The sequence below is a fragment of the Pedobacter hiemivivus genome (genome assembly GCF_004331685.1).
In the GTDB taxonomy this organism is placed as follows: Bacteria; Bacteroidota; Bacteroidia; order Sphingobacteriales; family Sphingobacteriaceae; genus Pedobacter; species Pedobacter hiemivivus.
Genome location: NZ_SJSM01000030.1, coordinates 1 through 57,671, shown reverse-complemented (window position 1 = coordinate 57,671; position 57,671 = coordinate 1). Strand labels below are relative to the sequence as shown.

Below are 57,671 nucleotides of genomic sequence, written 5' to 3'. Positions count from 1 at the left end.
AGAAACAAGATATTAATATGTTCTTAATTCTGTTTAGATAAAAATTCCTATTTGTTTTTTTAGGGAATTGTGAACAGTGTTTTGTGTTAAAAAATGCTAAATCTCAGCCCTAAATATTATAAAACCGTATTATTGTATTTTACGTTACTTTATAAATATTCAGAAATGAAACTTAAGCATATATTATATTTTACAATTTTATTTTTTGCCAGTTCAACTGCTTTTTCACAGAGTAAAGATGTTAAGCTACCTCCGAATTGGTATAATTTAGATTTAGTGAAGGATGGATATTTTGGTATTAGTACTGAAAAGGCTTATGATGAATTGTTAAAGGATAAAAAGCCTAAAGAAAGTATTATTGTTGCTGTAATAGATGGCGGTGTCGAAACTAAGCATGAAGATTTGAAGAATGTTTTGTGGACCAATAAGAAGGAGATTCCTGGAAACGGGATCGATGATGATGGGAACGGATACGTAGACGATATACATGGTTGGAATTTTATAGGGTCGAAAAAGGGCGATCTGGCTTATGACAATTTAGAGTTGATTCGAATTTATAGGGAATTGCAGCCTAAGTATAGATCGACCATTAAATCTACTGTATTGGATAGTACAGAAAAGGAAGAGTTTGCACTTTATACAAAGGTTACTGCAGAATTTGGAAAGAAATATGATGATGCTGATCAGACTTTTGCTGTGATTTCTATTATAAACAAGATGCTTGATTCTGTTGGACAGATTAATCATAAGGCTATTCCTTCCTTAGAGGATATGGAACGTTATAAAGCGGATAGTGAAGAGGAGGAGCAGTGTAAAAAGATCATTAGAAGAGGAGCAAAGGATAGTGGATCCATGGAAAAGTTTCATAAGGAAATGAAGGATGCCTATAAGCAATATGATGTGATGTTGCGTTATAATCTGAATCCTAAGTATGATCAGCGTGCTGAATTGGTTGAAGATGATTATTCAAATGCAAGGGAGCGTTACTATGGTAATAATGATGTGATGGGACCAAATGCAGATCATGGTTCACACGTGTCGGGAATAATTGCTGGAGAGCGAAATAATGGAATAGGTATAAATGGGATCGCTAACCATGTTCGTATCATGGGTATAAGGGTGGTGCCTGAGGGGGATGAGCGTGATAAGGATGTGGCAAATGGCATTAGGTATGCAGTAGATAATGGTGCACGGGTGATTAATATGAGTTTTGGAAAGGGCTTTAAGTGGGCTAAAGATGTTGTAGACGAGGCAGTAAAGTATGCCGAAGAAAAGGGAGTTTTGTTGGTGCATGCTGCAGGTAATGACAATAATAATAATGATGTGGAAGAGAATTATCCAACTAAGTATTATGATAGTCCAGAGGCTGTTGCTTATAAAAAAGCACATAAGAAGGCAGAGGTTAATCCTATGACATTTAGACCTGGACAAAACCAAATGCAAGGGAATGGTATGGGGAGGAATTATCCAGCTCCTGCTGTAAAAGTTGTTTTGGATACCACTAAGTTTAATTTACCACATGCTACCAACTGGATTGAAGTTGGTGCTAGCGCATATAAAAATGATGCAAGTTTAAAGGCTTCTTTTTCTAATTATGGTAAGCATACTGTAGATGTATTTGCTCCTGGATTTATGATAAAGTCAACTGTTCCTGAGTCAAAATATGAAGAGTTTGATGGAACAAGTATGGCGGCACCTGTAGTTTCGGGCTTAGCAGCTTTAATTTTAAGTTATTATCCCGAGCTGAAGGCTCAAGATGTAAGAACTATTATTATGCAATCTGTGGTTAAGCCTGAGCAAAAAGTGAGACGGGAGAATGAGAAGGGGGAGACAGAGCGTGTTACTTTTAAGGAATTATGCGTAAGTGGTGGTATTGTTAATGCTTATCAGGCATTGAAATTGGCCGAAACCTATAAGACTAAGTAGTTTACATATTCAGATTTTTATGAAAAGAATTTCCTGTATTCTTTTAATGTTGACTGGCTTGTTATCATTAAAGCTTTCAGCGCAAACTAGTAGCCTTCAAGAAAAATTAGCGCAAATCATTAAGGGTAAAAAAGCAGATGTGGGTGTATCTGTATTCTTCTTAGGTGACCGTAGATCTATCTCTGTTAACGGAGATCAGCACTACCCAATGCAAAGTGTATATAAGTTTCATCTTGCTCTTGCTGTGCTGGATCAGGTTGATAAAGGCAAAATGGCGCTCCATCAAAAGATTTTTGTAAAAAAGAGTGACTTGTTGCCCAATACCTGGAGCCCATTAAGAGAGAAGTATCCTAATGGGAATGTAGCTTTGCCATTGTCTGAAATTATTAGAATTACGATATCAGAAAGCGATAACAATGGTTGTGATATCTTATTTCGACTTGTTGGAGGTCCTAATAAAGTACACAAGTACATTGCTAAACTAGATATTAAAGATTGTGCAATTGCGGCAACTGAAGAGGAGATGCACAAGGATGATAAAGTTCAGTTTACGAATTGGACAACGCCAAAGGCAGCGAACTTGTTGTTAGAGAAGTTTTGGAATGGGCAGGTACTTAAAAAGAATACCAGTGCTTTTTTAATGAAGGCGATGGAAGAAACAGTGTCAGGTCCTAATAAAATCAAAGGATTGTTGCCTTCTGGGACTATTGTTGCACATAAAACCGGATATTCGGGTGTAAATAGGGATGGGCTTACTGCAGCTACTAATGACATTGGGATTGTAAGGCTCCCGAATGGAAAAAGAATCCTTATTTCGGTTTTTGTATCCATGTCTAAAGAGACTGAGAAAGTAAATGATCTGATTATTGCTGAACTCGCTCGCGCGGCTTGGGATGAAGCGATTAAGTAGAAATTAAAGTATTGGACCATTGTTTAATACCTTCTTTATAACTACTCGGTTTAAAATTAAACGCTTTTTCAAATTTTGAGGAGTCTAAATGATAATCGTGGTCATATTGATAATACATTTCCACCGTCCCTGCAACGACTTTTTTAAATAGGCCAACCATTTGCAGCATCAATTTATTCACCGTAGTAAAGTTGGGCTTTGCAGCAAAAATATCCGCTGCCAGTGCAATCATCTCCTGACCAGTTATTGGTGCAGCAGTTGGCAGGTGCCAGATCTGATTTCCTGAGGCTTCATCCTGACCCAACAAATACATTGCTTTTCCGGTGTCGGGGATATAAGTGAAATTGTGGAGTTTCTTAGGGTCGCCAATCCATTGTGCAGTTTGATGTTTAGCAAATTTATCTAGCACCATGCTATCCAGGAAGCTATTCATAGAATCGGTACCGTAAAAATCAGCAGCTCTGGCAATCGTAGCCTGGATGTTGCCCGACTTCACTTCTTCCATCAACTGGGTAGCAATTTTCGCCCTGACTTCACCCTTTACACTTACAGGATGGTAAGGAGTGCTCTCCAACATTGGGCCATTAACCAATCCATACATGTATACGTTATCAAAAAATAGCAGTCTGGCTTGTGTTTCTTTTGCCACATTGATTAAGTTCTGCATAATGACTGGCCATTGTTGTTTCCAGATCTCCTTATCATAAACCAGTCCAGCACACATATAGATGACCGTTGATCCTTTCACAGCGTCCAATACTTCTGAATAATTCAACAAATCTGCCTTTCTCCAGGTCATCTGGGTACCGGTAATCTTTACCGGCCTCCTGCTAACCAGTCGTATTTCTTCATTATGTTTTAACAATTCACGTGTCAGCGCATTTGCTGATGGCCCGCCGCCTCCTAATATGGTGTGCATAGTTTTTGGTTTTGATCTATATCAAAGGTATGTGCCAATAGTTATTCAAAACGTTAACAAAAGATAAGCATTTTAGTTATTTACAACTCCTCTTAAAGTTCTTTTACGAATTCTTGAAAGAGAAACCGGGGTAATGCCAAGGAAATTGGCTACATAATGTTGAGGAATACGCAATAGTATGCCGGCCTGATTTTCAATCATGCTTAAGTAACGCTCTTCGGGGCTTTGCACAATGAAAGCCGCCATACGATCTTCATAACAACAGATATAATATTCGGCTATTAACCGGCCAAACTGTTCCATTTTAAAGGCGAGCTTAGGATGAGCCAATAGTTGCTGCATATCTTCGTAAGCAATCAAAATCAATTCTGTATCCTCCATGGCTTGGATACCGGTGAGACTTAGCTCTTGTTTGAGGTAACTTTTATAAGAACTTACAAATTCATTCTCAAAACAAAAATATCCTGTGATCTCGGTTCCATCCTTTACGTGGTAAAATCTTAAAGAGCCCTTAATCACAAAACCTATATGCTTGCAAACTTTACCATGAACTACAAAGTGATCTTTCTTTTTAATGCTTGAAGCCCTTAAATAAGGGGTAAGTTCGACCCATTCCGCATCGGAAAAAGTAACGAATTTTGTGAGTCCTTCTCTAAATACCTGCAATGTTGTTTTAGAAATCATTTTATTTTTCATGATTAAGTCGAATTCTAGGTTTATAAAAGTAGAGAAAAATAAACATTGGTATATATTCTTATACCCGCTTCATTTAACATTTTGTTAATACGTCCGTCATTTGGCAGGTCTAATTTTGCTTCATATTTTATGGGCGAAAATAATACTGCCGGCTTTAACGAAGATGATGTACGTACACTCGATGACAAAGCATTCGAGGATCTTTACCGTCGCATGTATCCTACGCTTAAAAAGTACGCGATATACCTGGTGAAGGATATAGAAGACGCACAGCTGATTTTAAACGATGTGTTTATCGCTATATGGAAAAATAAGATCCTGCTCATCAATGAAAAAGCTTATCTGTTTCGCGCTGTAAAAAATGGAGCCAACAACTACTTTAAAACTTCCAGATTAAATTTTCAGCATCTGGAGGAAGAGGAAGTTCAGGAAATTATAGATGTCAGGGCAGATCCTTTTCAAACCTATATGTATAAGGACAGAACACGTATGCTTTATGATTTGATAGATCAAATGCCAGAACGAAGGCGTCTGATTTTCTATATGTATAGAATTGAAGGTTTCAGTTATAAAGAAATTGCTGCCTTATTGGATATTTCTGTTCGCACAGTAGAAGATCACTTGGTAAAAGGATTTCAGTTTTTGCAGGAAAAGGTCTTGAAAAATGAAACCGAGTTCAGATAAATTACACTTAACGATTTCTTAATAGAACCTTAACGTTTTTGGACCCGTAATCGCAGCCTGAATCTTGTCTTGTAGTTATAAAAGCATAACGATGGACAAAGAAACCTGGAAACTAGTACTCGATTATTTATCTGCAAAAGAGCAGGGCAAGATGCAGGAGCTGGCAGATTTGGAGGAGCGTTTGCAGAACTGGCTTCGCAAAGACCCTCAGCACCAACAGGAGTTGGATCAGGCGATATGGCTTTGGGAAAGTACAGCTATGGCGCCGAAAAATGAATCCTGGAAGGTAAGTTTTGCTGACATCCAGACTTCAGTGCAATCAGAAAGACCTACAAAAAATAAAACATTTATAATTTGGTCGGCAGCGGCGGCCGTTGTGGCTGCAATGGCCATGTTTATCTTATTTAATAAAAGCGAGCAAAGGCTTTTACCAAATCATCAAGCCGCTTGGATCACGAAAGTGTCAGCCCCTGGAAAGATTACCAATATCATGCTTCCAGATAGTACTGAGATTTGGCTAAATGCCGGAAGTAGCATCAGCTTCCCTGATAACATCAAACAGGCTTCTTTTAGAACGGTTAAACTAAACGGAGAGGCTTTCTTTAAGGTGAAGCGTGATCCAAAACATCCTTTTATTGTACACAGCTTAAACATCCAGACTCGGGTATTGGGGACAAGCTTTAATATCCGTGCATGGGAAAAATCCAGTCCTGAAGTAACAGTGCTTACTGGTAAGGTTGCTGTATCTCGGGATTCCGCAGGAGTACAGTCGAAAGCCATTCATCTTATACCCAATCAAAAAGGTGTTTGTGATTTAAAATCAGGATCGCTACATCTTGAAAATATAGAAGATGCTCATTTTGCCGTTGGTTGGACTGAAGGGAAGATGGTATTTGATCAAACTCCGATGGAAGAGGTCTTTGAAGTAATAGAACGCAGATATGCAGCTCAGATTAAGACAGACCGCTCTTTCAAGGCTTGTAAACTCACCGCAAAATTTGATAACGTCAGCATAAATGAAGTATTAAAAACCATTCAAATGACTTTAGATATCCAGTACACGATTAACAAACAGACAATTTATATAAAAGGAGGTAAATGTAATTAGACACCTATACAAAAAAAGCCGAAGCATGTTGGCGCACGCTTACGGCTAAAAAATTCAATTTTATTTTAACCCATCAATGATTAAAACATTCAAAGTTATGAAAAAGTCCGCAGTGACTAATCAATTAATTTTTAAAGTAATGCGTTTTTTTACCCTGATCTATTTTTTTCTTTCTGTAATGCTCTTTGCTGGGCAGGCTTCGCCTGTAAAAGCGCAGGATCTAAACAGTAGGATCAGTTTCAGCTTTAAACACGGTACCTTAACCGAATTACTTAAAAACATCGAAAAGAAAACCAGTCTTTCTTTTGTTTACACAAATAATGACGCCGTATTAAGTAGGCGCGTTGAAACCATTAACGCTGATAACGAATTGGTCAGCAGTTTGCTAAACCGCATATTAACGCCCATGCAACTCACTTACCAGGTTCAGAATAACCAGGTTATTATTAAAAAAGCCATTCGTGTTAAAGGAAAGGTAACTGATGAGAAGGGGCTGCCTATACCAGGGGCTAGCATCATCGAAAAAAGTGGGGGCAATACAGCCGTTACGAGCTTAAATGGAGAGTATAGCCTAAATGTAAAGGACGGATCCGCTGTGCTTCTTTTTAGAATGATGGGATATCAAACCCAGGAACTTGTAGTAGGAGGTCGGGCGGTAATTAACGTGAGTCTTGTACCCGATCAAACTGCACTTTCGGAGGTGGTAGTTACCGCATTGGGTATTAAACGTTCTGAAAAGGCCTTGGGGTATTCCATTGCAACGGTTAAAGGAAGTGATGTAAACACGGTTAAAGAAGTCAATGTTATCAATTCCTTGGCTGGAAAAGTAGCCGGTGTGAATGTCGTTAGTGCTGGTTCTGATCCGGGCTCTTCGGCCTTCATCACAATTCGTGGACAATCTTCTATTGCGACAGACAATCAGCCACTATTTGTAGTAGATGGTGTTCCAGTAGCGCATTCCTTACGTGCAACATCAGAGGTAGGACGTTCTTCAGTAGATTATGGTAGTCCGATTGCTGACATTAGTCCGGATGATATTGAGAGTATTACCATATTGAAAGGCGCCAGTGCTGCAGCTTTATACGGTAGTAGGGCAGGAAGCGGTGTTGTGCTGATCACCACAAAGAGTGGTGCGGCAAGTAAAAAAGGCTTAGGGGTGAGTTTCAGCTCCAATGCCATGTATGATAAGGCCTGGATGTTTCCTCATTTCCAAAATCAGTTTGGAGCAGGAGAATATACCGACGATCCGGCAGTTTCTACAACCTCAGCATGGGGGCCGCGCTTGGATGTAGGTACCAAACACCTACAATGGAACAGTCCACTTGATGCCAATGGGAAACCAGTACCTACGGATTGGGTATCGCATCCCAACAATGCCAAGGATTTTTATGAGACTGGCTCAACTTATACCAATAACATTGCCATTACAGGTAAAAATGCAGATGGCAATTACAGGCTTTCTTATACCAATCTGGTAAATAAGGGTATTGTGCCCAATACTGATTTGAGTAGGAATACTTTAAACCTGGCAGCCACCTATGTATTGCATCCTAAAATTAAAATCAGCACCAATCTGGGCTATGTAAACAATAAGAGCGATAACCGCCCATCGGCTTATCGGGAAAGCGTAACACAAATGCTTTATTCGATGCCTTCTAATATGAGCATTAAAGATTTGAGGAATTATTGGAAACCAGGCCGGGAAAATATAGAACAATTCTCTCCCGATGATTCGGATAACCCATATTTTGTGGCCTACGAACATACCAATGGTTATGATCGAAACCGCATAACCGGAAATATACAGGCCGTAATTGACCTGACCAATGACCTGAGTTTCATGGCGCGTACTGGCCTTGATATGTATAATGAACAACATGAAACCAAACGTCCTTTTAGCTCTAAACGATTTAAATTTGGTGGCTATGGTGTAGATGATAGTTTCTTCAAGGAGCAGAATACGGATTTCCTGTTGAGTTATAAGAAAACCTTAAATGAAGACTGGTCATTTAGCTTATCGGTTGGCGGTAACCAGATGAATCAAACTGCCAGAAGTACTGCTCAACGTACCGAAAGTTTGAGTATTCCAGGTATTTATAACATTAACAATGCACAGGCGGGAACCATTATCAATTCTCAATACAACTCGCGCAAACGGATCAATAGTTTGTATGGAATGGGACATGCTTCCTTTAAAGATATGGTATTCCTGGATGTGACTGGTAGAAATGATTGGTCTAGCACACTTCCTGCGGCAAATAATTCTTATTTCTATCCTTCAGTTTCCCTAAGTACGGTATTAACCGATGTGTTTAAAGTTAAGTCCGATATCTTGTCTTTTGCTAAAATCAGGGCCAATTGGGCACAAGTTGGTAGTGATACCGATCCTTACCAATTGTACAATACCATTCCATTTAACCAGGATTGGGGTGATGTGAAAAGGGCAACTATTGAGTTTAACCTCAAAAATAATTTCTTAAAACCAGAGATTGCTACCTCGTATGAGTTTGGTGGAGATCTGCGCTTTCTTGACAGTCGTTTAGGGTTGGATGTAACCTGGTATAAAACAAACAAAAGGAATCAGATCATCAATATTCCAACAACCATTGCTTCGGGTGCTTCAAACCGCTTGATCAATGCTGGTAACATTCAGAATAGTGGATGGGAAATCGGATTCTTTGCTGTTCCTGTAAAAGCAGCCTTGAAATGGGAAATGAATGTGAACTTCACAAAGAATGAAAATAAAGTAATTTCTTTGATGGAAGGTTTGCCTGAGTATTCTATGGGTAGTGCCGATGGAGATAACATTCGGTACCTCATTAAGGAGGGAACCAAAATTGGAGATTTTTATACACCAAGTTATACGAAGGTGCCAACTGGGCCAAATGCAGGTGCTGCTTTATTGGATAAAACGGGGCATTACATTCGTAACAATACCGAATACATCAAAGTAGGTAACTACAATCCTGATTTTACGGTGGGTTTTAACAATACCTTCAGCTATAAAAGCTTTACCCTTAATTTTCTCTTAGACTGGCGTAAGGGGGGTAATTTTTACTCTTATGTAGTTAAAAGTTTGATCAATGCTGGTTTAACCGACAATACTATTGCGGGTAGAGATGCAGCGACTGGCGGTTTACCATGGGTGGATTCGCAAGGTAGAAGTCGGAATGACGGGATGATTATTCCGGGTTACATTGCCAATGGTGATGGTTCTTTCAGCGAAAATAAAGTCATCATTGCTGCTTCAGATTTTTACAACAATACATATAACAAGTATTATGAGCGCCTAACCTATTCCGCATCTTTCCTGAAGTTGAGAGAAGCCTCTTTAACTTATGTGTTTGATAAACAACTATTGCGCAAGCTTCCAATTAGTAACCTTTCTCTTTCACTGATCGGTAGAAATCTGTATACCTGGACGGCCAATGGATTGGGTTATGATCCAGAAACTACGATGAGTGTTACTGAAGGCTTTAAAATGGGAGTTGGACACTGGACGCTACCAGGAACACGCTCTTTTGGCTTTAAATTAAGTTGCAATTTTTAATCAATAGCAGAAATGAAATTCGAATATAAAACCATTCTGGTGCTGTTTATGACCCTATTGGGTGCCTGCACTAAAGATTTTGAAAAAATCAATACCAATCCAAATGCTCCGGAAACGACAAATACGGAGTTTTTAATGTCTGAAGTGGTGCTTTCTACTGCTTATGCCTACCAGGAAAATGCTGTGGGCAGAAGACCTGCATCTGCAGCGCGTTACCTGACTTTGGTTCGTAATACCGGTTACGATCTTTTTGATTGGGGCCCTGTGGATTGGGATGATATCTATGGACGCTTGTCGGTAAACAAGACTTTCATGGAAACTGCACAGAAACGTTCCGAGAATCAGTATGTTGCGATCAGTAAAATTATAAAGGCTTTTAATTTTAGTTATTTAACTGATTTGTACGGAGATGTTCCATATTCTCAGGCACTAAAATCTAAAGAGAGCAATGTGATTTATCCGGAGTACGATCAGCAACAGGTGATCTATCCAGATTTGTTAAGAGAACTTCGCGAAGCTAATGACCTTTTGAAAGGGTCATCCGCGGAAATCAATCCCAAAGCTGATGTGATGTTCAAGGGTAAAGCCTTACAATGGCGTAAGTTTGCCAATACTTTGCGTTTAAGGATGTTGTTGCGTATTTCTAAAAATTACGCCCCTGCATTTACCGAAATGCAGGAAATTATCAGTGATAAAACGGCTTTTCCAATTTTTGAAAGCAGCGCTGATAATGCTGAGATCCCTTATCTTGGGAACATCGCTGCATATAGCTGGCCTGGAGGCCCTTTGGCTATGATCGACTTTGATTACCAGAAAACAAAAGTAAGTAAAGAGTTGGTTGACAGACTTGTGCAAAGAAATGACCCGAGATTAGGTGTTTGGGTAGAGCCGGTTAAAAGTACTACAGGCTCAACGGTTGATCCTAACAGATATGTTGGTGTACCTAATGCGATTGATGCACCTGCTGCTTATAACGGTGGTGAAGATCACGTATCTGTTTTTTCTTCTACTTTTTTCAGAAAGAATGGTGCTACTTCAAACCCATTGTTGAAAGCCAGTTTGGTTACCTATACCGAGCAATGTTTTATTTTGGCCGAAGCCATGCAGAAAGGTAAGTTGAATGTGTCTGGAGAAACTGCAGAATCCATGTACTATAAAGCGATTAAAGAGTCGATGAGCAGTTATGCGGTAACAGCTCCGACAAGTTATTATGATCAGTCTATCGTGAAATATGACGGTTCATTAGAGCAGTTGATCACTCAAAAATGGATGGCTATGTTGTTCAAAGGTGCCGAAGGTTGGTTTGATCAGCGTCGTACGGGTTATCCTGCTTTCGTAACCGGGCCGCTTGCTGCTGGTCGTGGAATCCCGAAACGTTATGTTTTTCCCGATTCTGAAAGCGCCAAAAACAAACTCAACTACCAAAAAGCAGTGTCTGCTTTCGGAGCGGACAAGGAGACTACATTAATGTGGTCGCTGAAATAAACTAAACACACATGAAATTTAATATGAATAGCTTAAAAAGATCGATATCGCTGATGGCCTTGCTTGTTGTGGCTGGCCTCAGCAAAATAAATGCGCAGGATTTTAATCCGAAACCTTTCCCAGATCGTGTGATCTTAACCTGGACCGGGAATCCTGAAGTGAGCCAGACCGTTACCTGGCGTACAGATACAACCATTGTGGCTTCTAAGGCACAAATCAAAGCTGAGGATTCTAGTCCAGCTCTGGAAGAATCGATCACTACCTATGATGCCGGGTCTCGTGTTTTGTCTGGCGGAAATAATTACGCTATTGCAAAATATCACCAGGTTACTTTTGCCAACCTGAAGCCAGGAACTGTATATGCTTACCGCGTAGGAGCGGGAAACTATTGGAGCGAATGGTTTCAATTTACAACGGCATCCGTTACCAATAAACCTTTTTCTTTTATTTATCTGGGCGACGCTCAGAATGATATCCGTTCAAAATGGTCTCGCGTAATCCGTAAAGCATTTGCACATCAGCCTGATGCCCGATTTATCATTCATACCGGTGATTTGATTAACCGTTCAAACAATGATCAGGAATGGGGAGAGTGGCATTATGGAGGTGGTTTTATTAATGGCATGATCCCTAGCCTACCTTCGCCGGGTAACCATGAATATGTAAGGGATGATAACAGAAAGCTGATTCTGGATCCACACTGGGGGGTACAATACACCTTGCCTGGTAACGGTCCGAAAGGCTTAGAAGAGTCGGTTTACTACATCGATTATCAGAATATGAAGGTAATTTCCCTGGATTCTCAAATGATTATCCTGGATGAGGCTTCTGCAAAGATTCAATATGAATGGTTGGAAAAGGTTTTAAAGGAAAACAAGAAATTATGGACAGTCATCACTTTTCACCATCCTATCTTTTCTACGGCCAAGAGTAGGGACAATAAAGAATTCAGAGAGCGGTTTAAACCGCTATTTGATAAGTATCACATAGACCTTGTTTTGCAGGGACATGATCATACTTATAGTCGCGGACAAAACCTGCCGCGCGGGTTGTCGGGCAGAGAAGCTAGCGGACCAGTTTATTTGGTTTCTGTTGCCGGCCCTAAAATGTATAAAGTGGACGGTGCCAAATGGATGAATGTTTCCCTTGAAAATACACAACTGTTCCAGGTTATTCATGTTGAGGGCGGAAAGCTAAAGTTTGAAGCTTACAAAACCTCAGGAGAACTATTTGATGCATTCTCTCTAAAAAAATCAAGTAAAGACAAAGCTGCAGAATTTACCGATATGAACCCAGCTTCAAAGTAATAATGATTTAAATGATGAATTGTAAAACAAGCTTACTTACATTTTTATTTAGCTGTTTTGTTTTTATCACATTTGGGCAGCGGACAATTGTGCCGCTGCCCAAATGTAAAAATGGCTTTATAGTGATTGCCCATCGTGGAAGCCATCTGATAAAACCTGAAAATAGCATAGCCGCAATTGAAGAAGCCATTAACCTTGGTGCAGATTATGTGGAGATAGACCTTCGTACAACTCGTGATGGCCATTTGGTTTTAATTCACAATGAAACTGTAGATCATACGACAAATGGCAAGGGCAGAATAGGGGATTTGAACCTGGATCAAGTTGAGAAATTTGTTTTAAATGCTAAGGATGGGCAGCTATATAGGTTGCCAAGTTTTAAAGAAGCTTTAAAAGCCTGTAAGAACCGGATTAATATTTATCTGGATTTTAAGGACGCTGATGTAGCTCAGGCATACAAAGAGATTAAGTCTGCAGGCATGGAAAAGCAAGTGCTTGTTTATATTAATAAAGCTGAGCAGTATAAGTCATGGAGAACCTTGGCCCCAAACATGCCGTTAATGTCTGGTTTGCCAAAGAGCATAAAGACGAAAGAAGAATTGACTTTCTTTCTCTATAAAATGCCTTTGGAAGCGACTGACAATATTCCCAATGAAGCGCTTTTTGACGCTATGAGGGAAAATGGATTGTCCGTCTTTTTAGATGTGCAAATGGCGGATGAAGATGCTGTGAAATGGAAAGCTGCTATGGATAAAGGAGTTCAGGGTGTTCAAACCGATCATCCAGAAGCACTAATCAAATACTTACAAACAAATAATCTACGTAATGGAACAAAGGTTTGTTTTTGATAATACTAAGTAAACCTTAATTTAATTTTACTAGATTAGTTTTGCCAAATAAACCATGTCCAGCAAAATTAACTGTGTTGTAGAAGACGAGCGTCTCTTTCATTTACTATGCGAAGGAGATAGGGCAGCTTTTGATCAGATTTACAATCTCTATTGGAATCAATTATTTCTTTATGTTGTAAAAGCCATTCGAGATAAAGATGCTGCACAGGATATTGTACAAGAAATATTTGTGTCGCTTTGGTTACGTAGAAAAGAAATAAATACTAAAGGCACACTTTCTGGTTATTTGTTTACAGCGGCACGCTTTAAAGGAATTAACTTTATACAAGATCACCTAAATAAAAGTAAACATGCCGAGAACTTGGCCAGTTACCTGGTAGAAAGGCAAGATGTAGTTAACGAAGAATTTGCTGCAAGAGAACTAAATGCCATTATTGATGTAGAAATTGAAAAGCTGCCTGCAAAAATGAAAGAGGTTTTTGTATTGAGTAGGAAGGAAAATCTTAGCTATAAAGAGATCTCCGAAAAGTTGAATATTTCTGATAAAACGGTTAAAAAGCAAATCAGTAATGCATTGAAGCACTTTAAGCTGGTGTTATATAATGATTCTACTTTCCAAATCACTTTCTTTATTCTTTTTCATCTATTAAATTCATAGTTGTCATTTTTATATGGTAAGTGAGCTGGTGGATTTATTTTATTGTTTTGATTTATAGATAGTTGTAAAAATATTTTGAAATATCTACTACCAAAGCCTATTTTTCTAGATATTATCATGCCATGGAGATAAAAGGTGTCAACGAACTTTTAGAACGTTATCGTAATAACAAGTGTACCGCTGAAGAAAGAAAAATTCTTGAGCAGTGGTTTGATGCCCAATCTGAAGCTGGAAACTGGGAATGGACAAAAGATGAAGAGCAGGCCAGTGGAATGATAATGAAACAGCGAATTGACCGACAACTAGCGGTTAAACAAAAAAGCTGGAGCATTATTTTAAAAGTAGCGGCTATGCTTGCGGTTTTACTTTTCTCTTTTTTTTATTACAGAACAGAAATTTACAATATCGTTGATCCTGTAGTATATTTAGAAAAGCAAGTGCCAGATGGGCAACAACTAAAATTAACCTTGGCCGATGGTTCTAAAGTATGGTTAAACGCTAACAGCAGATTTAAATATCCTAAGGAATTTAATAGAAGCCAGCGTGAGGTGTTCTTAATAGAAGGAGAGGCTTATTTCGATGTAAGCCATGACGAAAAAAAGCCCTTTATTGTGACTTCTAAAAAGCTAAGCACCCAAGTCTTGGGTACAGCCTTTAATGTGAGAGCCTATAGTTACTTAAGTAATATCCAGGTTGCAGTAACTAGAGGTAAGGTAAGCGTAAGTGATAACGATCCTCAAAATAATGGTACAACAAACAGTGTTATACTTTTACCCAATGAACAAGTAAGTTTACAGGCTAGCACTGGCGTTATGCAAAAGCAAGCTATTGATGCCGATAATGTAATTGCCTGGCAAAAAGGTAGCCTAAGTTTCAATAACGATCGTTTTTTAGATGTATGTACTGTATTGGCTCGTAAATTTAAAGTGAAGATACATTTTGAACAAGATAGCCTAAAAGAATACCGCCTTACTGCTAGCTTTGCCCGTACGGATCGATTAGAAGATATATTATTAGTGCTAAGCAGTGCTAATCATCTGACTTATCAATTTAAAGGAAACGCCATCCTTTTCAATCAAAAATAAAGAGATTTCATTTTCTGATACAGAATATTTGACTGATAATTAGGTGGTTATGTTTTGTTTGTTTTTTGTCTACTACCATTCAACTTATTGTAGGATATACTTCTAATTAAACAAATGTATATATCAATACAATTTGATAAGTACTTAACGAACCAAACCCAATATGAAACATTTATTATTGCTATTGATGGCATGTAGTTCCTTTCTACTGGTAGGACATGTAAAGGCTCAAACACCATCAGATGTAAAAATTACACTTAATCTGCAGAACCAAAATTTAAGAACAGCATTGTCAGCTATTCAAAAAAAATCGGGTATACCAGTCGTTTTTAATGAAAAGCTGGTAGAGGGGTATGACAAGTTAAATATTAACGTAACCACAACCTCAGTAGCAGAAGTCTTGGATCAGCTATTGAAAAAAACTTCGCTTAGATATATTTTCCAGGCAAAGAAAATTGTCATTGTAACTAAAGAAGAAAGTAATGTCAATCAAAAAGGAGCTCAATTTATTATTGGAAAAATAATAGATGAGCAGGGAAAACCACTTCCTGGTGCAAATGTTACTGTGGTAGAGTTAAAAAGGAGTGTGGTAACCAATTCGCAAGGTGTTTTTAAAGTACCGGTTTTAGCAGATAGTTATACCCTGGAAGTAAGCTTTATCTCTTATCAAACTAAAAGAATACAAAATGTAAAAGCGGGGAGTTCGTCAATTTCAATTGTATTAGAACAGGAAACAACGGAGCTGAACAATGTCGTAATTACCGCCTTAGGTATTAAACGGGAAGAGAAAAGCTTAGGCTATGCTGTTACTAAAGTGGATGGTGAAGAGATTTCTAAAACTGCACCAAACAATTGGGTAAATGCTTTGTCTGGAAAAGTTCCAGGATTAAATATTTCGAAAGCAGGTGCCGGTCCAGGTGGAACGGTAAGGATAACTTTACGCGGGCAGAACTCTTTAGACTTAGATAAAGGGGAACCTCTTGTGGTGATTGATGGTGTCCCTGTTATTAGTGGCATGGTAGGTAACAATGGACTAAGTTATGGCGCTACGGGAAATACCGAAACACCAGTTGATTATGGTAATGCCTTAAGTGAGATTAATCCAGAAGATATCAAAGACGTGACGATATTAAGAGGGCCATCTGCAGCCGCTTTATATGGTTCCAGAGCAGCTTCGGGTGCAATCTTGATTACTACTAAAAGCAACACCGACCAAAAGGAAAAACTTTCCGTCGCCTTTAACAGTGGCGTAACCCTCGACGATGTGCTACATTATCCCGATTTTCAATATGAATACGGAGCTGGTAATGCCATTAATACTTATTTTTCTTACGGAGCAAGTCCTGATGGACCCAGCACCAACTCTACACGTTCCTTCGGTCCAGCTTTTGCAGGTCAATCTTACTATCAATACGATCCGGTAACCAAAACCACAGGTACCACAAGAACACCCTGGGTTGCTGATAAAAACTATGTAAAGGATGCATTTGTTAGAGGCGTAACCTATAATAACAACCTTTCATTAAGTGGGGGAGATAGCAAAAATTCTATTCGACTTTCATATAATGATACGCGCAATAAATATATTTTGCCAAACACAGGATATTCATTCAATAGGCTTTCTTTTTCGAGTAATAGTAAACTGAACAATCTTCAATTAACAACAAGGGTAAATTATTACCATAAAGAAAGTGACAACCTACCCTTATCTGGTTATAATACCAACTCGTTTATGTACGGATTGATGTATGGTTCGGCCAATATTCCTTTTAGTTGGCATAAGGACTATTGGGATGTCAAAGACATAGATCAAAACAACAAGTTAAACTCAGTAGTCGATAACCCTTATTTCATTTTATATGAAAATCTGAACACTTTAGACCAGGATCGTATTTTTGGTAACCTTACCGCCACCTATACTTTTAGCAAAAAAATGAGTTTAATGTTAAGAGGTGGAATAGATCAAGGTACATCACTTAGAACTAACCGCAGACCGTATAGTAGTATTCGTTATGCTACAGGACGTTACCAGGAACAAGACGTAAATACGCAGGAGCAGAATTATGATTTGTTATATAAGTACGATGAAAAATTGTCTAAAAATATTGGACTTGCGTTCGCTGCAGGTGCAAGTATCACCAAAAATAAATTAAAGAATAATACGGTAACTGCCGAACGTTTGAGTGCTCCGGGGATTTATAGTTTAGGAAATGCCCAGGATAGAACATTACTAGTGCCGAGACCGCTTAATAAAGAGGTGCAAAGTATTTATGGTTTGACACAGTTTAATTATAAAACGTATTTGTTTCTTGATTTAACAGGAAGAAATGACTGGTCAAGTACTTTACCTGCGGGTAATAACTCTTACTTCTATTATTCGGCTTCTGGAAGTGCAATATTAACAGAGATGCTTAACCTTTCAGCAGTTAAACCTTTATCCTATTTCAAGATTAGGGGTTCGATTGCACAAGTAGGAAATGATACTGATCCTTATCGAACGGGTTATTATTTAAATCCTTCCGAATTTGGTGGAAGTTATACTAACCCAACTACTTTGCCTGGTGGTGATAATCTGAAGCCAGAAATCATTACCAATAGAGAAATAGGAGCAGATATCAGATTTTTTGGCAGCAGACTTGGTTTTGACTTAACCTATTACAATTCGAATAGTTCAAAACAGATTTTAATTGTTCCAAATGATCCAGCTACAGGATTTACAGGTAGAACCTTTAATGCGGGTTTAATCAACAATAGCGGTTATGAACTTGCTGTTACCGGAAACCTGCTAGGTAAAAAAAGTAAGTTGCAATGGAAAACAACTTTAACCTATTCTAGTAATAGAAGTCTGGTAAAAGAATTGGCGCCTAATGTTGAAGAAATCATTATGGCTACTGGTCCAAGGGGGTATATCAAAGCAATTGTTGGGGGATCAATAGGGGATATTTACGGTTCTGGATATGTGCGTTCTCCGGATGGTCAGATTGTTCACGATGACAATGGGCTTCCGCTTATTGATACTGAAAATTTCAAGATTTTAGGCTCTGCAGTACCAGATTACAAGGCCGGAATTCAAAATCAGTTTACTTATAATAGATTTAGCTTCTCGTTCTTGTTTGATGGCCAGAAAGGTGGTGATATCTATTCATTTTCAAACTCCGTTTTGGCAGGCGCAGGAAAGCTAAGATCTACACTCGAAGGCCGATATGCTGGGATAGTAGGTGAAGGCGTAGTGCAGAATACAGATGGTACTTATCGTAAAAATGATATTGTAGCCACTGCTGCTGATTACTATAACCAGAAATATTTAAGAGACAATGCGGAAGCGAACATTTTTGATGCTTCGTATATTAAACTGCGTGAGGTGTCCTTAGAATATAGATTTACCGCTACACTGTTAAAAAATATCGGGGCAAAATCAGCTTCACTAAGCGTATACGGGCGTGATCTGTTGCTATTTACCAGCTTCCCCTTGTACGACCCAGAGATTGCAACCTTAAATAGAAATCGTATAGAACCAGGTTTTGAAACCGGACAATTTCCATCGACCAGAAGTTTTGGAGCCACTATTAAAGCATCATTTTAAAAATATTTGATATGAAAAGTTTATTACAACACTGTCAATTGTTCTCTTTTTTCATTGTTATTGGAGTTATCACTTCTTGCACCAAAGACTTTGAAAAGCTCAATACTGATCCGGTTAAAGTAACTTCTGTTGCACCTGGTAGCTTATTGGCGCCAGCCCAATTTGATGGCATGTGGCTCATCACTAAACGTGCACATCGCTTAAGCAACGAGTTAATGCAATATACTGTAGAAACTGGCGCTTTGAATGATTTTGCCCGTTACGAATTCAAGGAAAATGAGTTTGATGCGATTTGGTCTACGCTTTATGTTAAAGCAAATGACATGAATGAAATGTACAAAATTGCCGAGAAACTGAATGATGTAAACAACATGGGGGCTGCCTTGGTGATGAAAGCTTGGTTTGTATCAAATCTTACCGATATGTTTGGTGATATTCCATATACGGATGCCTTTAAAGGTCGGGAGGAGGTGTATTATCCTAAGTATGATACTCAACAATCCATCTACACGAATTTATTGGCCGACTTGAAAAGAGCAAATACCTTATTTACAGAAAATAAACCCTTTGATAGCTCAGATCTAATCTATGGGAGTGACCCTGTGAAATGGAAAAAATTTGCCAATTCTATGCGTCTCCGTTTATTGATGCGTGTGTCTAAAAGAACCGAGATGAATGTACCAACAGAAATAGCCGAGATGGTGGCCGATCCTGTAAAGTTCCCATTATTTACCAGTAACGCAGACGAGGCAATGATGAGATACGATGGCATAAAGCCATTTATCAACCTATTTTTTGAAATGTCTGCATCAGAATTTAGCGGAAGCAGAAGGATGGGTAAGTCGTTGATGGATTTAATGAATACCACTGTTGATGGCAGAAGATTTAGGTATGCAACTAAAAATACTCCAGGAGCATATGTTGGTATTCCAAGCGGTTATACCGAGCAAGAAACGCAGGCTTTTGCCGATAATACAGGACTCAAAACTTCTACTTTAGCAACCACGCTTAAGGCAGATGATTATCCATTTCCAATTTTGACATGGGCTGAAGTTAACTTTTTGTTGGCCGAGGCTGCGTTAAATGGATGGATTTCGGCTAACGCTCAAACGTATTTTAATAAAGGTGTTGAGGCTTCCTGGAGACAATGGAACTGTACCTGGGATCCTAGTGGATCTACTACTCCAGGGGCTACATATTTGGCTAGACCAACTGTTAGATTTACTGGAACTACCGCAACCTTAGAACGCATCATGAGCCAAAAATATATTGCGATGTTCTTTTGTGGTTTCGAATCTTGGTACGATTACAGAAGAACCGGATATCCGGTATTACCTGTCGGACCAGCGGCAAAAAACAATGGTATTTTACCAACCCGGTTCGAATACCCATTAATTACTAAAGCTACCAATAAAGCAAACTATGAAGCTGCCGCTGCTCGCATTGGTGGAGATAATTTAAGAACAAAAGTATGGTGGCAACAATAAGGCTTAAATTTATTGGTTTTGCCTTGCTTTTATGTTGTACTTTGGTTGCCTGTAAAAAGAAAAATCGGGAAACTGCAATTGAACAGGGAACATTTAAAGTGCTATCGTATAATGTATACGAGGGATTTAGTGGCGATGCGGTAAAGAAACAAGGTTTCAAGAAATGGATTGACACCATGAAACCGGATGTAATTGCTTTGCAAGAAATGAAGGGATTTACCAAAGCAGGATTACAAAATTTTGCCGTAGAAATGGGCTATAATTATACCCTAATGTGGCATGAAGCTGGGCTTCCTGTTGCCTTGGTTTCTAAATATCCAATTACGGAAATCAAAACTGTGCCTTCTAATCTTCATTTGATCCAGGCAAAGGTGCTAGATTATAATTTCTTTGTGATCCATTTAAGCCCCTTAACCTATGAGATTAGGAAGGCAGAAATGGAAATTATCTTAGCTCGCACTCAGGGAATTCCAAAAACGGAAAAGATCTTAATGATGGGTGATTTTAATAACATGTCGCCACAAGATGCTTCCTTTTACAATACTACTGCTAAAATGGATTTGGTAAGGGCTTCTGAATTGAGTAATCCGGGGACTAAAATCTTAAATAACGGACAGATTGATTATACCACCATCCAAAATATTACGGATGAAGGGTTTTATGACACCTGGAAAATATTCCGTTCAAATTATGAGAAAAGTGCGCCTACAAAGTTGAGAACGCACAATAACTTCACCCGGATAGATTACATTTTTATGAATAAGGCCATATTGAATTATTATAAAGATTCTTATCTCGTAAAGGACGCGTATACCGATTACATGTCTGATCATTATCCGATGGTACTCATCTTAAAAAAATAAAAACATGAATTTAAAGATTAAATGTATTTTCCATTTTGGGTTCTTGCTTATTCCTTTTGCTATTTTGGCACAAAAAAACGCTACAAATTTAGATAGCTACAAGAAAACAAAAATGCTTTTCTCCGCTCAAAAAGACCCTAATCTTTTTAAAGTACTTTCTTATAATGTATACGAAGGATTTAGAAAAGACAGTATCTACATTAAAGCATTCCAGAAATGGGTAGCGGAGAAAGGCCCAGATGTAGTAGCTTTTCAAGAACTGAATAGCATGTCGAAAGAGAAATTAGTTGATTTGGCAAAAGGAGCGGGATATAAATACACCGTTTTACAAAAAAGAGCTGGTTTTCCTATTGCCTTGATGTCAAAATATCCCATCACTAATGTAGTTAAGGTAACAGAAGGCATGCAGCATGGCTTTTTGTATGGTAAAATAGCGGGTTATCATTTTTTTGTAACTCACCTTCATCCTAAAGATTATCAAAAAAGAATTGTTGAAGTTGATACGTTGTTAAAATATATCAACCGCATTCCAAAAAGCGAAAAAATTCTTTTAATGGGCGATTTAAACAATATGTCTCCATTGGATAAAAGCGATTATGATAATGCAGACAAAATGAACCTGGTGCTAAATTCCGAAAGAAATCATCCTGATATTAAAACAACTAATAACGGTGCAATAGATTATACTGCAATTCAAAAATTATTAGATGCTGACTTAGTTGACTCATGGCGGTTATTTAATACCGTATACGACAAAAGTGCGCCAACCCAATTGAGGCAGCATAAGAACTACACGCGTATCGATTATATTTATCTTAATGAGGCTTTAAAGGCTGATGCTGTTGATGCTACGATAGTGAAAGACGATTTAACGGATACATTATCTGATCATTATCCAATGCTCCTTATTCTAAAAAAAGCGAAATAAAATGAAGCGAATTGTTAAAAGCATATTATTGATTGCATTTTTAAGTGCGACTACATTGATCGTCCGGGCGCAAAAAACTGATCAATTGAATTTTACGAGTGCCAAAATGCTTACGTTGATCGGTAAAAGTGAAGAAACACCCACTATTTACGATCGTATAGATAGTAACAAATACAAAGGTTTACCACCACGAGTAGCGCAATTGTTAACCAACTCGGCAGGGTTAGCTATTTCATTTAAAACTAATAGCACAGTTATAGGGGCCAAATGGTGTGTTTCAAAGAGCAGAGCCTTGGCAAATATGTCGCCAACAGCACATAAAGGAGTTGACCTTTACATAAAAAAAGACGGTAAATGGCAGTTTGCAGGTATAGGTAGAGTAAGTGGTGTTTGTAATGACGAAATTGTTATCAGTAGGATGGATAATACCGAAAAGGAGTGTCTATTGTATTTGCCGTTATATGACAAAGTTGAAGATGTACAGATTGGGATAGAGAAAAAGGCAAAGATTACCGCTGCTGCGGATCCATTTGCCAAAAGGATATTGATTTATGGGTCTAGTATTGTACAGGGTACTGGAGCGAGTAGGCCAGGTATGGCTTATCCGGCCAGGTTATCTAGATTAACGGGGCTTAACTTTATTAATTTGGGGTTAAGTGGTAGCGCCAAGATGGAGCCAGAGGTGGCAGACATGGTAGCTGCTATCGATGCCGATGCTTATATCTTAGATTGTGTACCCAACACCAATCCAACGCTGATTAAAGAGCGTACCGCTTATTTAGTAAATACCATTAGACGCAAACATCCAAAGGCACCAATTATTGTAATGCAAAGTATAATTAGAGAATCTGGTTATTGGGATAAAGTAGTGGGCGAGACCGTGAAGAACCAAAATATCAATATCCAGCAAGAAGTACTGGCGCTACTAGATAAGGGGCTAAAGGACTTGTATTTTATTACTTCCGAAAAAATGATGGGAAATGATCATGAGGGTACGGTAGATGGCGTACACCCAAACGATTTGGGCTATGAAAGGATGATCACTCATATTCAACCTTTAATTGTAGATATTCTTAGTAAGTACGATATAAAAGATACAAGGTAATAATTGTGTCCATTTTCTGAATTTCCTTCTTGCCAGGCAAGGAAGGCCTGTTTTACCAAAAGGTTACTGATCTTATTTTTATCCATTTCCGTTAATGTTTTATGTTCGTGGCGCTTGTTGATCTGCCCACATGCAGACAAGCCGCAAACCGATAGGAGGATATATATTATCCGCATTTTTAGCATATGTGTTTTATTGTGTAGCTCCGCCGTTTACCAATAAGTGTTGTCCATTCACGAAAGAAGACATATCGCTTGCAAAAAACTCTGCAACATTCGCTACATCTTCTACCTCTGCCAATCTTCCCATCGGGCAGCTATCCAGCAATGATTTTCTCAACTCCGGATAACTTCCTTCTTCGGCAAAAATGCCCGAATGGTCTACTGCGAAAGGAATGATCGTATTAACAGTTACCCCGCGATGGCCGATCTCTTTGGAAAGTACATCGACCAGGTAGCGTGGTGTGGTTTTACTACCGCCATAAACTGCCATCCCCGCAACGGGAAAAGCTGTAGTACTAGAAGCAATGTAGATGATGCGTCCATTATCTTCCACATTTTTGGCTGCCTGTTGCATTGTAAAATAGGCTCCTTTGGTATTGATGGAAAACAAACGGTCGAATTGTTCTTCTGTAAATTCACTAACCGGTGTTTCCACCATTTCGATACCTGCATTGGCAACTACAATATCTATTTTTCCAAATGCTTTTTGGGTTTCATCAAACAATCGCTCTATCTCCGAAACCTTGCTTACATCTGCTTGTATGGCAATAACCTTTACGCCCATTGCCGTAATATTAGATACTACCTCATCAGCAGAAGCTTTATCTCTTGAATAGTTGATCACTATATTGGCTCCCAGAGCGGCATATCTTTCTGCGATGGCTTTTCCTAAGCCTCTTGCTGAGCCTGTAATTAAGGCTGTTTTATTTTGTAATGTGTTCATTTTAAATATTGTTTTTTACTGTTTTAAATTTGTGGATACTTCTGATGCCATAATCGTTGAGTATGGCAAATGCAAAACCTGCTATTAGGCCATTCCGCCGTTAACGCCAATGTTCTGTGCATTAATCCATTTTGCCGCATCACTGGCAAGGAATACAATCACCTCCGCAATATCATTAGGTTCACCAATTCTTCCGAACGGATTCATCGACGCTAGTCTGTCTATTATTTCTTGTGGTTTGCCTTTAACGAATAGCTCCGTGTTGGTTGGACCAGGAGATACAGAGTTTACATTAATACCTCTACCGATTTCTTTGGAAAAGACACGGGTCAATTGCTCAACGGCTGCTTTGGTGGCGACATAAGTACCATAAGTAGGTAGCATCAATCTGTTAACGGTGGTAGAAAAATTGATAATGCTTCCATTATCGGCCAGTTTCGATGAAGCCTCGCGTAAGGTATTGAAAACACCTCTTACGTTGATGTCGAACTGGCGGGTGAAATCTTCATCGGTGGTGTCTTTGATGAATTTGGTAATCATGATACCAGCATTGTTTACCAGTACGTCTATTTTGCCGTATTGAGCAATAGCCTGATCGAATAAGGCTTCTACCTGATCCGGTTTACTAACGTCTGCCTGAACAGAAATGGCATCGCCGCCTTTTTCTCTGATGTTTGCAACAACGCTTTCTGCTTCTGTTTTACCACCTGCGTAGTTAACGATTACTTTAGCGCCTTCTTCTGCCAATTTTAATGCAATAGCAGCACCTATTCCTTTGGATGATCCTGTTATTAGGATTACTTTTTCTGATAAATCTTTCATGTTTTCTATCTTTTAAATTTGATACTACAAAGATAAAAGCAGGAAACGGGGTAACTTTTGCGAGCATTACAGTATTAGTTGCAAATTTTACAGAAAGGTTTAAAAGGAATTATTTATGATTGAAGATGTTCTTTTCTATACTGGGCTGGAGAGGTCCCTGTATTTTTCTTAAAGTAATTACTGAAATGCGCAACTTCTGAAAACCCAAGCTTATAAGTGATCTCTTTAATGGAAGTTCCCGCGCTCTGCAACAGTGATTTCGCTTCGGCAATGGTTTTATCCGCTATCCAGGTGGCAATAGGTTTACCTGTTTTATGTTTGATAACATTGCTCAGATAATTAGGGTTGAGGTGCTGGCCGTCGGCATAATCCTGTACCCTGAAAATGGTCTCTACCTTTCCCGCACTTAGATCACGATAATGTTTTTCAAGCATCTGCTTAAATAACTTTACGATCTGCGAACTTCTGTTCCCTTCATAAATAGGGTTATAATCTTTCCAGAAGTACTCCTTTATACGGTAAAGCAAAACTGCCAGCAAATGGCCTGTTATTTTATGCTGATCAGTAGACTGTTTTAAAAACTCATTATGGATGTCCTGAAACAGTTTATCTACCACTTCAAAGAAATCAATGTTTAGCACCTTTGGGCTAATCGTTTCCGTGAGGAGGAACGGAAACTCTTCAAAGACTTCAGTACTGACAAATTTCTTTAAGAAAGTTTCATCGAAAGTGATCAGGTAAATATCCTCAACCTTTGTCCAGCTAAAAGTTCTGTAATTGCTAGGATTGGTAAAATAAATGGAATGAGGCTCAACATTAAAGCCGACACCGTCAATGGTATATCTGCCACTACCATCTTTTACAAATAGGAAAGAGAAATAATCCGGGCGGAATGAGGGCGAGTTGTAGGGCAGTTCAAAACGGGTGTCTTTCAGGTTGTGAATAGTGAAGCCCTCCAAGGTATGGATCAGGTCTACCGGAAACCCTAAATGCTGGTAGAGTTCGGATAGTGATTTGGCTTCATGCTTGTTTTCCTGCACGATAAAATTGACTATGATTTACTACTGTAAAAGTATGAAATTATTCAGTTTAAACTTATAGGTACATTATATTTTTAGCCTCAGGTTCAATTCAAAACTTCCATTGGTATAGTTACTTAATGCCGATGTCTGTGTGGTATAAATTCCGCTGACCAGGTATTTCTTTTTGAAGTTCATACCTAAACCGAAGGTGGCATTTTCAGTACTGTGATACATACCGAGTAAAAACACCTGCTTATTGGCAATATCAAGCTGCGCCCCCGCATCCCAGATATTATCAAAACCTTTTACCCCGCGATAAGCCACCAAAGGCTCCAGATTCATCGCTTCGGCCCCCTCACTGATTTTTATCTTATAACTTGCAGCGGCGTAAAAAGTTGCCACATCTGCCAGTTTAATCGCATCCTTTTTTAATACACTTTTTAGGTTAGGGACTGCTGCCTGAAGGCTCAGTTTTCCTGAAGTATATGCAATTCCTAAATCACCATCAAGGTAAGGCTTACGGTCGTTATACTGCCCGACCATTGGATCACTAGCATTCCCATAGATATCGGCATTCTCCAGGCGCTGGCTCATCAAGCCTATTGACACTCCAAAATGCAACTGATCATTCGACTCGTTTAGTTTCAGGTGATAGGCGTAAGTCCCCACAATTCTGGTTTGCCTTTGCAGACCGGCACTTTCATTATTCAACGTTAAACCGATACCCACTTTGTTAAAGCCATAATCGGTAGTTAGGTTTTGTGTTAATGGTGATCCCGGTACATTGTTCCAAAGCTTGCGGTAAACACCATTTAGTTTTAAGCCTTGCTCTGCGCCAGCAAAAGCAGGATTGGCCAGATATTGATTGGTATAATACTGTGCAGAAAGTGGATTTAGCTGTGCGTAACCTAAATTTACAAACAAAGCACAAACTGCAATAACTCCTAATAGTTGTTTATATAATTTCATCTTATTGTTGTCTGATTAATGTGATGTATCCTTTTTGTTTAGGTTTGGCGGTCCCGAAATCAATGATGTAGTAGTAGGTATTCTCGATTAGCGGTCCTCCATTTACCGTCCCGTCCCAGGTATTATCATAGCCTTTTTTACTGTATAAAAGTCGTCCCGTCTTATCAAATATTTTTACTTCATTATTTGCATACATATCTATGTTGTCGACCATCCATACATCATTGTAGCCATCATTATTTGGCGTAAGAATATTATTAGCCTTCACCATTTCAAAATCATCCCTTACCTCGATGGTTATACTTGTGCTTTGGCCACAACCGTTGGCATTACTTGCCGTTACGCTATAGGTGGCTGTTTGCTCAGGGCGAATAGTCAGTATCGCATTATTCGGACCTGATGTCGCTCCTTTTGTTGACGACCAAATGTAACTGGCACCGCCAGTGGCAATAAGCTGTAGGCTTTCACCTTTGCTGATGCTATTACCTCTGCTACTTGTTATAACCACAACCGGTAATGCATTGATGCTCAATGTACCATTGACATAGTTAAAACTGTAGTTACCTGATGCAGTTTCAGCTGGAACAAGTAAATAATTCCCTACTGGTGAACTACTGATCGCTGTAGTGTTTACTTTAGCTTTAGTATTTAAGCTACTTTCATTATCATTATACTTGAAACCACTGTAGCTAGTTGTAAACACAGGAAGCCCAGTACCCTGGCACATTTGTGCATTGTTTGCTGTTACTGTTAATATGGCTTTGGTTATAGTTAAACTTGCACCGGTATAGTTGATCTGATAATTACCACCTGCAGTTAATGTTCCTTGCGTAATGTTATAACTGCCTACATTCTCACCTGCTGCTCTTACAATGGTTCCACTAAAATTATTACCTGTTATTAAAGCCTCGCTAGAAGTATAAGCTAATACAGGATCTGAATTGCCATAAACTTTACTAACTGCTGTTGCTATAATCGTAACTATTTTTTTAGTTACCGCTATGTTTGTTTTTAGTGTCAGGTCATTATAATTGCTCCCTGTAATACTGGCAGTAACTTCTTGTGTACCAACATTCGTTAAAGTATTGTTGGCATAATTTAAGCTTGTGCCAGCAGGAAGATTGCCATTAATGCTTAGCGATTTGGCTGTGCCATCATAAACATAGCTCTGCGGACTTAAGGTAATACCGGTTATACCGGCTTTGTTGATGGTTAGATTTGCTTTTAGTATCAGATCATTATAATTAGTCCCCGTTATAGAGGCCGTTACTTCCTGTGTGCCTGCATTGGTTAAAGTATTGTTGGCATAATTTAAGCTTGTGCCAGCAGGAAGATTGCCATTAATGCTTAGCGATTTGGCTGTGCCATCATAAACATAGCTTTGCGGACTTAGAGAAACACCAGTTATATTGGCTTTATTAATGGTAAAAGTGCCGTTGGTTATAGTTCCCAAATTATAGTTGGGACTGTTTATTGTAAATGTAGCCGCCGGCGTAATGGCATAGGTCCCTACATTCTCTCCAGCAGCTCTTAACATGCTTCCTGATACGATGCTCGTAGCCGACTCACCACTACGCAGACCGGAAACATTATAGTTGAATTGGGGATCGGCAGAACTGTAAGTCTTGTTTTTATTCTGAGCTGTGATATTAAGCGTTGATGCTGTAATGGTAAAAGTAACAGTGACTGTACCTAAAACTGCATTGTTGCTATTCTGTATGGCCGAAAAAGTAATTGTTGTGGTGCCAAGGCCAGTAAATATAAGTGGATAATGTTTTGCCCGGGTAGCTCCAAGGGCATTGTAATTTTGCCCTCCAAGAGCCACTACCCCAGGATTAGAAGAATTAGTAATTTGAATGGAAAATTCTTCGTCACTCCAACCATAAGCTCGTATCCAAAATGAATTAGCATAACTATATGTTCTGGAACCACCTCCACTAATATCGTCCGATGGAAAGGCTGAAGTTGGGTTATTGAGGATGTAGAATTCCCCGGCTGCACTGTTGTAAACGAACATAAGCACTATGATTAATATACCAACCAATTTTGTATGGTATATTTTTTCAGGTCTTGTTTTTTTCATTGTAAGGGATGACTATGATGAGAACTGTGTTATTATGGCCTAAAAGCAATGGACAGAGCGGACATTGATATTTTATTAAAAATGATTAGTAGAGATGATTAGAGGAATTAATGAGTCATTTGGATATTCTGGGAAATCCATTGGGATAATACCGTATACCCCATTCATCTTATCAAGAAGATGATTAAATAGTAATTGATTTGTCCCTTTAAAAGTAGAGAATGATTCATCTCCTTTTGCCAAAGTTTTAGGAAATACAAATCCTCCTGTAGTACCTATTCCACTTGTAAAATTGATAAATAAAGTATTGGCAGTTTCTTTTAAAAAGGGCCTTACATGATTTAAAAATTTATGGTCAAGTTTATTTAAAATATAATCTTGGTACTCGTCCTGGATCGAGAATAACTGGTTATCAGAATTCACCAGGTTCTCCTTTTGAGTATTCTGAGGCCATATGTCTGAAATATTAATACCAATCTTTGTTTCGTCAGCCTGCTGTGCATATCGTCTTAATAAAACTAATTTCCCTCTGGCGTCCTCTTTGTTTGTACCATTACCTAGTCGGGGAATTGACGAATCAACATACCACTTTTCCTTGTTTGCATCAATTTCTGATTTTACAAGTACACCAATTGGTTTGTTCCCATCACCTTCATTTTGGATACTCATAATTATAGTTTCGCTACTGTTCAGCTTTAAAAATTCATAACAAGTCTGTGTGATTTGAGAGAAAGTCATTGGGATTTTTATTCCTCCATGATATGCTTGCAAGTGATTTTCCTCTTTTTTGAGTCGAATGTCCAAAAATCTTAAGCCCCTATCCAGCTGCTTTCTTAAATTCATTTCTTGACACTGGCTGAATGCTACAACCCGATTAACTGCGAGACTTCCTCCTAAGGAAATGGCACCTTTCAATAACAGAGAGAAGGGATCAACAGTAGGTATAATATTTATTAAATTAAGGAGATAACCATAATTAACAAGAGACATATCATAAGTACATGTATCATGAGAGCCTGGAATAGTTATTTCATTTAATTTTTTATTATCATTTAGATTAATCATCCACTTATTAGCATTCTGTCTGCTTCCCAATGAAGTAAATTGTCCATTACTGCCAGCGATCATGAACACCAGTGAGTTATTATGGCTCCAACCTAAACGAATAGTTTCTCCATTTCCAATTTGATTGGTATGAAAATTCTTGAATAAAATGTTGATCTCAAATCCATTTTTAGCCCTTGCTTGAATTTGAAATGAAGCATTTATTCCCTCCATTACATAGTCAATTTCGCCTGCATCATCTTTTTTGTTTTTTGTGCCTTCTGTCCATTCAATATAAACATGTGCAAATGAGCCAGGTTCGATAATACTGGGAAAACTATTGTCCCAGTATTTCATCTGATAAGAATGCTTATGTGTTAATTTCCATCTATATGGAGTTTTGTTTTTTAACAATAAATGTCCGCCTTGTCCCATAAAATATTAGTTTTAGTTATTTTTCATTTTAAAGGTATAACTACCCGAACCGGGCGCCAATACCCAATATTGGGTACGTCTTTATATTTGTTTTATATTAGATATTTGCAGTGTAACATAAAACTGGACAAGGTGATCATAAAAATATCAAAATGGCTATGCCTAATCCTCCCCCTGCTTTTAGCACTGGGTGCATCAGCACAACTACGATCGGATACCTTGAATATCAAAGACAATGCAACCTTCCAGTTTAACGAACACCTATACTACTATCAAACCCCAGATAAGCTATCGGTAAAAGAGGTCTCAAAACTTATAAACATCAATTCCTTTAAAAAACTATATCCCGATCATGCCATCAACGCGGGGGTTACCAACAGTTATTATTGGTTAAGCTTCACCTTAAAAAACGAACAAAAAGCGGATGACACTTTTTACTTCCAGTTGCATCAGCCCTGGTTACATTTAGCACAACTTTATTTACAAACCGATACAGGTTATGTGCTTGTGGGCCAATCTGGTATGAAGCTTAATTTTAATGCTCGACCATACACGCATTACGACATTGTATTTCCCATCAAATTACGTAGTCAAAGTCATGGCACTTTTCTGGCTTTAATTGACAATAAAGGTTCTAGCTTAAACATCCTTCCTACTTTAATGGATAGTGACAGTTTTAGGGCGGAAGAGAAAAAAGAATATTTATTTTTAGGCGTGCTAACAGGGATCATGATCTTTAGTATCCTGATCAATATTTTCTTATACCTGTCCTTAAAAGAAAAAATACACCTGATATATGCTCAATATGTATTGGCCATGCTCTACTGGATGTATTGCAATGTGGCACTAGATTTCCAATACCTGTACCCCAATCAGCCATTTCTGGCGACCATATCAGAATACATTGCCGCTAGTCTCGGTTTCATTACCATGACCAATCTAATTACCGCGTTTTTAGACGTTACTGTCGAAAATTCTCGTTTCAAAAGAAGCATGGATGTGTTGAAGTATTTTTTTTTTATATTCCCGGTTGCCGGTTTCATGATCCACTACTGGTTTGACAATTCTGCAGCGCTCAAGGTGGCCTATGAGTATGCACTTATAAGTGTAGCATTTATACTGTCTATTTTATTTTACTTAGTTGCCATCGAAAAGATTTTTCAAAAGGTAAAACTGGCCTGGTTTTATTTAATTGGTGGCGGTTTTATCGGTTTTGGCATTTTAAAGTATTGCATTTACCTATTGGGTGGAAGTTTAAATAGTGGAGCTCAATCTTTACCAAATGATATCCAAATTGGCTTAGTAATAGAAGCCATTATCATTTTCATCGGCATCGTTTACCGGTACAACTTGTATAAGAATGATAAAGAGCAGATTCTGCTAAAATTCAACCTGCAACAGAAAGAAACGTTGCAACAAATTGTGACTGCCCAGGAAGATGAACGCAAAAGAATTGCGCAAGACCTACATGATGATTTAGGCTCTACATTGATCACCCTCTTACTCCACATTAGTAATCTACCTGATAGTCAGGATCAAAAAAACAAAGAAAGCCAGGCCCATTATCAAAAAAGCATCGATATTGGTCATAAGGCAATCAGTGATTTAAGATCAATATCACACAATCTATTACCCAAAGACTTTACTGAATTGGGTATTTTTCACATCTTGAGAAACAAAATCGACGAACTTAAAGTGATCAGTAACATCCGCTTCACCTTGATTACCGAAGGAAACGATCAGGATATTGGAAACATCTTTTCTATTACGATTTACCGTATTATAAATGAGCTCATCAACAACACACTTAAGCACTCGCAAGCCAGTTTAGCTACCATACAGCTACTGCTTACTAATGATGAAATTATTGTGATGCTGGAAGATAATGGCATAGGTGGCAGTACAACGGCTTTTACCGAAGGCATTGGTATGAAAAACGTCCGTTCGAGAACTGATTTTTTACATGGAAAGATTAATATCGACGACAGCACAGAGGGAACATCGATCATTATAGAAATCCCGCTTGAGAACACCGCTAAAGCAACAGCACATGAAGACTAAAATCATTATTGCCGACGATCATTTGTTGTTAGCCGACGGCCTGGAGCAAATATTAAATAGTGTGCCTGATTTTGAAGTCATCGCGAAAGTCGCTAATGGCAGACTTTTGATGCAGGCATTAAATACCATTGTGCCAGACTTGATTCTGCTTGATATCAATATGCCTTATATGAACGGACTGGAAGCCGCTAAAAAAATACGGCAGCGTATGCCTGATATTAAAATCGTCTTTTTGAGTATGTACTTTGATGCTAAACTTATTGCCGCAGCTAAAGAAGATGGTGTAAAGGGATTTATATTAAAGGACATTATTGCGCCTCTGCTAAAAGAAAAAATGATCCATATTGCCAATGGTGGTACCTATTTTGATTTACCCTTCCAGAAAACCTCTGCTACACCAGCCTGGCAACAAGATGACTTTGCTAATAAGTTAAAGCTATCTCCAAGGGAAATAGAAATCATTAAATTGATTAAACTTGGCCAGGGCAACAAACAAATCTCTGCGCAATTGAGCTTGAGCATCTATACCATAGAAACCCATCGGAAAAACATCTACCGAAAATTAAACTTGAAAGGCGTTGGTGAACTGATTCAGTTTGCCAGTGAGCATAATATCTAAAACTGATGCGGCAAAATGCCAAGCTGCCACCCTGGAAATAAATTAGTTTATTCTGTATTTCCATTTCTCGTAGTAATGATTAGCTTTATATATTCAGAGCCTAGATAACCTGCTTGATTGTCGCATGGAAAATGAAGACCAAATATTACTGGATCAACTTAAACGTGGGGACTATTCTGCCTATGAGCTGATTTTTAAGAAATATTATAAGGCACTTTCTGTTAAGGCATATTTTATGCTTGAGGATGATATGGAGGCCGAGGACCTGGTACAAAACCTGTTTATTTCCGTCTGGCAAAATAACCTTTTTCTCTCTATCAATACCTCTGTTAAAGGCTATTTGCTCCGGTCAGTCCACAATCGGTGCTTAACAGTTCTCAGAGATAAAAAAATAGCTGAGCGAAAGCTCCATAAATATACAGAAGAACAAAATTGGCGGGGTGAAGAGGACCACGAAACTGTTCCGCAAAATGATTACGAAGGAAAGTTTGAATTAATATTTGGCCAGTTACCTTCCCGGCGTCAAAAGGCATTTAAGTTGGTATACCTAGAAGATAAAAAATATAAGGAAGCAGCGGAGGAAATGGGACTCTCTGTAAACTCCATAAAAACCCATTTAAAACTGGCTGTAAAAGCCTTGCAAAAAAAACTCATCAATTTTAAATGAAATATTCACCTGATCATCGCTTAATTGCGTCTAATGTGTAGTAATGGAGTACAACGAGGAATATATACAAGGTCTTTTATTTGAAAAGATAGCAGGAACGATCAGTGAACAGGATAACCTTGTTGCCGAGCATGCTATTTCAAGCTATGCCGAAGTGCAAAAATTCTGGGAAGTATTGGAAGCCAAAATGGGGAACCCTGAAGGAACAGCATTCCTCTCTGGACTAAGCCCACATCAGGCTTGGGAGAAAACTGCCACAAACCTGCATCAAAAACCAGGTTCATTTTTCAGCAGAAATAGATGGGCTTTAAGTGGTGTAGCAGCGATGTTGGCCATTGCGATTCCACTAATATGGTATTTCAATTTCACAAAACAAGAGCCTTCACCACTTCAGAGTCAGGAATTTAAAGAGGTATACCTTAAAACAGACAATGGAAAAGCCATCGATCTTTCCAATAACACTAGGATTAAATTAGGGCAGACCCAAATCAACACAAAACAAAAGGAATTGAGCTACGCTTCCGGTAATGTCGATAGTAAAGAATGGGCTACGATTTTTGTCCCGGTTACAAAAGACTATAAGATTAAATTATCAGACGGTACCACGGTGTGGATGAATGCGGCATCCAGTTTGCGTTTTCCTTTCCAATTTGGAAAACAAACAAGAGAGGTCTATTTAACAGGAGAGGCATATTTCGAAGTAGCAAAGAACAAGCAACAGGAGTTTATTGTCCATACTTCCTATGCTGACGTGCATGTACATGGAACGTCTTTTAACGTGAACGCCTATACTGCTCAAAGTTTTACCACCGCACTTGTCGAGGGGGCGGTATCTGCGAAGAAAGACAATCAGGTCATCAAATTAAAACCGGGAGAGGAAGCCGTGATAGGAAAAGACAATCTGGAGATCAAAATATTTGATCCGCAAGAAATACTTTCCTGGCGAAACGGAACTTATTCCTTCCATAACCAACCACTATCCCAGATCTCGCAGGTCTTAACCCGCTGGTTTGATGTGAAAATCGCATGGCAGAACCAGGTAGTCTCCGAACAAACTTTTACCGGAGAAATTGACAAAAACCTGCCCCTGGAAGTCGTGATCAATAATTTAAAAATAACTTCGGGAATGCAAGCGGAGCTAAAAAATGGAATATTGACCTTTAGGTAATTTTTTTTCAAAATACCTTCACCCATTCGGGTAAAAGCTGCGTCTTAGAGCAAACCTAATATAAACTTTAAATGTATGCTTAAAAAACTAACCCGATTAGGCTGGCTATCTCTGCCGGTTATTTTGATCTTGTTTATTTTATTGCCTGTCAGCGCAAGTACTCAAGGCATCAGCAAGATCAGTCTCAAAGGCAAGAACATTACCATTGCCACTTTATTTAAAACCATTAAAAAACAAACTGGGTTAACCGTTTTCTACAGTAATAAACTGCTAAACGACACCGAAAAGATTTCTGTCGACTTTAATCAGACCGAACTGGGAGAAGTGATGAATGCTGTCCTAAGAGGGAAAGCACTTAGCTGGGTGGTTAAAGAGAAGTACATTGTATTGCAAAAAGTTGTTACACCAGTTGCTGTTCCTGCAGACAATAAAGCAGACCAGGGGGCAGTAAATAATGCCCGTCAAAAAATAGGGGGAACTGTAACCGATGATTCGGGATTACCAATGGCGGGAGTAGGCATAAAAGTTAAAGAAACCAATGCTGGTACTGTTACAGATCAGGCTGGGCGCTACTCAATTGAAGTAAATAGCGGTAACACCCTGATGTTTTCCTATCTTGGTTATACCACACAGCAAATCCTTGTAGGTAGTCAGACCAGTATCAACGTAAAAATGAAGGCCGATGATACCGATCTGACTGAGGTGGTGGTGGTGGGTTATGGAACACAAAAGAAAGTGAACCTTACGGGCGCTGTTTCTATGATTTCAGGAAAGGATCTGGCGGCACGTCCGATGGGGCAAACCTCTGCCGCGCTGCAAGGTATGGCACCCGGCGTTACCATCAGACAAAGTTCGGGCAGGCCCGGTGGTGATGGTGGACAAATTCGCATACGTGGGATAGGTACCATGGGCAATGCCAATCCACTAGTCATTATCGATGGAATCGAGGGCTCAATAGATAATATAGATCCAAATTTAATCGAATCCATTTCTATCCTTAAAGATGCAGCTTCTTCGTCCATCTATGGGTCCAGGGCGGCAAATGGCGTGGTTTTAGTGACAACAAAAAGGGCAAGCGCCGATCAGATCAGTATCTCTTACAACAACTATATTGGCTGGCAAGATGCAACGAATTTACCTAAACTGGTAAACGCACTGGATTATATGCTGTTAATCAACGAAGCATATGCCAATACTGGCAGAACCCCCCTTTATGCCAATACGCTGATCGACAAGTACCGGGAGCAGAACGGGCGTAGTTCAGATCTTTATTCAAATACCGATTGGCAAAAAGAAACTTTAACGGGTTCCGGATTACAACAAAGCCATTTTCTAACCATCCAGGGTGGCACGCAAAAGGTAAAATTACTGGGCTCTTTCGGGCTTCTCGACCAGAAAGGGATCATTGAAAACTCAAATTTCAAACGATACACCATTCGTAACAATGCCGACATCACTTTTTCTGATAAACTAAAAGCCAGAGTCGATCTTCAATTCGTAAATGCCATCACTACTGAACCTGCGACAACTTCAGATATTAATACTTCTGCCTCCGGGGAGATCTTTCAATGGATGAACGGAATTCCTGCAAATCAGATTGGTATTACTGAAAATGGCCAGTGGGGAGTGGGCTGGAACGGTGTCAATCCCATATCAGCAACCAGAGATGGAGGGACGAACAGGCTGAGGGCACCATTTGGCAGCATCAACGCGACTCTAAATTATAAACCTTTTGAGTGGCTGGAGGCAGAGGCAGCCTATTCACCCAAATACGCACTTTCATCAGCCAAAAATTTCCGGAAAGCAATTCAGTCTTATTTACCCAATGGTACACGCAGCTTCCTTACACCTGCACTAACCTCACTAACACAAAAACAAGCACAATCATTTTTTAACAATATGCGGGCTACAGTTACAGCAAGCAAGGGATTTGGCGATCATGACTTGAAATTTTTAGTTGGTGGTTCACGCGAAGATTATTATACCGAGTCACTAAATGGCTACCGGGATACCTATATACTTCCAGAGTACCCGGTGCTTAATACTGGTTCAGCATTAAATCAAACTGCAACCGGCGATGCCGAAGAATGGGCACTGCAATCACTCTTCAGTAGGTTCAATTATACCTATAAAGGGAAATATCTGTTCGAGGCCAATGCACGTTACGATGGCTCGTCCCGCTTTTCAGCCGGCAATAAATACGGATTTTTTCCATCTGCATCAGCAGGATGGAGAATTTCAGAAGAAAACTTTTTCAGCGGATTAAAAAACACCATTAACGAAGCCAAACTAAGGCTATCCTGGGGTAGGCTTGGTAACCAGCTTATCGGTACCTATCCCTCCACCACTGCACTGGAACTGGAATCTACCACTTTGGGTAAACAGATCGTAAATACGGCAACATTAAACAAGATGGCCAATAAGAATATTTCCTGGGAGGCTACTGAAGAAAAGAATATCGGTATTGATTTAACCCTTTTCAATAATTTGAGCATCACTGCCGATTATTATCAAAGGCGTACCAGGGATATACTTCTGGAGCTTGATGTGCCACTCACCATTGGTCTGAAAGCACCCTTTCAAAATGCTGGAGTTGTTGACAATAAGGGTTGGGAACTGGGCATAGTTTATAAAGGGAAGGTCAAAGACTTCAATTATAACGTGAGTTTCAATGTATCTGATGTAAAAAATACCGTAATTGATATGAAAGGCATCAACGAGGCCGGCAAGCTACAGGTAAACCGAGAGGGTTATTCAATCGGCTCACTTTTTGGCTACGAAGCACAAGGTTTTTTTACATCTGATGCAGAAGTTGCCGCTCACGCTAAACAATTTGGTGCTGTTAAAGCAGGCGACATCAAATACAAAGATCAAAATGGTGATGGCCTGATTACCGAAAGTGATAAGATCATTATAGGTAGTGTGATTCCCAGGTTCACTTTTGCTTCCAACATTGGCGCATCTTATAAAGGCATCGATTTTTCCATGTTGATACAAGGCGTAGGTAAAGCCAATGGTTATGTGAACGGACCCGGCGTTTTACCTTTTAATGTAGGCGGAGCACTCGGTGGAACGATTCGTGAGGAAAATAAAGACCGTTGGTCGCCAGAGAACCAGGGCGCAAAATATCCGCGACTCGCTTTTGGTGAATCTAATAATGAGCAGGCTTCCAGTTTCTGGATGAGAGATGCGTCTTATTTGCGTATTAAAAATATCCAGATTGGCTACACTCTGCCAGCTAACGTGGTCAAAAGATTGAGCATCAATCGCCTCAGAGTATTTGCAAATGGCTCAAACGTGGCCTCTTTCGACCGCTTTCTTAATGGATACGATGTAGAAGCACCAATTGGTTCTGGAAGTGTCTATCCCCAGGTTAAACTATACAGCTTTGGTTTAGAGGCTACATTTTAAAGATAAAACACATGAAAACAAATATATACCTTATTATACTGGCCGCTGTTTTAATAACAGTTGCGCCTTCATGCCAAAAAGGATATCTGGATAAAAGTCCTTTGTCAGGTCCCGCAGATGATACTTTTTTCTCCAACCAGGATGAACTTATATTGGCTGTTAACGGCTTGTATAAATATGTAAGTAATCCACCGCTTGATGGAATGCCCCTCAACCTTACTATAGATGACGGAACAGATATCGGTTGGGACCGTAACAATAGCGCCCTGCAAGCGCTAGGCAAAGGCAACCATGACAGCAACAATACCTACGCAAGAGATATCTGGAGAGACGCATATAAAGTAATCGCTAAATGTAATTTCATTCTGGATAATCTTGACAAAGTAAAGGACAAGACTACGCCGGCAATATTTAACCGCTCAAAAGCCGAAGCACGTTTCATTCGCGCCTATAACTATCAGTATCTAATTGATTACTTTGGCGGTGTACCATTGATTACTAAAATGTTAACCCTCGAAGAAGCTAAGATTCCTAAAACTTCAAAAGCTGAACTGGTCGATTTTATTATGAAAGAGTTAACCGAAGCAGCCCCGGATTTGCCAAATAGCTATACCGGAGCTGATGTTGGCAGGGCTACAAAAGGAGCAGCGCTATCCATTAAAGCCCGCTCCGCATTAAACAATGGGAAGTGGCAGGATGCCGCCGATGCGGCTAAAGCAGTCATGGATCTTAAAATCTATAGTCTGCATAACGATTTTGGTGCTTTGTTTAGTTATGCAGGACAGAATTCGAATGAGATCATCTGGGCATTTCAATATCTTCGCGCCTCAAAAACCAAAACCCATTCTACCCCAACAGCTCTTTTATCGAGGAACGGACAAGGATTTTCAAACAAAGTACCCTCACAATCACTTGTAGACGCATATCCATGCACAGATGGATTGAATATTGATGAGTCACCGCTTTTTGATCCTAAAGTTCCGTATAAAAACAGAGATCCCCGGCTTGGATTTACCATTGCATTGCCCGGGTCAATATATTTCAACTATCAGTTTGAAACACATAGAGACAGTTTAAAATGCTGGAATTACGATACAACACCAGCAACACGGGTCGACAATCAGGAAGCCATTAACGCCTTTGCTACATTTACCGGATATTGCTGGCGAAAATATGTAGACCTGGCCGATAAGGTAGACCGCTCCAATTCGGAGCTGAATGTAATACAGATTAGGTATGCTGAAATCCTGCTAATTTATGCCGAAGCCAAAAACGAACTCAATCAATTAGATCAGTCGGCCTATGACGCTATTAACCTGGTAAGGCAGCGGCCAAGTGTAAATATGCCGGCTATTACATTGGGTAAAACGCCAGCTGAGTTTCGCAGTTTAGTTCGTAAAGAACGCCTTTATGAACTGGCTATGGAAGGTTTCAGGCAAACAGATTTGCGTAGATGGAATATCGCGGAGAAAGCCATGACTGGAAATTTCTACGGAAGGATACAAAGAGGACTACTTGCAGCTGCACCACAAATTGATGAGAACGGCCTGGCCGATTATTCTGCGGTACCAAACCGTGCAGATTTGAGGGTAATAGAAATACGTACTTTCAATAGCGAACGGGATTATCTATGGCCAATTCCTAATATAGAAGTGGTGACCAATACCAAATTAATTCAAAACCCTAAATACTAGTTATGAAAAATATTCTTCTTTACTTGCTGATACCCATTCTGATCGGCTCATTGCTGCAGCCTTCACTAGCCCAGCAACCTACTAAAAAAGATTATGATATCTGTATTTATGGAGGAACTTCCTCGGGCGTAATCGCAGCTTATACCGCTGCCAAGCTTGGTAAGAGCGTACTGTTAATAGAACCGGGAAAACACCTTGGCGGAATGAGTTCCGGTGGCCTGGGACTTACTGATATTGGAAATAAATACGCCATCAGTGGTTTGGCGCTAGATTTCTACAGAAGAATAGGTCAGCATTATGGCAAATTTGAGCAATGGGTGTTTGAGCCCCATGTTGCCGAAAACCTGTTTCTTGATTACATTAAAAGAGCTAAAGTGGAAGTGTTGTACCAAAACCGTTTAGCGGTAGTGACCAGGAACGGAACCCTGATCAGCGAAATTACACTCGAAAGCACAAACAAATCAATGCCAAATAACAAGGTTAAAGCTAAAATGTTCATCGATTGTTCCTACGAGGGAGATCTGATGGCAAAGGCAGGTGTTTCCTATACTGTGGGCCGGGAAGCAAATGATCTGTACAAGGAAACCTTTAACGGCGTTCAGTTCATGAAAGGGCATCAAATGCTGGAGGGGATAGACCCTTACAAAACACCCGGAGATGCTTCAAGCGGATTGCTTTGGGGAATTAACCCCGGTGTATTGGAAAAAGACGGAACAGGAGATGAAAAAGTTCAGGCATATAACTTTAGGATCTGCTTAACCAATAAAAAAGATAACCTGATACCCATTGCCAAACCAGAAAACTACCAGCCGGAAAGATATGAATTGCTGCTCCGGCAAATGAAAAAAAGGCCATGGAAATCCCTGCAAGATGGTTTTATATGGAGTGGCATGCCAAATGGGAAAACCGATATCAACAACAGGAATGGTTTTTCTACCGATATGATTGGAATGAACTGGGAATACCCTGATGCGGATTACCAGAAAAGGGCCGAGATCTGGAAGGCGCATGTTGATTATACAAAGGGCCTGCTATATTTTGTAGGTAATGATCCTCGGGTTGATTCACACATCAGGGCAGAACTTAATCAATGGGGGTACCCTAAAGATGAGTATACTGATATGGGGAACTGGTCGCATCAGCTTTATGTGAGGGAAGCCAGGAGGATGAAAGGAGAGCTGGTTATGACACAACATCATTGTCAGGGCAAAGAAACCGTAACAGATGGTGTAGGAATGGCTGCATATACTATGGATTCGCACAATTGTGACCGACTGGTTGTCAATGGAATGGTGAAAAATGAGGGTAATGTAGAGGAGGGTGGTTTTGGCCCCTATCCAATTTCTTACCGTGCGATTGTTCCAAAGGAAACTGAGGTGAGTAACCTATTAGTACCGGTTTGTCTTTCTGCGAGTCATATTGCTTACGGCTCTATACGTATGGAGCCTGTTTTTATGGTGCTTGGTCAATCATCAGCAATGGCTGCGGTGCAAGCAATTGATCAGAAGCTGTCGGTACAACAGGTTGATGTGGCACAGGTGCAAGCACTACTAAAAACAAATCCTCTTGCGGATGGAAGTTCGCCGGAAATTTTGGTAGACAATAGCGATGTACTAAAAGTGGAGAAGAATGGCAATTGGACTATCCATAAATATGGTGGGTATGGTCCTGATTACTTTATCGCAGACACGGTTTCGCAGTATCCCAAATCAATTAGATATAAACCTGAGGTTTCTAAAAAGGGAAAGTATGAACTGTACATTTATTACCCAAAGTTGAAAAGTGCAGCCCAATCAACGCTCGTTCATGTTTATGACGGAAGTCGGATTAAAGAAGTCTTGATAAAGGATGCTGAAGTTAAGGTTGTTGGCCAAACTTCTGGTGAGTGGGTTAGCCTGGGTACATATTCCCTGGATGTAGGAAGAAAGGCTTACGTTGAAATTTTGGCAAAAGGATCGGATGGAGCCGTAGTGGCAGATGCTTTATTACTTGTGCCAGCAAAGTAAAAGATATATTTCAACCGTCAGGATTCTTTTGGTCATAAAAAGAGCCTATAAATCTGAAGTGCACCCCAAAAGTTATACACTATTGGGGGCATTTTTAATATTCTGATTGATGTATCAAACATTTTGTTTAAAATATTAAGTTTGTAAAAAAAATCATGTATAAGCTTTTTGCATTTTTAACAGTCCTGGTTATCTTAATATCCTGCAAAAAAGACAAATCACCGGAAGTGTCTTTTAAAGAAAGTATGTTGCAATTAAGTACGCACAACCTGGCAACCTATTCAATTGGATCAAACAGTAAATATCTGGTTGTTTTTGAGTCAGGGCTTGGCAATGACCATACAATATGGCAAACTAAGAGAGTTGCAGAAGATATTGGTGCTAAAATGGATGTGGTGGTTTATGACAGGGCTGGCTACGGAAAATCTACTATTGATAATACACCAAGGGATATCAGTAGACTTCGAATTGAGCTCAAATCAGTAGTGGACAAATATGCTAATGGCCGAAAGGTGATATTGGTTGGACATTCTTTAGGAGGCATGGTTATAAGGGATTTCGCCATTAAAAATCCAGGTATGGTTGCAGCTTTATTATTCGTTGATCCTTCACACGAAAATGTTCTTCGCCTTACGCAGGAAGCTGAAGATATACTTTTTAATTCCATCAATAACAGTAATGGTCCAAATTTTGGAGGAACGAAAGAAACCAGACAATTAATTGAAGATGCGCAATACATGGCAACCCTACCCAATCTGCCGAATGTTCCAGTGGTTGTTTTGACGGGTATGAAATCAGATCCCGGTTCAACGGGAAACACTCAGGATTTGTATAACGCCCACGAATTGTTAAAAAGCGGTGTTACGGACTTCACTCATATCTCGGATACAAATTCCGGGCATTTTATTATGATAGACAACCCAGGTCTTATAATTGAAAAATTTAATCTATTGATTTCTAAATTGCCGTAAAATCAGGTTCTTTATACAGCGCATACGTATACTTCTATGTAGCATCGATACGCGTAGAGTTTAGATGGAAATTCGCTCGAGCATTACTCGAGTAAAACCAACTAGAAGCAAAAAAACCTTTGGCAATTTAATGCTAAAGGTCTGATTTCAGTGTAGAGTCGGACGGCAAAGTGTCGAACCTTTATGAGGATTGTGAGGCTATTATGGATGTCAAGAAATTTTTTGAAATGAAAAAATAAGAAAAGTTCGGATCCGTTGTTAGGTCTGTTATGAAGAGCAAGTTGGTGAATTTAAGATGCTGGATTGCCTCTTTTTATTGTTATTTTTAACCTAATTAATGTTTTACTTATTTTAGATAAATATGTCCTATTTTAAAACATATGAAACATTTTGATGCAATTATCATTGGCTCCGGCCAGGCAGGTACTCCACTGGCAAAGAAATTAGCTTTAGCAGGAAAAAAAACGGCAATTATTGAAAAGCGATTTGTTGGCGGCACTTGCATCAATGATGGCTGCACCCCAACAAAAACCATGATCGCCTCCGCACGTGTGGCTCACAAAGCCAGAACAGCTGCTTTGCTAGGTGTGGAAACAGGGGAAGTTAAAGTGGATCTTAGAAAAATTAAAAACCGAAAGGATCAGATTGTCGAATCGTTCAGATCTTCGTCTCAAAAAGGACTGGAAGCAGCCGAAGGAGTTGAACTGATCTTTGGAGAGGCAAGGTTTTCTGGAAATAAAGAATTGACAGTGGCGACTTCAAACGGACAGGAAGAAGTTTTGACAGCAGACTGGATCTTTATCAATACAGGTGCGAGCACCACTATTCCTGAGTTGAAAGGATTGAAGGATATTGATTACCTGACTTCGACGACCATTCTTGATCTGGAACAAATTCCTGAGCATCTTATTGTTATCGGTGGAAATTACATCGGTTTGGAATTGGGCCAGATGTTTCACCGTTTCGGCAGTAAAGTCACTATCCTGGAAAAATCTTCCAGGATTACCGGACGTGAAGATGAGGATGTCTCTGCTGAAATGACAAAAATATTGCGTGATGAAGGGCTTAAGATCCTGACAGACATCAGCATTGGTGAAATGGAAAAGGTAAACGGAAAGATTAGCGTGAGTTTGGAATCGGGGGATAAAAAAGAGAAAATACTCGCCAGTCACCTGCTTATCGCTGTGGGCAGAACTGCGCAAACAGCATCGCTCAATCTGGCTGCTGCTGGCGTGGACACAGATGAAAAAGGACACATTGTTGTCAATGAAAAATTGGAGACCAATGTTAAAGGCATTTATGCTCTGGGCGATGTAAAAGGCGGACCAGCTTTTACACATATTGCCTATAATGATTATATCATCGTCTATGGAAATTTGATCGAAAATGCGGATTATAGCACTACCGGCAGGCCGGTGCCTTATTGTATGTTTACCGATCCTCAAATGGCCCGTATTGGAATTTCTGAATCAGAAGCCAAGGAAAAAGGATTTGATTTCATTGTTGCCAAAATTCCGATGTCCAGTGTAGCGCGGGGAATAGAGACCGGAGAAACTCTGGGATTTATGAAAGCTGTCGTTGACAGAAAGAGCAAAAAAATATTAGGAGCCTGCATTCTGTCGTCGGAAGGAGGTGAAATTATGTCAGTACTTCAAATGGCCATGGAGGGAGGAATTACCTACGACAGGATCCAGGAATATGTGTTTGCACACCCTACCTATTCTGAATCCCTTAATAATCTGTTTATGAAAATCAAAGATTAAAAAGGCATGATTACACTAGCAGATATCAGCAAGAATTTTGGAAGCACGCGAGCGGTCAATGAAATCTCATTTACTGTGCGAGAAGGAGAAACCCTTATACTGCTAGGTACCAGCGGATGCGGCAAGACTACTACGCTAAAGATGATTAATCGGTTAATTGAACCCGATTCAGGAACCATCAGCATCAATGGCCAAGCGATTAGTAGAGAAAAGCCCGAATTCCTAAGGCGTAGAATCGGTTACGTAATGCAAAATATCGGACTTTTCCCTCATTATACTGTTGCCGAAAACATTGCTGTTGTTCCGAAATTATTGAAATGGAATAAAGAAAAAACTCGCGAGCGTATATTGGAACTGATTGAAAAACTTCGTCTGCCGAATGATTGTATGAACCTGTTTCCCCACCAGCTAAGCGGAGGCCAGCAACAGCGTGTCGGATTGGCCAGGGCACTGGTCGCAGATCCGGCAATTTTATTAATGGACGAACCGTTTGGGGCGTTGGATAATGTAACCAGGTCAGGTATCCAGTCTGAATTTAAAGCGCTGGAAGAACTGAAAAGAAAAACGATTGTGATGGTCACTCATGATGTTCAGGAGGCTTTCGAACTGGCCGACCGCATTTGCCTGATGGATTGTGGTAAAATTGTTCAAATTGGCGCACCCAAAGACCTGCTTTATAAACCCGCTAGCGAGTTCGCCAGGAAGTTTCTGGACAGCCAGCGGCTAGCGCTTGAATTTAAGGTAGTTACCATAAAGGACATCTGGGAATTCCTGCCTGTCAATATTTTGAGGGGCAAAGTAAATGCGCTTTCTGCCACCACTGATGTTTGGTCGGCCATGGAAATACTAAGTTCAACTTTAAACGATAAGGTTCAGTTATTTTCGGACCCGGAAACACAACAGACAAAGGTGATCAACTTCCAGGAACTGAGCGGCGCATTTCATTCCTATAAACAAACCAGAAGCCATGATTGAGCAGCAGCAGAGCTTATGGAGCTTCATCACAGAGCAAGCTGATAAGTTACTTGCCCAGACTTTGCAGCATCTTGGGCTGACGTTTATCTCACTGTTGCTGGCAATAGCAATTGGCCTTCCTCTTGGCATTTTGATTGCCCGGCGAGGGAAACTGGCAGGCAGTGTTCTGGGGGTAGCGGGTGTGCTGCAGACTATTCCGAGTATCGCGCTTCTGGGTTTCATGATCCCGCTGCTTGGTATTGGCGCAAAGCCAGCTATTGTGGCACTGCTGATCTATGCCTTGTTACCGATCATCCGCAATACTTATACAGGAATTGTAGGTATAGATCGCCATATTATAGAAGCAGCAAACGCTTTGGGGATGAGCAAAACGCAAATCCTTTTCCGGGTAGAGCTGCCTTTGGCAATGTCGGTGATCCTGGCCGGGATTCGTACCGCTACTGTGATCAATGTAGGGGTCGCCACGCTTGCCTCCTTTATTGCCGCAGGTGGGCTGGGAGAATTTATTTTTGGCGGGATTTCACTGAATAACAGTAATATGATTCTTGCGGGGGCTATTCCCGCAGCATTGTTAGCGGTCATTTTAGATTTCCTGTTGTCAAGGGTACAAAAGCTCGACTTCAGAAAACTAAGAAAGGTATTGTATCTAATTCCCTTGCTCATCTTGCTGTTAGGGGGCTTTTATTTACTTCCTGCTACGTACGGATCTAAGCTAAAAGCAGGCTTTACGCCTGAGTTTATGGGCAGACAGGATGGGGATTTAGGCTTGAAATCCGTCTACGGACTGGAGATTCCCACCACAGTGATTAGTGATGCCGTGATGTACAAAGCTGCTTATGAGGGAGAATTGGATGTGATTAGTGGTTATTCAACAGACGGTAGATTAAAGGCCTTCGGGCTGACCATATTGAAAGATGACAAAGGGATATTCCCTCCTTACTATGCCGCGCCGATTGTTCGACAGGCATCCCTCGATAAATTTTCCGGCCTGGAAGACGTATTAAACCTGCTGGCCGGAAAGATCAACGATTCTTTGATGACGGATCTCAATTACAGGACTGACTACCTGAAACAAACGCCTGAACGTGTAGCAAAAGATTTTTTGATCCGTGAAGGCTTGTATAAAAGTCCCCGAAACGGACACGCTGGTATAGTTCGCATCGGTTCAAAGATATTTGGCGAGCAATACATTTTAGCGGAGATGTATCGCATGTTGATTAAAGGCAATACCGAATATGATGTTTCAACAAAAACGGGACTGGGCGGCACCAAGATCTGTTTTGATGCCCTGATGAATGATCAGATCGATTTTTATCCCGAATATACCGGAACAGGCCTGCTTGTTTTACTGCAGCCTGATCCCAGGGTTGCTAAAGAAATTGCTCATGATAGAAACAGGACATACAGCTATGTGAAAACAACCTTTCAAAAAAAATATCAGATCCGATGGCTTAAACCGATCGGATTTAACAATACTTATGCGTTAATGATGCGAAAAAAACAATCCGAAGCCCTTAACGTTTCTACCATCACAGCACTCAAAAAATATATAGATAGAAACTAATGACTTTTTTCGAACAATATTTCTACTGGGGAACTGGGCAAAGTAAAAGAATTCTATCGGTCCACTCTTGGCCTGGATGTAAGAGATGGCCAGATGGGAACCCTTGAGCTACACATCACGGATTCCATACCGGTTTTAATCTATCTAAAATCCAATCATGAGCCGGCGACCTTTACAGTACTCAATTTTCCTGTTGAAAGTGTTGATGCGACAGTGAATGACCTTATGGGAAAAAGAGTTCAGTTTGAACAATATAGCTACGAGTACCTCAAAACAGACGAGAAAGGCATCTTTCGCGGTGAGGGGCCGGTAATAGCCTGTTTTAAGGATCCTGGGGGAAATATACTTTCAGTGATGGAAAAGGCCTGACTTGTTAAATAAACTTAATTGTATTCTTGAAGCTGCTTTTTAGACCATTTCAGATAAAAGTTTAAGAAGTTTTTTAGTGATTGTCGAACACGATTTGGCCAAGTTATAATAGTTTGGGCTACAGGTTTTTATTGACATAAAAAAAGGAAACAACCCTGATGTGGCGTTTCCTTAAGTAGCGGGGAGCAGAATCGAACTGCCGACCTCAGGGTTATGAATCCTGCGCTCTAACCATCTGAGCTACCCCGCCGGGTTTTTATTAATATAATGATATTAAATATTAATATGGTTGTTTTTTTTAAGAGCTGCAAATATAGGAGAATGATTTCAAATAATAAAAAAAAATCTCCAATAATCCTTACTATTATGCTTTAACGGTGATACTAAGCTAGTTATTTTGGGGTGTGCTGGTGAAAGATATGGTTAATTATAATATATGTAGCGTAAGTTACGCATAATACTTATAATCAATTTTTATGTAAATCCTGCGCTCTAACCATCTGAGCCGCACTTTCTGGCTTTTGATGATTAAAAAATCAATGTGATTTTCTAAAGAGTTGCAACTGTAGAAAAAATTACTTTCCTTTAGAAATATAAATAAAAAATTGTCTAAGAAATTCAGAAAGTAAGCGTTTAACGATGTCAGAAAAGAAAAAATTTACCCTAGAATATGAATTGAGATCGTCTCCACGTATTTTATTTAGCTTTATTAGCGAGCCAAATGGTTTATCCCAATGGTTTGCGGATGATGTTGTCTTCCGTGATCAGACTTATACCTTCACATGGGATGATGAAATACAAAAAGCGAAATTACTTAGTATAAAGGAAAATAAACTCGTTAAATTTAAATGGCTTGATGACGACCCGCATTGCTATTTTGAAATGGAAATCGTTCAAGACGAATTAACCAATGATGTAGCGCTTTCGATAACAGATTTTGCTACTGAAGATACCATGGCCGAGCGTACATTGATTTGGGATAATCAGATAAACTACCTGCATAGTGTATTAGGTGCTTAATTTTTCGTTGGCTTTGCCTACATTTGTATATTGAAAAAGATTCATTTACTACTTGTCAAAGCATTTATAAAGCCATTCTTCGTCACTTTTTTTATAGTGATGTTCATACTATTGATGCTTTTTTTGTTTAAGTATGTTGACGAACTAATCGGAAAAGGATTCGAGTGGTACGTAATACTTGAGCTGATGTATTATGCATCTGCAGCCAATGTTTCCATGGCACTTCCGCTTTCGATACTGCTGTCGTCTATTATGACATTCGGTACGTTAGGGGAGAATTATGAATTGGTAGCCATCAAATCTGCAGGTATTTCTTTGCAAAAAGCGATGATGCCTTTATTGGTTGTGATTATTTTTCTGGCCATTAGCTCCTTTATTTTTTCTGATTACATGTTGCCTAAAGCAAACTTAAAGTTTGGCTCACTGCTTTGGGATATCCGGAATAAAAAACTCTCTTTTCTAATTAAAGAGGGCGTATTTAACAATAGTATTCCTGGTTATTCCATTAGGGTCGACAAAAAAAATGACGATGGGGAGTTGAAAAATGTAATGATTTATGATCATACCGGTAACAATGGGATAGCAAAGATCATTATTGCCAAAGAGGGTAAAATGTCCAAAGATGATAGTCATTTGGTGTTAAATCTTCATGATGGCGTTAGGTATGAGGAATCAAGCGGAAAAAGCTCTTCCTATAATCCAAGGCAGGAATTAACTCGAATGCGCTTTAAAGAAACGGACCAAAAGTTCGACATCTCTAGTTTTAAAATGAATAGAACAGATGAAGAAGGCTTTAGGGGCAATACGCAAATGCTCAACTTAAAAGGTCTGTCCAAAAAGAAAGATTCTTTATCCAGCGAGTTAGATAGTATAAATAAATTTGCCGCTTTGAATGTAAGTAGTTATTACAAACAAAATAATTATACAAAAGGGTATACAAAGTTAATGGCCAAGGTGAAGGGGATAGACAAGCCTGTACTTAATATAGTTCCAAAAAACCAAAAGTTATCGATTATACAAAGTGCATTAGATCAGGCTAACACTGTGATGCAAACCACATCTGGGCGAATTGCTGATCATGGCGATAGGACCAGAAGTATCATTAAGGTGGAGATTGAGTATCAAAAGAAGTTTACACTCGCTTTCTCCTGTCTGTTACTATTTTTTATTGGGGCGCCTTTAGGGGCAATTATACGAAAAGGTGGCCTTGGTTTACCGGTTGTAGTCGCTATCGTATTTTTCCTGCTTTATCATATCATCGCTACCGTTGCCGAGAAGTCTGCAACCCAGGGATCCTTAACTCCATTTTTTGGTATGTGGTTGGCTATTATTATTTTATCCCCTTTAGGTGCTTTTCTGACGTATAAAGCAACTGTTGATTCAGCTTTGTTTGATGTTAATAATTTCAAGCTGGTATTCACTAAGATTTTTAAAATATTTAAAAGGAAATCACCTTCACAGGCAGTTTAACGGGGATGGCAATCCCACAACCCGCTATTCATTACTTATTTATGATATTTTAAGGCGTGAAATTGTGTTGGAAGGTTGTAACTTTGCAAGGCAAATTTAATAGATTTTCAAATTGATTTAGGATTTGGGGATTGATATACTTATAAAATGGAAATTAAACTCGATGCAATAGAAGATGCTATTGCGGATATAAAAGCAGGAAAAGTTATTATCGTTGTAGACGATGAGGACAGAGAAAACGAAGGCGATTTCTTAACTGCAGCTGAGAACGCTACCCCAGAAGTTATCAATTTTATGGCTACTTATGGCAGAGGTTTAATCTGTGCTCCATTAACGGAACAGAGATGTGATGAACTTGGCCTGGAGCCTATGGTGGGTAAAAACACTGCAGCCTATGAAACGAATTTTACAGTTTCTGTAGACTTACTTGGATATGGCTGTACAACGGGAATTTCGGCATCAGATAGATCTAAAACTATTCTTGCGCTAATTAACCCTGATATCGATCCTGCTGAACTTGGGAGACCAGGACACATATTTCCTTTAAGATCTAAAGATGGTGGAGTACTGAGACGCTCAGGCCATACAGAAGCTGCTGTAGATTTGGCTATTCTAGCTGGGATGAAACCAGCAGGTGTGCTTGTAGAGATTTTAAAGGATGATGGAGAAATGGCAAGGCTTCCTGATTTGCTTAAAATTGCAGAAAGACATCAGTTAAGAATCATCTCTATCAAAGATCTTATTGCTTACAGATTAAGTAAAGAAAGCCTGATTAAGGAAGAAGTTACGATTAACTTACCTACGCAATGGGGCGACTTTAATATGACTGCTTATACGCAGTTAGATAACAACGCCACTCACTTAGCTATTAGCAAAGGAAAGTGGACTCCAGATGAGCCAGTGTTAGCAAGGGTTCATAGCTCTTGTGTAACAGGTGATATATTCGGATCATGCCGTTGCGATTGTGGACCACAGCTTCACAAAGCTTTAGAAATGATAGATAAAGAAGGTAAAGGAGTTGTTGTTTACATGAACCAGGAGGGACGTGGGATAGGACTAATCAATAAATTACGTTCATATAACCTGCAAGATGCTGGTTTTGATACTGTAGAGGCTAATATAAAATTAGGCTTTAAAGGCGATGAACGCGATTATGGGGTAGGTGCACAGATATTAAGAGCTCAGGGCGTCAGCAAGATGCGATTGATGTCTAACAACCCAACAAAAAGAGCTGGTTTGATCGGATATGGTCTGGAGATTGTGGAGAACATCCCAATTGAAATTGAAAGTAATGTTCACAATGAACTTTATTTGAAAACAAAACGTGATAAGATGGGACATCAAATCATGAAAGGCTAAGGATTTATTTCCTTTTTGGCTTTTTTTGATCATTTAATATTGCCTCTTTATTTGCAGGCTGCTGGACAGCGGAAGGTTTTTTATCATCTTCCGCTGTCTTTTTTTTGTCGGCTAATTTCTTCTTTTCATCCCTTCTGAGTTTTCCTGTAATCTTTTGAAAAAACTCTTTGAAACTATCAAACTGTTGCGTGTAAATTAGGCCAAATGAGGTCACATTTGTGTTTTGACTCTGGGCAATATTAAAAACACTCTGCTGAGTAGGCGGCTTATTTGCCAATTTACCCACTAAAGTTCCATCTTTTTTTATCAGTGCAAGCACTTCGACTTCGCCCCCTACATTTTCGCTGTCAAAGCCAATAGGCGAAAGATCGCTATTGGTAGTTCTTTTGTCTACAATACCCGCATTTAAAATTATCCTGTTTTCGAAAAAGCGGAAGGATGCATTAGCTTCACTTAAGGAACGAATGTTAATGTCAACAAAATCAAGATTTAACGAGGAAAGCACATTGTTAAACTGGTTAAACAACAGCTCTGTTGCGGTACTTGCTACCCCTGAAGTTAATTGTTTTCCAAGCCCCTCTCTTCCTGTTCCTGGCGCAAAGCTTCGTCTGATGATTAAGCTTAAGGCTTGTAAATTCCTGTTGTTGTCGTCATTAAAATAAGTCTGCATTTCCTCTTTAATCGCAGGATTTGAAGGGAAAAATACATCAAGCTTAATGTCCGGTCTTAATAATAAACCGCTTAATCCCATTTCAACTTCAACAGGAACTCTGTCATTTGGGTTAGGATTGTCCCTATTCGCAGCAGAATACAAGTCTGTGGTGCTTGCTCTAAGCGCGTATATGGCCTTTAAGTTGATTTGGGCAAGGGTAGGGTTGCCAGTCCACCGGATCGTGCCACCTTGCCTGATACTAAACTTTTTGTTAATGACCTCCTGAGCCGTAAAATCAAAGCTGCCAGATTCTATAATATAATCGCCAGACATTTCAAAGTCGCCCAAACTGTTAATTTTAAGTGCAAGGTTTTTAGAATTCCCTTTACCACTCAAATTACCTAGTGAAGTAAAGATGTTCGCAGTACTATTTGCGTCAACATCAAGTTTTAAGCTCATCGTTAACCCTTCAAAGCTGGTTTGCTTTTTTACATAGGTAGCAGTGTCTTTACTTACAAAAGTGATGAAATCTTTGCTCGAAACAGTTTCAGAGCTGTTTAATGGCAAATTGAATACTGTTCCCTTTTCAGTTTTCGCATCAATATCAATATACATCCGGTTTGTAGGTCCCTTAAATTTAAAAGTTCCGGTTGCATAAGCCTGGCCAAAGTATAGGGCGTTGTCTTTTTCAGTGGTATTTAAGGCCATGAAGTTGGTGGCCTCTACGTTTACATCGAGTCTGGGATTGTTGATGTTATTCAAATCTACCGTACCGTTTGCTATGGCTTCATGCCCATTTACATCTAAAAGTTTAAGATCCTCAAGCTCAATAACACTATTGTTTACTGCAACAGCATCCGATATGGTATATCTTGTTTTGAGGTAATTGATGGTCATTGTGGCTTCATCTAAAGATAGTGCACCTTTAATCTCCGGTTTTTCAAAAGGACCTTTTACCGTAAGGTCGGCTGACACATTACCTTTTAGATCGGAGACCAGATGTTTAACAAATGGCGCTAAAATTACCAGTTCAGTTTTGTCGAGCTTTATCCCAAGATCAATTTCTTTCTTCTCAAGATCCAGTTTACCAGTCGCTCTTAAAGTTTCCCTATCGGCGGTAACAATATTGGTAAATATATTCGCCATATTTTTGGCTTTGTCGTAAGAAGAGGTATCTGTTAGACTGCCTATATAGGTATCATTAAAAACCAGGGAGTCTATTTTTAGATTGTCGTGTATTTCAGGAGACTTAAGGATGTTGGCCAATGTCGTTTCCCCATTTACATTCCCGCTAATTTTAAGGCCAAGGGCCTTTACAAAAGGATTTAAGGTTGTTAAACTAAAATTTTTAAAGCCAACCAGCACTAAATCTTTGGGATCATTTGACAATATACCATCCACGGTAATGAATTGGTTTTCGTGGTTGAGATCGAAATTCTTGATCTCGGTTTTTCCATCTTGAAAGCTTATGCTTACTTTTTCCTGAATCTTCCACTCTTCATTGTTCACTTTTAAGATCGAAGGTAGGATACTGACGCGGGCAGTTGTATCGTTAGAGAATTCAATCAAGCCGTTTAAATCCAGCTGATTTACATCGTCTTCATTAGAAAGTTTAACGTTTAGGGATAGACTGTCGTTTCTTAGAATGTTGGAAATATTTACATTTTTGATGTATAAACTGTCATTCAGATCAACCCTGTCCGAAGTAATAATAGCTTGTAGCTGATTCGTGCTGGTGTTTTCATCAATAATGATATTGTTTACAACTACTCCATTGTATTTTAATTTCTTGATAAACCCATTAAGTGTAGCCGTATTGTTTGGTGAATCAAAATTCCCCACAAAAGTTGCTTGATCTTCTATTTCCAGTCCTGGAACTAGCAACTGGGCTACGGGCTCAAATCTTTTTATGTTTAAATTGAACTGAAAAATTTGATCTTTAAATTTTACAATATCAGTCTTTAAGGACGGGATGTATCTTTTTGCTAAAGTCTTATAATAGGATGGGAGCGTATTTAAGTCGTATTGACCTTTAATACTGGCGTCAAGTATATCCGATTTTACAGCTAAACTGCGTTCTTTTCCTACACCGCTCGCTCGTAGTTCAACAGAATCAATGTTGTAAATTCCTTTAACATTATCCAACTTTATTTCCTGCAGGCGGAGGTATCCTTGAATGTTGTCCAGATTACTTCCAGAAAAATTGGTGCTAAATACGGCGTCAATTTTAAGCGAATCCTTATATATTTTAAGGGCCCTCAACTTGGCATTTTTTATAGTCGCTTTAAAATTGAATACCGGTAGCTTTGGATTCAGGTTCACACCACCATCAAAAACAAGTTGAACATTTTTATCATTGATTTTTAAACTCCCATCGAAATACTTCTTGTCGAAAGTTCCATCAATTTTAACGTTTCTATATCTATAATTGTTAAAGTCAATATAGTCTATATCTCCATTTAGTTTTTCTGATAAGCTATTGATCTCTGTCCCTCTACCTTTAACATTTAATGAAGCCGTAATTCGACCCAATGTTTTTTCGTTAATTAAGTTTCCTAAATTGAAATCATATGTTTTAACACTACCGGTGTAGGATGGAATTCCCTTTTTGTCGATTTTCATGTTGACATCCGATACCGCTCTACCTAATTTGGTTTTAAATTCACCGTAGGCAATAAAGTCATTTTTAAAACCAGTAAAAGATCCATTGAAATTAATGTTCCCAAATTTATCTATGATTGTAGGGATCACTTTTGCTTTCTTACCCGTTATATCTGTTACAATTTCATCAAGGTCAGCTTTATTTGTTCCCGCCATATCAACCTTCATATCCATAAAGGTCTCGTTTAGATTGGGTAGTCCTTTTAGGACAAAATCGCCCTTTATATAGGTTGCTTTGCCGGCTTTAACGGTAAGTTTTTTTGCTTTTAAATGATTTACCAGGCCGGTAACCTGACCGTCAATGTCAATATCTAAGTTCATCTGATCAAGTTCAGACGTAAAGTAAGAAATGTCGTGTGAGGATATATGACTATCAACAAAGTTGGCCTTCATCCTTATCTTGTTGAAATAATCATTAAAATCTTCAAAGGTTTTAAAACGCATTTGAAAATAATCCGTCAGTCTGGTTCTGTTTGTAACCAGCATCATATTTTTCAACTCAATATTATTGGTGTCGACTGTTGTAAGCGCTGTTAAGTTTTTAAGGTAAAAACCACTTTTCTCTCTAAAGGTTAGATCCTTTATATGGGTTTGGAGGATATGTTCCTTGGTGTTGAAGCCTTCAAAAATCCCATTTAGATTACTTAAGGCCACATCATCAAAGTTTATCCCCTTCATGATGGTGTCCCGTCTAAAGTTTTTATACTTGAAACTGAAATTATTAAGTATGATTCGGTCGAAGGATATTTGGTAAGGTTTTTTCTTCTTTTTAACTGTTTTTGGACCGGAATCAAAGTAGTCTATGATGAAATCCAGATTAGTCGACCGGTCTTTAAACGATTTTAAGAAAAATGACCCTTTATTGATCTGAACCGTATTGATCGCTATTATCCGCTGTTTTAAGGAAAACTGATTAATACTGACGATGAATTTTGGCGTGTTTAGTATGGTATCCTTTTGTTGATCAAGTACCAGTAAATCCTCGATAACTACAGACGTGAAGGGTTTTATATAGATACTACTTAATGATACTGTGGTATTTAATTCGTTTGAAAGGTAGGCTGCGGCTTTTTTTGCCACATAGGTTTGCACCGGCTTAAACTGGAGGGCAAAAATAACGATCGCAACTAGTAAAATTACTGATGCAACGAGCCAAAGAAGTATTTGTAATAGTTTTTTAATAGTTTTGTAGCTTAATTATAAATACCCGTGTCTGTAATACTTGCTATAGAATCTTCTTGCGATGAAACTTCGGTTGCCATATGTAACAACGGCAAAATTACTGCCAATGTTATTGCAAACCAAACAATTCATGAAAATTATGGTGGTGTAATACCTGAGCTTGCCTCAAGGGTACATCAACAAAATATTGTTCCGGTTATTCAACAAGCGTTAACAGACGCTAAAGTTAATAAAAAGGAGCTGAATGCGATTGCTTTTACTAGAGGACCAGGGTTATTAGGTTCTTTATTGGTTGGCGTATCGTTTGCTAAGTCTTTCGCATTGGCGCTTGATTTGCCGCTTATCTCGGTAAATCATATGCACGCGCATATTTTGGCCCATTTTATTGACGATCCGAAGCCTAAATTTCCCTTCCTTTGTCTGACTGTATCAGGTGGGCATACACAAATTGTTCTGGTTAAAGACTACTTTAACATGGAGATAGTAGGGGAGACTTTAGATGATGCTGCGGGTGAAGCGTTTGATAAGACAGCGAAAATATTGGGTTTGCCTTATCCAGGTGGTCCACTGATAGATAAACACGCGAAAGATGGAGATCCAAAAGCTTTTAAATTTGCGGAACCTCAAATCAAAGACCTGAATTATAGTTTTAGTGGTTTGAAAACCTCAATATTATACTTTATCAGAGCTCAGGAGAAAGAGAATCCTAATTTTATTGCTGATCATTTGAATGATATTTGCGCATCAGTCCAACATAGTATTGTATATATTTTGCTGAATAAATTGAAGAAAGCGGCGTTGCAATACGGAATAAAAGAGATTGCCATTGCTGGTGGGGTTTCTGCGAATAGTGGTTTAAGACTTGGATTGCAAAGTATGGCTGATCAATTGAACTGGAATGTTTATATCCCAGCGTTTGAGTACTGTACTGATAATGCAGCGATGATTGCAATAGCAGGGTATCATAAGTATCTAAATGGGGATTTTGTTGGGCAAGATGTTGCTCCGCTTTCAAGAATGGAATTTTAAAATAAATAAAGAATTATGAATTCAGCTAGTTATATATTTTTCGGATTACTGTTAATCCCATTGGTTGTTTTCTTGGGTTGGCTTCTTAAGAAAGATAAAGAGAGGAGCTATTTGGGGATAGTAGTACTGATTGCTATGGCCTTGATCGCACTGTTTGCCATTATTAAATATGACAGTAAATTTATGGAAACTGGGCCAGGGTCGAGACTTAAATCGCAAACGCCAAGTTACCGGTAACAAAAAAAAAGGCCGTATTATTAGTTCGGTCGTCATCCTGAATTTATTTCACTGTTGTCCGGAGAAAATGATAAAACACAAAAAAAGCGGCTTAATAAATCATTAGGCCGCTTTTATATTTTAAAATTGATTTCAAAGCCCCCAAAGCTAAGCTGATTAGTTTTAAGTGCTACAGGTAACTTATCTGGGTCGTTTAAAAAAGTGAAAAGATTAATGTAACTCATCAGATGTAGTCTTATAATTGAACTAAGGTTCGAGAAAGACCATTTTCTTTTAAGCTGCACTTGAATCAGTTTGACCAGTAAATCAGATATAAACGCACACCATA

General features: G+C 39.2%; 40 protein-coding genes, 1 tRNA gene and 1 pseudogene. 31 read left to right on the top strand and 11 right to left on the bottom strand.

Annotated features, from left to right (window positions below; genetic code table 11):
• The first annotated feature begins 165 nt into the window (after window positions 1-165).
• Window positions 166-1,926 carry a S8 family peptidase gene (locus EZ444_RS24770; protein WP_131612441.1) on the top strand — a complete coding sequence of 587 codons (1,761 nt, stop codon included), beginning with the start codon at window positions 166-168 and terminating at the stop codon, window positions 1,924-1,926.
• A 19-nt stretch (window positions 1,927-1,945) separates the two neighbouring features.
• Window positions 1,946-2,836: a class A beta-lactamase, subclass A2 gene (gene bla / locus EZ444_RS24765; protein ID WP_131612438.1), complete on the top strand. Its 891-nt coding sequence runs from the start codon at window positions 1,946-1,948 to the stop codon at window positions 2,834-2,836.
• Here the strand turns inward: bla and EZ444_RS24760 are convergent.
• Both EZ444_RS24760 and EZ444_RS24755 read right to left on the bottom strand, forming a co-directional pair.
• Complete coding sequence (locus EZ444_RS24760) at window positions 2,829-3,755, bottom strand: NAD-dependent epimerase/dehydratase family protein (RefSeq protein ID WP_131612436.1); 927 nt, start codon at window positions 3,753-3,755, stop codon at window positions 2,829-2,831. The genes bla and EZ444_RS24760 overlap by 8 nt on opposite strands.
• A 72-nt stretch (window positions 3,756-3,827) precedes the next feature.
• Entirely contained in the window at window positions 3,828-4,451 is a 624-nt protein-coding gene (locus EZ444_RS24755; protein ID WP_131612434.1) for a Crp/Fnr family transcriptional regulator, read from the bottom strand.
• Window positions 4,452-4,580: 129 nt separating this feature from the next.
• On the opposite strand from EZ444_RS24755, the gene EZ444_RS24750 reads away from it, so the two are divergent.
• The 13 genes from EZ444_RS24750 (at window position 4,581) to EZ444_RS24690 (ending at window position 23,145) form a co-directional block, all read left to right on the top strand.
• Window positions 4,581-5,135 carry an RNA polymerase sigma-70 factor gene (locus tag EZ444_RS24750; RefSeq protein WP_131612432.1) on the top strand — a complete coding sequence of 185 codons (555 nt, stop codon included), beginning with the start codon at window positions 4,581-4,583 and terminating at the stop codon, window positions 5,133-5,135.
• Between the two features lie 91 nt (window positions 5,136-5,226).
• Window positions 5,227-6,243: a FecR family protein gene (locus EZ444_RS24745; protein ID WP_131612430.1), complete on the top strand. Its 1,017-nt coding sequence runs from the start codon at window positions 5,227-5,229 to the stop codon at window positions 6,241-6,243.
• A 97-nt stretch (window positions 6,244-6,340) separates the two neighbouring features.
• On the top strand, window positions 6,341-9,793 hold the full coding sequence (locus EZ444_RS24740) for a SusC/RagA family TonB-linked outer membrane protein (protein ID WP_165503721.1): 3,453 nt from the start codon (window positions 6,341-6,343) through the stop codon (window positions 9,791-9,793).
• A 12-nt stretch (window positions 9,794-9,805) separates the two neighbouring features.
• Window positions 9,806-11,278: a SusD/RagB family nutrient-binding outer membrane lipoprotein gene (locus tag EZ444_RS24735; protein WP_131612426.1), complete on the top strand. Its 1,473-nt coding sequence runs from the start codon at window positions 9,806-9,808 to the stop codon at window positions 11,276-11,278.
• 11 nt (window positions 11,279-11,289) lie between these two features.
• Window positions 11,290-12,585 carry a purple acid phosphatase family protein gene (locus tag EZ444_RS24730; RefSeq protein ID WP_131612425.1) on the top strand — a complete coding sequence of 432 codons (1,296 nt, stop codon included), beginning with the start codon at window positions 11,290-11,292 and terminating at the stop codon, window positions 12,583-12,585.
• 11 nt (window positions 12,586-12,596) lie between these two features.
• Window positions 12,597-13,433, top strand: coding sequence for a glycerophosphodiester phosphodiesterase family protein (locus tag EZ444_RS24725; protein ID WP_131612423.1), 837 nt, complete (start codon window positions 12,597-12,599; stop codon window positions 13,431-13,433).
• A gap of 55 nt (window positions 13,434-13,488) precedes the next feature.
• Window positions 13,489-14,094, top strand: coding sequence for an RNA polymerase sigma-70 factor (locus EZ444_RS24720; protein ID WP_131612421.1), 606 nt, complete (start codon window positions 13,489-13,491; stop codon window positions 14,092-14,094).
• 122 nt (window positions 14,095-14,216) lie between these two features.
• Window positions 14,217-15,179, top strand: coding sequence for a FecR family protein (locus tag EZ444_RS24715; RefSeq protein ID WP_131612419.1), 963 nt, complete (start codon window positions 14,217-14,219; stop codon window positions 15,177-15,179).
• A gap of 163 nt (window positions 15,180-15,342) precedes the next feature.
• Window positions 15,343-18,762, top strand: coding sequence for a SusC/RagA family TonB-linked outer membrane protein (locus EZ444_RS24710; protein ID WP_131612417.1), 3,420 nt, complete (start codon window positions 15,343-15,345; stop codon window positions 18,760-18,762).
• 11 nt (window positions 18,763-18,773) lie between these two features.
• Window positions 18,774-20,249: a SusD/RagB family nutrient-binding outer membrane lipoprotein gene (locus tag EZ444_RS24705; RefSeq protein ID WP_131612415.1), complete on the top strand. Its 1,476-nt coding sequence runs from the start codon at window positions 18,774-18,776 to the stop codon at window positions 20,247-20,249.
• Window positions 20,234-21,112: an endonuclease/exonuclease/phosphatase family protein gene (locus tag EZ444_RS24700; RefSeq protein ID WP_131612413.1), complete on the top strand. Its 879-nt coding sequence runs from the start codon at window positions 20,234-20,236 to the stop codon at window positions 21,110-21,112. Before EZ444_RS24705 ends, EZ444_RS24700 begins: the two co-directional genes overlap by 16 nt.
• A 4-nt stretch (window positions 21,113-21,116) precedes the next feature.
• Complete coding sequence (locus tag EZ444_RS24695) at window positions 21,117-22,040, top strand: endonuclease/exonuclease/phosphatase family protein (protein ID WP_131612411.1); 924 nt, start codon at window positions 21,117-21,119, stop codon at window positions 22,038-22,040.
• A gap of 1 nt (window position 22,041) precedes the next feature.
• Complete coding sequence (locus EZ444_RS24690; RefSeq protein WP_131612409.1) at window positions 22,042-23,145, top strand: SGNH/GDSL hydrolase family protein; 1,104 nt, start codon at window positions 22,042-22,044, stop codon at window positions 23,143-23,145.
• A gap of 192 nt (window positions 23,146-23,337) precedes the next feature.
• Here the strand turns inward: EZ444_RS24690 and EZ444_RS24685 are convergent, their stop codons facing one another.
• The 6 genes from EZ444_RS24685 to EZ444_RS24660 all read right to left on the bottom strand — a co-directional run bounded on the left by EZ444_RS24685 (window position 23,338) and on the right by EZ444_RS24660 (window position 30,465).
• The gene (locus EZ444_RS24685) at window positions 23,338-24,090 is read right to left on the bottom strand and encodes an SDR family oxidoreductase (protein WP_131612407.1); all 753 of its coding nucleotides are present in this window, start codon (window positions 24,088-24,090) and stop codon (window positions 23,338-23,340) included.
• A gap of 84 nt (window positions 24,091-24,174) precedes the next feature.
• A complete protein-coding gene (locus EZ444_RS24680; RefSeq protein ID WP_131612405.1) occupies window positions 24,175-24,912 on the bottom strand; it encodes an SDR family oxidoreductase in 738 nt (245 codons plus the stop codon).
• A 113-nt stretch (window positions 24,913-25,025) separates the two neighbouring features.
• The gene (locus EZ444_RS24675) at window positions 25,026-25,952 is read right to left on the bottom strand and encodes a helix-turn-helix domain-containing protein (protein ID WP_131612403.1); all 927 of its coding nucleotides are present in this window, start codon (window positions 25,950-25,952) and stop codon (window positions 25,026-25,028) included.
• Window positions 25,953-26,018: 66 nt separating this feature from the next.
• Entirely contained in the window at window positions 26,019-26,903 is an 885-nt protein-coding gene (locus EZ444_RS24670) for a PorP/SprF family type IX secretion system membrane protein (protein ID WP_131612401.1), read from the bottom strand.
• Window position 26,904: 1 nt separating this feature from the next.
• Entirely contained in the window at window positions 26,905-28,920 is a 2,016-nt protein-coding gene (locus EZ444_RS24665) for an MBG domain-containing protein (RefSeq protein ID WP_205945346.1), read from the bottom strand.
• 141 nt (window positions 28,921-29,061) lie between these two features.
• Window positions 29,062-30,465 carry a phosphatidylinositol-specific phospholipase C domain-containing protein gene (locus EZ444_RS24660; protein ID WP_131612397.1) on the bottom strand — a complete coding sequence of 468 codons (1,404 nt, stop codon included), beginning with the start codon at window positions 30,463-30,465 and terminating at the stop codon, window positions 29,062-29,064.
• Window positions 30,466-30,597: 132 nt separating this feature from the next.
• On the opposite strand from EZ444_RS24660, the gene EZ444_RS24655 reads away from it, so the two are divergent.
• From EZ444_RS24655 to EZ444_RS24600, 12 genes are all read left to right on the top strand, one after another.
• A complete protein-coding gene (locus tag EZ444_RS24655; RefSeq protein WP_165503720.1) occupies window positions 30,598-32,526 on the top strand; it encodes a sensor histidine kinase in 1,929 nt (642 codons plus the stop codon).
• A complete protein-coding gene (locus EZ444_RS24650; RefSeq protein WP_131612393.1) occupies window positions 32,516-33,145 on the top strand; it encodes a response regulator in 630 nt (209 codons plus the stop codon). Before EZ444_RS24655 ends, EZ444_RS24650 begins: the two co-directional genes overlap by 11 nt.
• A 124-nt stretch (window positions 33,146-33,269) precedes the next feature.
• Window positions 33,270-33,812: an RNA polymerase sigma factor gene (locus EZ444_RS24645; protein WP_131612391.1), complete on the top strand. Its 543-nt coding sequence runs from the start codon at window positions 33,270-33,272 to the stop codon at window positions 33,810-33,812.
• A gap of 43 nt (window positions 33,813-33,855) precedes the next feature.
• A complete protein-coding gene (locus tag EZ444_RS24640) occupies window positions 33,856-34,980 on the top strand; it encodes a FecR family protein (protein ID WP_131612390.1) in 1,125 nt (374 codons plus the stop codon).
• Between the two features lie 75 nt (window positions 34,981-35,055).
• Window positions 35,056-38,391, top strand: coding sequence for a TonB-dependent receptor (locus tag EZ444_RS24635; protein ID WP_131612388.1), 3,336 nt, complete (start codon window positions 35,056-35,058; stop codon window positions 38,389-38,391).
• Between the two features lie 11 nt (window positions 38,392-38,402).
• Window positions 38,403-40,085, top strand: a complete 1,683-nt coding sequence (locus EZ444_RS24630; RefSeq protein WP_131612386.1) for a RagB/SusD family nutrient uptake outer membrane protein — start codon at window positions 38,403-38,405, stop codon at window positions 40,083-40,085.
• A 2-nt stretch (window positions 40,086-40,087) separates the two neighbouring features.
• Entirely contained in the window at window positions 40,088-42,091 is a 2,004-nt protein-coding gene (locus EZ444_RS24625; protein ID WP_131612384.1) for an FAD-dependent oxidoreductase, read from the top strand.
• Window positions 42,092-42,246: 155 nt separating this feature from the next.
• The gene (locus EZ444_RS24620) at window positions 42,247-43,062 is read left to right on the top strand and encodes an alpha/beta fold hydrolase (RefSeq protein WP_131612382.1); all 816 of its coding nucleotides are present in this window, start codon (window positions 42,247-42,249) and stop codon (window positions 43,060-43,062) included.
• 380 nt (window positions 43,063-43,442) lie between these two features.
• The gene (locus EZ444_RS24615; RefSeq protein ID WP_131612380.1) at window positions 43,443-44,825 is read left to right on the top strand and encodes a mercuric reductase; all 1,383 of its coding nucleotides are present in this window, start codon (window positions 43,443-43,445) and stop codon (window positions 44,823-44,825) included.
• A 6-nt stretch (window positions 44,826-44,831) separates the two neighbouring features.
• On the top strand, window positions 44,832-45,800 hold the full coding sequence (locus tag EZ444_RS24610; RefSeq protein WP_131612378.1) for an ABC transporter ATP-binding protein: 969 nt from the start codon (window positions 44,832-44,834) through the stop codon (window positions 45,798-45,800).
• The gene (locus EZ444_RS24605) at window positions 45,793-47,364 is read left to right on the top strand and encodes an ABC transporter permease/substrate-binding protein (RefSeq protein ID WP_131612376.1); all 1,572 of its coding nucleotides are present in this window, start codon (window positions 45,793-45,795) and stop codon (window positions 47,362-47,364) included. Before EZ444_RS24610 ends, EZ444_RS24605 begins: the two co-directional genes overlap by 8 nt.
• Before the next feature lie 93 nt (window positions 47,365-47,457).
• A complete protein-coding gene (locus EZ444_RS24600) occupies window positions 47,458-47,733 on the top strand; it encodes a VOC family protein (protein ID WP_225874838.1) in 276 nt (91 codons plus the stop codon).
• A gap of 176 nt (window positions 47,734-47,909) precedes the next feature.
• Here EZ444_RS24600 and EZ444_RS24595 read toward each other — a convergent pair.
• A tRNA-Met gene (locus EZ444_RS24595) sits at window positions 47,910-47,983 on the bottom strand.
• Between the two features lie 389 nt (window positions 47,984-48,372).
• On the opposite strand from EZ444_RS24595, the gene EZ444_RS24590 reads away from it, so the two are divergent.
• The 3 genes from EZ444_RS24590 (at window position 48,373) to EZ444_RS24580 (ending at window position 51,582) form a co-directional block, all read left to right on the top strand.
• The gene (locus EZ444_RS24590; RefSeq protein ID WP_131612372.1) at window positions 48,373-48,753 is read left to right on the top strand and encodes an START-like domain-containing protein; all 381 of its coding nucleotides are present in this window, start codon (window positions 48,373-48,375) and stop codon (window positions 48,751-48,753) included.
• A gap of 30 nt (window positions 48,754-48,783) precedes the next feature.
• Entirely contained in the window at window positions 48,784-50,223 is a 1,440-nt protein-coding gene (locus EZ444_RS24585; RefSeq protein WP_131612371.1) for an LptF/LptG family permease, read from the top strand.
• A 147-nt stretch (window positions 50,224-50,370) separates the two neighbouring features.
• Complete coding sequence (locus EZ444_RS24580) at window positions 50,371-51,582, top strand: bifunctional 3,4-dihydroxy-2-butanone-4-phosphate synthase/GTP cyclohydrolase II (RefSeq protein ID WP_131612369.1); 1,212 nt, start codon at window positions 50,371-50,373, stop codon at window positions 51,580-51,582.
• A gap of 4 nt (window positions 51,583-51,586) precedes the next feature.
• On the opposite strand, the gene EZ444_RS24575 is transcribed toward EZ444_RS24580, so the two are convergent.
• Complete coding sequence (locus tag EZ444_RS24575; protein WP_225874837.1) at window positions 51,587-55,975, bottom strand: translocation/assembly module TamB domain-containing protein; 4,389 nt, start codon at window positions 55,973-55,975, stop codon at window positions 51,587-51,589.
• Window positions 55,976-56,104: 129 nt separating this feature from the next.
• Here EZ444_RS24575 and tsaD point away from each other — a divergent pair, with 129 nt between their 5' ends.
• Window positions 56,105-57,106: a tRNA (adenosine(37)-N6)-threonylcarbamoyltransferase complex transferase subunit TsaD gene (gene tsaD, locus EZ444_RS24570; RefSeq protein WP_131612365.1), complete on the top strand. Its 1,002-nt coding sequence runs from the start codon at window positions 56,105-56,107 to the stop codon at window positions 57,104-57,106.
• 350 nt (window positions 57,107-57,456) lie between these two features.
• Here the strand turns inward: tsaD and EZ444_RS27495 are convergent.
• Window positions 57,457-57,671, bottom strand: a pseudogene (locus tag EZ444_RS27495) (hypothetical protein); the annotation flags it as partial.

Bases quoted from the DNA above. Each gene is read 5' to 3' on its own strand.
- EZ444_RS24620 (WP_131612382.1), top strand. From the start codon at position 42,247: ATGTATAAGCTTTTTGCATTTTTAACAGTCCTGGTTATCTTAATATCC.
- EZ444_RS24715 (WP_131612419.1), top strand. From the start codon at position 14,217: ATGGAGATAAAAGGTGTCAACGAACTTTTAGAACGTTATCGTAATAAC.
- EZ444_RS24635 (WP_131612388.1), top strand. From the start codon at position 35,056: ATGCTTAAAAAACTAACCCGATTAGGCTGGCTATCTCTGCCGGTTATT.
- EZ444_RS24760 (WP_131612436.1), bottom strand. From the start codon at position 3,755: ATGCACACCATATTAGGAGGCGGCGGGCCATCAGCAAATGCGCTGACA.
- EZ444_RS24770 (WP_131612441.1), top strand. From the start codon at position 166: ATGAAACTTAAGCATATATTATATTTTACAATTTTATTTTTTGCCAGT.
- EZ444_RS24660 (WP_131612397.1), bottom strand. From the start codon at position 30,465: ATGGGACAAGGCGGACATTTATTGTTAAAAAACAAAACTCCATATAGA.
- EZ444_RS24745 (WP_131612430.1), top strand. From the start codon at position 5,227: ATGGACAAAGAAACCTGGAAACTAGTACTCGATTATTTATCTGCAAAA.
- EZ444_RS24685 (WP_131612407.1), bottom strand. From the start codon at position 24,090: ATGAACACATTACAAAATAAAACAGCCTTAATTACAGGCTCAGCAAGA.
- EZ444_RS24670 (WP_131612401.1), bottom strand. From the start codon at position 26,903: ATGAAATTATATAAACAACTATTAGGAGTTATTGCAGTTTGTGCTTTG.
- EZ444_RS24625 (WP_131612384.1), top strand. From the start codon at position 40,088: ATGAAAAATATTCTTCTTTACTTGCTGATACCCATTCTGATCGGCTCA.
- EZ444_RS24580 (WP_131612369.1), top strand. From the start codon at position 50,371: ATGGAAATTAAACTCGATGCAATAGAAGATGCTATTGCGGATATAAAA.
- bla (WP_131612438.1), top strand. From the start codon at position 1,946: ATGAAAAGAATTTCCTGTATTCTTTTAATGTTGACTGGCTTGTTATCA.
- EZ444_RS24755 (WP_131612434.1), bottom strand. From the start codon at position 4,451: ATGAAAAATAAAATGATTTCTAAAACAACATTGCAGGTATTTAGAGAA.
- EZ444_RS24740 (WP_165503721.1), top strand. From the start codon at position 6,341: ATGAAAAAGTCCGCAGTGACTAATCAATTAATTTTTAAAGTAATGCGT.
- EZ444_RS24650 (WP_131612393.1), top strand. From the start codon at position 32,516: ATGAAGACTAAAATCATTATTGCCGACGATCATTTGTTGTTAGCCGAC.
- EZ444_RS24590 (WP_131612372.1), top strand. From the start codon at position 48,373: ATGTCAGAAAAGAAAAAATTTACCCTAGAATATGAATTGAGATCGTCT.
- EZ444_RS24615 (WP_131612380.1), top strand. From the start codon at position 43,443: ATGAAACATTTTGATGCAATTATCATTGGCTCCGGCCAGGCAGGTACT.
- EZ444_RS24600 (WP_225874838.1), top strand. From the start codon at position 47,458: ATGGGAACCCTTGAGCTACACATCACGGATTCCATACCGGTTTTAATC.
- EZ444_RS24725 (WP_131612423.1), top strand. From the start codon at position 12,597: ATGATGAATTGTAAAACAAGCTTACTTACATTTTTATTTAGCTGTTTT.
- EZ444_RS24730 (WP_131612425.1), top strand. From the start codon at position 11,290: ATGAAATTTAATATGAATAGCTTAAAAAGATCGATATCGCTGATGGCC.
- EZ444_RS24645 (WP_131612391.1), top strand. From the start codon at position 33,270: ATGGAAAATGAAGACCAAATATTACTGGATCAACTTAAACGTGGGGAC.
- EZ444_RS24720 (WP_131612421.1), top strand. From the start codon at position 13,489: ATGTCCAGCAAAATTAACTGTGTTGTAGAAGACGAGCGTCTCTTTCAT.
- EZ444_RS24750 (WP_131612432.1), top strand. From the start codon at position 4,581: ATGGGCGAAAATAATACTGCCGGCTTTAACGAAGATGATGTACGTACA.
- EZ444_RS24695 (WP_131612411.1), top strand. From the start codon at position 21,117: ATGAATTTAAAGATTAAATGTATTTTCCATTTTGGGTTCTTGCTTATT.
- EZ444_RS24690 (WP_131612409.1), top strand. From the start codon at position 22,042: ATGAAGCGAATTGTTAAAAGCATATTATTGATTGCATTTTTAAGTGCG.
- EZ444_RS24610 (WP_131612378.1), top strand. From the start codon at position 44,832: ATGATTACACTAGCAGATATCAGCAAGAATTTTGGAAGCACGCGAGCG.
- EZ444_RS24665 (WP_205945346.1), bottom strand. From the start codon at position 28,920: ATGTTCGTTTACAACAGTGCAGCCGGGGAATTCTACATCCTCAATAAC.
- EZ444_RS24705 (WP_131612415.1), top strand. From the start codon at position 18,774: ATGAAAAGTTTATTACAACACTGTCAATTGTTCTCTTTTTTCATTGTT.
- EZ444_RS24735 (WP_131612426.1), top strand. From the start codon at position 9,806: ATGAAATTCGAATATAAAACCATTCTGGTGCTGTTTATGACCCTATTG.
- EZ444_RS24710 (WP_131612417.1), top strand. From the start codon at position 15,343: ATGAAACATTTATTATTGCTATTGATGGCATGTAGTTCCTTTCTACTG.
- EZ444_RS24700 (WP_131612413.1), top strand. From the start codon at position 20,234: ATGGTGGCAACAATAAGGCTTAAATTTATTGGTTTTGCCTTGCTTTTA.
- EZ444_RS24630 (WP_131612386.1), top strand. From the start codon at position 38,403: ATGAAAACAAATATATACCTTATTATACTGGCCGCTGTTTTAATAACA.
- EZ444_RS24640 (WP_131612390.1), top strand. From the start codon at position 33,856: ATGGAGTACAACGAGGAATATATACAAGGTCTTTTATTTGAAAAGATA.
- EZ444_RS24605 (WP_131612376.1), top strand. From the start codon at position 45,793: ATGATTGAGCAGCAGCAGAGCTTATGGAGCTTCATCACAGAGCAAGCT.
- EZ444_RS24680 (WP_131612405.1), bottom strand. From the start codon at position 24,912: ATGAAAGATTTATCAGAAAAAGTAATCCTAATAACAGGATCATCCAAA.